We start from the raw sequence: 41,805 nt of genomic DNA, 5'->3' as shown, positions 1-41,805 counted from the left end.
TACCTCCACCACCACCACCACCACTTCCGCCACCGCCACCGCCACTACCCCCATCCTTGGCCTGAGCACTGGATACCCCGGACAGGTTGTCCGGAATCAATACAGTAGACGCCGACAGAACCGCGCCAATAGCTACTGCCAGTAAAAGCTTATTGATGAGCATGTCGTTCTCCGTCTTCTAATTCAGATTGGAACGTGGATGAACATTGCAAGTGCTGCTTTTTTTCCCATGGGAACTTGTTAAACACTTCGACGGACTGGTTTATTCAATGGGAGGTTGAAAAGATGCAACGGGCAGCACGGCCCTGTTCCATCCGGTCAGTGAATACTCGAGGCCAGTTCAAAAATCGGGATGTACATCAGGATCACGATCACCCCGATCAACAGGCCGATGAAGGTCATGAGCAGGGGTTCGAACAGCCGTACGAACCATTCGATCCAGCGGCCGATTTCTTCGTCGTAGAAGTCGGCACTGCGCTCCATCATCTGCCCGAGGTTGCCGGACTGTTCGCCGGCGCGCAGCAGGCGCAGGGATACCGGAGTCACCAGGTGATTGAGTTCCAGCGCGGTAGAAAGCGAGTGCCCCTCGCGCACCCGGTCGCAGGCCTGGTCCAGGCGCGCGCGGGAGGCGACGCTGAGCAAACCACGGACCATGCCCATGGCGGTGACCAGGGGAATGCCGCCTTGCAGCAGTATGCCTAGCGAACGGTAGAAGCGCGCCAGTTCATACATGAAGATGCGCTGGTGCACCGCGGGGAGTTTTTCGATCAGGCGGTCCAGCCCCCGACGAAAGGCCGGTTGGCGCTGGAGCAGGGCGAGGGCGACGATGATGGCCAGCAAGCCACCGAAGAATTCGCCCTGGTGGGTGTGCAGGAACATGCCGCTGCTCATCAGGATCTGCGACATCCACGGCAGGTTCGACCCCAGCCCTTCGAATACCAGGCTGAAGCGCGGTACGACGTAGCCCATCAAAAACAACACCACGCCACCTCCCACCACCAGCAACAGCATGGGGTAGATCGATGCGCTGACGATCTTCTGGCGAACCTCGTCCATGCGCTGGCGATAGCTGACATACCGGCCCAGGGCATCGCCCACGGCGCCGGTCTTCTCACTGGACTGCACCAGCGCCACGTACAAAGGCGGGAAAACCGCCGATAGCTGCCCCAAGGCCTGGGAAAACGATTTGCCCTCGTACAGCAAGCGCACCAGCTCGCTCAGGGTCTTGCGGGCTTGTGGCGCGTTTTCCTTTTCCGCCAGGCTTTCCAGCGCATCGATCAACGGCAGGCCGGCGTTGAGCAACGTGGTCAGTTCCTGGCTGAACAATACCAGGTTGAAGGTCTCGCGCTTGTGCAGGCGCAGGGCCCGCCAATGTCGCTCGGCGTGCAGGCTGACGACTCGCAGGCCCTGGTCTTCGGCGATGCGCCTGGCTTCGCTGTGCCCCGGCGCCTCGATGGTCATTGAGACGACACCGGCCTTGCCAACGGCTTTGAGATGAAAGCGCATGGTCGCCTTTCCCGTCAGTTCCAGTTGGTGACTTCGGCGTTCTCGCCTTCGCCGCCGGGCTGTCCGTCCTTGCCCAGGGACAACAGGTCGTACTCGCTGTTTTCACCGGGATAGCGATAGCTGTAGCTGTGGCCCCAGGGGTCTTGCGGGAGTTTTTTCTGCAGGTACGGGCCGGTCCAGCGCGGTTCATCGGCAGGGGCAGTGACCAGCGCCTGCAAACCCTGTTCGGTCGACGGGTAGTGGCCGACCTCCAGGCGGTAAAGGTCCAGGGCTTTGCTCAAGCCTTCTATTTGCGCCTTGGCCACTTTCACTTCGGAACGGCCCAGTTGGGCGAAGTACTTCGGCGCCACGATGCCGGCCAACAGTCCCAGCACTACCAGTACCACCAACAGTTCGAGCAGGGTGAACCCGCTTTGGGGGCGCCGGGCATAGCCCAGATGCTGATTCATGATGACCTCCCACAGTCGACAGCAGAGTCTCTATACAGGCGCATGCAATTGCCATGCTCATGACTGGACATCCTTCTGCACCCCCTGTGCTACGGGCCTTTCACTTACGGCACGGTGCTTGCGTATAGCTATTTTACTACCGGCCATTGGGGCAATACCCCCATTTTTCGGGGCCAGGCAGGGGAGGCAAAACAATGAAAGCCATCACCGCAGGATTGCTCGGATTACTCGCGCTCGCTGGTGCCGCACAGGCTGATGTGTTCGTTTCCCTGGACGCCAAGGGCAACTATGTCCTGTCCAATGTCCACCGCCCCGGACGCCACTATGAACGGGTGATCCATGAACCCGATGCGGCGCTCGTCAGTCTCGATCAGCAGCCGCAGATGATCGCCGCGCAACCCTACGCCGAGCTGGTGTCGGCGGCGGCAACGGCCAACGAACTACCGGCGGCGCTGCTGCACGCAGTGATCAAGACCGAGTCCGGCTACAACGCTCGCGCTACCTCACCCAAGGGCGCTCGCGGACTGATGCAGTTGATGCCCAGAATCGCCCGCGAAATGGGTGTGACCAACGCCTACGACCCCAAGGCGAACATTCAGGGTGGCGCCCGCTATCTCAAGCGCCTGATGACGATGTTCGACAACGATATCCGCCTCGCCGTGGCCGCCTACAACGCCGGTCCGCAAGCGGTGCTCAGCCGGGGCAACAGGATCCCGCCGTTCGCCGAAACCCTGCGTTATGTGCCCAATGTGCTGAACCACTATCGGCGTTTACAGGGGTTGTCCGCGGATGCGCCGCTGTGATCGAAACCCCGTGGATGGTTTTCCCCAATAGTGGGGAATGGTGGCCCTGGCGAGAAAATGGGGGATTGGGTGGGGAATATCCCCCCCGACTTATCAAATCGTGATCGTAACCAACTGATTAGTAATGTGATTTTTTGTGGCACGCGGATTGCTCCGGACAATTTATCGAGAAGAGTTCCCCGATAACCCGCAGTGAGGCCCGAGTCCAGGATCGGCATATCCCACGCTTCATCCTTGATCAATTTGCTGCGGGCGGCTGCCGGCGATTGCCTGACCATCAATCTGCAGAACCCGCAGACCTCCCACAAGGGTTGGGCAAGGCAGGAACAGATCGATAAAGAGGATTGTTGTTATGGACAGGACCACCACATTCGCTGGCAGCGCGGTGATTCTCGGGATGGCCTTGATCGGGTTCGGGGTATGGCGGACCGCGCCCCCGACTGCGCTCAACGAAATCACCTTGCCCGATACCTGGAGCGACCGGACGCTGGAACGTGACGGGATTTCGGTGGCCCTCGATGTAAAGCCACTGGCCAAGGACGGCGTACTGCGTGAGGGCGGCATTGCCGACGTGCAATTTCGAGTGACGGACAAAGCCTCCGGTCAACCCTTGTCTGGCGTCGCGCCGGGTGTTCGGGGCATTCCCGGCGATACCCACTGAGAGGAAGCTGACATGAACCGATTCGCGCATCGCGGCCTGCTGACGTTCGGCCTGTTGGCCTTCGGTATCGGCCAGGCGCTGGCTCACTCGGCGGACGAGCACACCGGGCAGGACATGGCGGCCAAAAAGGCCAGCCCGGAGACCGCCCGGATCAAGTTTGCCGACGTGACCCTGCTGGACCAGAACGGCAATGTCGTCAGCCTGGAAAAAGACCTGGTGAGCAACAAGATCGTGGTCATGGGCTTCATCTACACCAGCTGCACTACGGTCTGCCCGGTGGTGTCCTCGATCATGGGCAAGGTGCAGAAACAGTTGGGCGCGCGGGTTGGCACCGAGGTGCAACTGGTGTCGATCAGCATCGACCCGCAGCGTGATGATCCCCAACGCCTGAACGACTACGCCCGCACCTTCCAGCAGGGGCCGGGCTGGAGCTGGCTGACCGGTTCGCCGCAGTCGGTCACTGTCACCCTCATGGGCCTGGGCGTTTATAGCGGTGACATCGAGAACCACTCGCCGCTGATTCTGGTAGGGGATGGCAACAACCGTTTCTGGACCCGCTACTACGGTTACACCGACCCGACGGAGCTGGCCCGGGCCGTCGAGAAACTCAGTGGTGAACGCAACGCCCACGCCAAGCACACCGCCATCGCCATGGAGCATCAGCCATGAGAGGCATCACCTTTATTTCCCTTACCAGTGATCCGCTGCGGGACACCCCGGCGGAACTCAAGGCTTACACCTTGAAACAGGGCGTCGATGAGCCCCACTGGTTTTTTCTTACCGGCGACGAGGCGCAAATGGACCTTGTCTTGGGTCGCATCGGCCAGATCGTGCCGACCCCTGAGCAACACTCCACCCAGTCGATCGTCGGTGACGTGGCGAACAAGCGCTGGAGTAAAATCCGTCTCGATGCTCCGGCAGCCGCCATTGCCCAACGCTTGCAGTGGCTGACAATGCCCGTGGCCGGTCGCTGAGCCACGGCCATGAATACTGCCCTCGTCCTTGGCCTGCTGCTTTTGGGCAGCATCGCGCTCGGTGCCCAGGCGCTGCCGCTGAGTCTCAGCGAAAGTGCCGGCAAGCGGTTGTACCGCGAAGGCGTGTCCGCCAGCGGTGAGCCGAACATGGCCCGGGTCGGCGCATCGAACAGGGTGCTGCCGGCCAAGCGCCTGGCCGAAGACCGCGATCCGGGCCTGACCCCCGACAGTCTGTACCTGGGCACGTTGTTGCCGGCCACCGGGCCATTGAGCGAGGAGGGCGCCACGGTGGCGGCGGTGCTTAAGGGCTGCGTCGCGCGTATCAACGAGGCGGGCGGAATTCATGGCCGGCAGTTGCGCCTGACCATCCTCGACCCCGGTACCGACCGCGCCAGTGCTGAAAAGGCGCTGGACCGGCTGATCGACGAAGAACAGGTATTTGCCCTGATCGCACCGCTGGCACCGGCATTGGACGTGGACCTTGCCGTGCGTCTGGAGCGGGCCGGCATCCCCCTGATCGGGCCGCTGTCCTTGCAGGGCACGCCCCACACCAGCCGGCAGATATTCGAACCGCTGCCGGGGCTTCGCGAGCAATTGATCGCCCTGGCCGAGTACGCCGGTGCCAGCCTGCGGGTGCTGCAGGGGCCGACGCTGATCGCCTATCCGGACGACTCCGGCCAACGGCTGGCGGCGCAGGAGCTCAGCCAGTACTTGCAGGGGCACGCCTGGCAACAGGTGCGGCTGCAAGCCTACGACCCGACCAGGGATGATTTGCCCTTGGGCTCGCGCTCGGTATTTTACCTGGGCAGCGGCAGCGACTTCAGTCGTCTGGCCGAGCGCTTGCAAACGGCGGGGCAGGTGCCTTACCTGTTCGCCGCCTCGAACCAGGTGGCGGGCAATCTGATGCAGGTGCCTGAGGGATTTTCCCGGCGGGTGTTCCTGGCCTATCCGTTCGTGCCCAGCGACTGGACCCTGGCCGGGCGCCAGGCCCTGACCCGGTTACGCGAACACCAGGGCCTCGGCGGCCAGCACACAGTGCTGCAAGTGGGCGCGTTCAGCTCGATGATGCTGCTCAGCGAAGGCATGAAGCAGGCCGGGCGGGATGCCAGCCGCGAGAAACTGGTCAGTGCCCTGGAGGGCCTGCATGACTTCGATACCGGGCTGACGCCACTGATCAGCTTTGGTCCTGGCCGACGCCAGGGCTTGAGCGGTGCCCATATCGTCACGGTGGATCTGCCGGGCCAGCGTTTCTATCTGGTCGCCCCCTATAAACCCGTTGCTGCAACGCCCTGACTGGAGGCCGATCATGAAGTACAACAGTTTGCTGGTCCTGCTGCCGCTGTGGCTGCCCGGTGCAGACACTTCCACTGTCGAAGCCGCGCGACTACGCTTAACCGGGACGAATTCATTGGCGCCATTGCGCTCGCGCAATCGAATCGAGCGAATTGACGATGAATAGGGGATTTCCCCAACATTGGGGAAAAAACGACAATGCCAATCCGGTCGCTTTCCCCATTTTTGGGGGATGGAATGGCTGTACAAGAAGGCATTGTCTTTGAATTCAAGGGCATGAAGACCTGAAATAACCGGTGTCCAGCCTGGCGTGAAGTGTGCATAAGCCCTGTCAAGGCGTGCACTCAGCCAGGTTCAAACCCGGACCTGAGGTTTCAAGGAGTCCACCTTGTTAAACAAAGTACTGGTTGTTGATGACGAACAGTTGCTGGCGGAAAACCTCCAGGGTTACCTGCAGGCGCAGGCACTGGAAGTCCGGATTGCCCACGACGGTGCGCAAGGAATCGCTGAAGCCGACGATTTCGCACCCGATGTGATGGTGTTCGATTACCGCTTGCCTGACATGGAAGGTTTTCAGGTGCTCGATTCCGTTCGCCAGAACAGGATATGTCATTTTGTGCTGATCACAGGGCATCCCACCGCAGAAGTCTGCGAGCGGGCCCGGCTAATGGGAGTCAGCCATATCCTGTTCAAACCCTTTCCATTGGTGGAATTGGCCCGTGCAGTGCTTGATCTTCTGGGCAGGCGGCGCGACCCCAAATCGGGTGTGAGCACTTGCAAAGGATTCGTCGAACGACGCCAGAGCAAGACCGAAAGTTTCCCGCTGCAGTTGTACGACGGTAGTTGGGTGCTTGCAGATCGCCGAAAAAGTGCATCGGCCTCCATGGCACCAGACGACGAACAATTGCTCACCGGGGAGTAGTGGCGCGACAGGACGTTCCGGCCCCCGCCGAAATGGCTCGCCGCGCCGACAGGGCTCAAAGCCCCGGGCGTTGGAGAGCAGCCATGGACCGTCTATCCCTTGCAGTAGAACCGGCGCAACCGGGATGCGTACCGACTCGCTTCACCAGTGAACAACTGGCCCAGGCCCGGGCCCTGGCGACCAGTTCCGGCGAGCGCATGCTCGATGCCCTCGCCGCGTTGAGTGAACTGGCTCCCATGCCCTTCATCCAGTGCCTGGGCATCACCTTGCATTATCCGGTGCTCGACACCGACAGCCTGTTCAAATCCACGCCGGTGTTCGACCGGGTGACCCTGGCCCAATGCCTCAAGCGCGAATTCATCCTGCTGCGTCATAACGATGCGGTCATCGGTGTGTTCGCCGACCCCTTCGACAGTGCGCGTCTGGCCTGGATCGATGAATGCCTGCAAGGTGCGCCGCTGTACCTGGTGCATGCCGATGACCTGAAGGCCTACCTGGCGCGTCACGAAGAAAGCTTCCATGCGGTGGAGTCGCTCAACGCCCAGAGCGACGTCGGCGCAGAAATCGATAACCTGCAAAGCCTGTCCCTGACCAGCATCAGCGAAGATTCCAGCGTGGTGGTCAAACTGGTCAACTCGACCCTGTACGACGCGCTGAAAATGCACGCCAGCGACATCCACCTCGGCACCACCGGCAGCGGTCTGGTCATCAAGTACCGGATCGACGGCGTGCTCAACAACATCAGCAAGATCCAGGGCAACGAGTTCGCCGAGCAGGTGATTTCCCGGGTCAAGATCATGGCCGAACTGGACATCGGTGAAAAACGCGTGCCTCAGGATGGCCGCTTCAAGATCGGCATCAGTGGCCGGCAGATCGACTTCCGGGTGTCGATCATGCCGAGCATTTTCGGCGAAGACGCAGTGCTGCGGGTGCTCGACAAACAAGACCTCGCCGACAAGGTCTGTGGCGTGCAATTGCAGGCCCTGGGTTTTGAAGAAGAAACCCTGCGCCAGCTGCGCCGGCTGGCCGCCGAACCCTATGGCATGGTGCTGGTGACCGGGCCTACCGGTAGCGGCAAGACCACCACCCTGTACGCGATGATCACCGAGATCAACCACGGCGTGGACAAGATCATCACCATCGAAGACCCGGTGGAGTATCAACTGCCGGGCGTGCTGCAAATCCCTGTCAACGAGAAGAAAGGCCTGACGTTCGCCCGGGGTCTGCGCTCGATCCTGCGCCATGACCCGGACAAGATCATGGTCGGTGAAATCCGTGACCCGGACACCGCACAGATCGCTGTGCAATCGGCGCTCACCGGTCACCTGGTGTTCACCACCATCCACGCCAACAACGTGTTCGACGTGATCGGTCGTTTCACCCAGATGGAAATCGATCCCTACAGCCTGGTCTCGGCACTCAATGCCGTGCTGGCCCAGCGGTTGATCCGCCTGGTCTGCACCAGTTGCAGCAGCCCTTACAGCCCGACAGAAGAAGAGCTGGAGGTCTCGGGGCTTGATCGACAAAAGGTCGCTCATTACCGGTTCGTCCACGGCAAGGGCTGCGGGCATTGCCGGGGCACCGGTTATCGCGGGCGTAGCGCGATTGCCGAGCTGCTGCACCTGGACGACGAACTGCGGCAAATGATCGTCGAGCGCCAACCCATTTCGAAAATCAAGGCCCATGCCTGTAAACGTGGCTTGCGCCTGTTGCGCGAGTCGGCGCTGGAGATGGTGGAACAAGGCCGGACCACGCTCGAGGAGATCAATCGTGTCACTTTTGTCTCGTGAGCGATTCGTCGCCGTGCTCGGCGCCAGCGGTGTTGGCCTGGGGCAACGGCAAGGCAGTGCAATCCGTTGGCTGGGCAGCGTCGGCTACATCGACGAAGGTTTCCAGGCCTGGACGGTGGCGCTCGACACCCTCGACCATTTGCTGGCCGATCACACCTTTGCCAGGGCGGAACTGACCGTGGTGATCTCCGGGCACTTCAGCCGCTATTGCCTGGTGCCCTGGAGTGAGCAGATCAGCAGCCCGGCCGAATTGCTCGGCTTCGCCCAACTGTGTTTCGAAGACCTCTACGGTGCCCCGACGCAACCCTGGAGCCTGGTGCTCTCGCCTGAGCCCGCCGGTTACGACCGCATCGCCACCGCGCTGCCCCAGGACTTGCTCGAACGCCTGCGCACCCTGGTCAGCGCGCGCGGATTGCGCCTGCGTTCGGTGCAGCCGTACCTGATGGCGGCGTTCAACCATTTCGATAAAAGCTTTGAGGCCGGTGACTTCCTGTTCGTGGTCGCCGAACCGGTACGCAGCGTGTTGCTGCTGGCCCGGGAAGGGCGCTGGACCTCGGTGCGTTCGGTGGGCAGCAGCGACAGCGATGCCGCGCTGACTGCGCTGATCGGCCGTGAAAACCAGTTGCAGGCTTGCTCGAGCGAACGACCGTTGAATGTCTACCTGCATGCACCGGCGCGCATCGAATCTCCTCCCGACGTGCCCGGTGTGCATCTGCGCAACCTCGAAGAAGACCGGACAGCCGTACGCGATTGCCTGTACGTCATGTCTCGGGCGGTGGCCTGACATGCGCCCCCTGATGCTCGACTTCCAGCCGCGGCGTCGTTCAGGTCCCTTGGGCTGGAGCCTGCTGGCCGGTGGCGTGGTGCTGACCCTGACTTGCGCCTTGGTGCAACAGCATCTGAGCAACGAGGCCGAACAACAGCAAGGCCACCTGCAAACCACACAGCGGGTGCTCACCGGCGATACCGGCAGCAAGCTCAGCCTGACTCCGGCGCAAATCCGCGAGCAGGCGCAGAACCTGGCCGAAATGCGCAAGGTCTCCCAGCAGTTGCGCCGTCCCTGGGAACGTTTGTTCGCCACCCTAGAAGCCATGCCGCGGGACAACATTGCCCTGCTGACCCTGACCCCGGACGCCCGCAAAGGCCAGGTACGGATAAGCGCCGAGGCGCTGGACCTGGACGCCATGCTCGATTTCCACCGCCGTCTCGAAGCCAGCGACGAGTTGTCAGACGTGTCGCTGCTGAGCCACGAAATTGTCGCCAACGTGCCGGAACACCCGGTGCAGTTCAACCTGTCGGCTACCTGGGAGATCGGCGATGCAAATCCATAAATTGATCGTCCACGAATACCTGCAAGGCCTGGGCGTTCCGGGGCTGGCAGGGCTGGCCATGCTGGTGTTGGCGCTGAGCTATGGCCTGGTCGGGTTGCTGCCGGACTGGGAGTCGCTGCAAAGCCTCAGCCAGCAGACTCGCGAGGCTACCGAGTATCTGGCCAAGGTCGAAGACGGCACCGTGGCGGCACCGGTGGTGCCGCAGCGTCAGCTCGACGATTTTCGCAGCAAGTTGCCGTCCCAGCCTCAGGCCACCGTGGCCATCGACAAGATCTATGCCCTGGCTGCCCAGGAACGCATCACCTTGTCCCGGGGTGAATATTCCCTGGGCGTGGACCCCAAGACACACCTGGCCCGTTATCAGATTCTGCTGCCGGTACGTGGCAGCTATCCGCAACTGCGGCGTTTCCTGCATGCCTTGCTCGGCCAGCTGCCGGCGGTGGTACTGGAGGATGTGGAGTTTCAGCGCAAGAAAATCGCCGATACCGAACTGACCGGGCGGATCCGCATGACCCTTTACCTGTCGAGGTCATGATGAATACCAAGCGAGTGGTGGGTTGGGTGGCGTTCTTCGCTGTAGCGGCAGCGCTGGCCTGGTTCCCCGAATACTTCAAACAGGCTGACGACAGTGACCCTGTGGTGGCCAGCGTGGCCACGCCAGCCAAGGACAAGGCCCCAGGCGCATCGGCGGCTGCATCGAGCGCCGCGGCACAAGTGCCGATCAAGGACCTGAGTCCGGCAGGCGATTTGTTCGCCGCCCGCAGCTGGAAAGCGGAGCCGGCCCCCGGCACCGTCACTGAACAACCGGCCGTCGTGGCTCCGGTGGTGCAAAGCCCCACTGCACCGCCGTTGCCCTTCCAGTTTGTCGGCAGGCTGGATGACCGTTCCGATCTGCAGGTTTTTTTGCAGAACGGCGAAAAAATCTACGTCGTGCGCAAAGGGGATGTGATCGACAAAACCTGGCGGATCGAGCGGATCTCCGATGTGGAACTGAGCTTGGTTTACCTGCCTCTGCATGTATCGCAGACCTTGCCTGTGGGGAGTACGGAATGAACAAATCCCGTTTGCTGATGAGCCTGTGTCTCTGTGCAGGGCTGGCCGCGTGCAGTTCGGCAGAGATTGCCAAGGACGAAGCTTCCACCCTGATGGAATCCGGCCAATACGAAGCCGGTCTGGCTCGCATCGAACAGGGATTGCGTGAAAACCCTCGCGATACCGATTTGCACATGGCTCTCAACAGCGGACGGGCCCTCGCCGTGAAGGCGTTGCTGGCCCAGGCCGACATGGACCGCGCCCAGCGTAATTTCGCCGGGGCCCGCATGACTTACAGTCGGGTCTTGAACATTGAACCGAACAACCGCCGTGCCCAGGACTCCCTGCGCCAACTCGACTACCTGCGCAGCATGGACGAGAAACTCGAACTGGCCCGTGGAGACCTGCGTCGCGGTGACATCTACGGTGCCGACCGCCAGGTCAAACAGATTCTCGAACTGGACCCGAAGAACGACGGAGCCCTGGAACTGCAAGACAGCATCCGCCTGGTGCAGAGCCGCAACGTGGTGCAGTACCCGCAGCTGCGCACGCGTCTGGACCGGCCGGTGACCCTGGAATTTCGCGACGCCAACCTCAAAACCATTTTCGAAGTGCTGTCCCAGGTCGCCGGCCTGAACTTCATCTTCGACAAGGACCTGCGCCCGGACATGAAAGCCACGATCTTCGTGCGTGAGGTCCGTATCGAAGACGCCGTGGAGCTGTTGCTGCAACAGAACCAGCTGCATCAGAAAGTGGTGAATGAAAACACCTTGCTGATCTACCCGGACTCGCCACAGAAGATCAAGGATTATCAGGAGTTGGTGATGCGCACCTTCTACCTGACCAGCATCGATGCCAACACGGCGTTGAACATGATCAAGACCATGCTCAAGACCCGCGACGTGTTCGTTGACGAGCGCCTCAACACCCTGACCATGCGCGATACCGGTGACGCGGTGCGCATGGCGGAAAAGCTCCTGCAATCCCAGGATCAGTCCAATCCGGAAGTGGTGCTGGAAGTGGAAGTGATGGAAGTCGCCCGCCAACGCATTCTCGACCTTGGCCTGCAATGGCCCAACACCTTCGGTGTGGTCAACACCGACGGCTCGCCAGTGACCATTCTCGATCAACTCAAAGGCATCAACTCCGGCCGGATTACCATCTCGCCGTCGCCGCAGGCCCAGATCAACGCCCAGGACAAAGACGTCAACACCCTCGCCAGCCCGGTGATCCGGGTGAGTAACCGCGAGCAGGCGCGTATCCATATCGGTCAGCGCGTGCCAATCATCAGCGCCACCTCGGTGCCTTCGACCCAGGGTCCGGTGATCACCGAAAGCGTGACTTACCTCGACGTCGGTCTCAAGCTCGAAGTGCAACCCATCGTGCACCTGAACAACGAAGTGGCGATCAAGATCGCGCTGGAAGTCAGTAACGCCACGCCGCTGACGCCGACCGCTCAGGGCACCGTTCCGGTCCAGGTCGATACCCGCAACGCCCAGACCACCTTGCGTCTGCATGACGGCGAAACCCAGATCCTCGCCGGGCTGGTGCGCAACGACCACGGCGCCACCGGCAACAAGATCCCAGGCCTGGGCGACATTCCCGGCCTGGGTCGCCTGTTCGGCAGCAACAAGGACGATGTCAGCAAGTCCGAACTGGTGCTGTCGATCACCCCGCGGATCGTGCGCAACCTGCCGTACCAGAGCCCATCGGACATGGAATTCCCGACCGGTACCGAAACCAGCATGCACATCCAGGCACCGGACCGTTCGATGAGCACGACGGTTCAGACCGGCCCGATGAGCCCACCGATCGCCACCACCGTTACTGTTGGGAAGCCTTGATCATGAACGCCTCACATCGCGGTTTCAGCCTGATCGAAGTCGTGGTGACGCTCGCCCTGGTCAGCCTGCTGGCCGGCATGGCCGCACCGCTGACCGAGACGGTGGTGCGCCGGGGCAAAGAGCAGGAACTGCGGACTGCGCTGTACCAGATCCGCGATGGCATCGATGCCTACAAACGCGCCTTCGACGCCGGCTACATTGAGAAGTCGCTCGACAGCAACGGCTACCCGCCGAACCTGAAAGTGCTGGTCGAGGGTGTGCGTGACGTGCGCAGCGCCAAGGGTGCCAAGTTCTACTTCCTGCGGCGTATCCCCCATGACCCGCTGGCACCCGTCAAGCGTGACGACGAGGGCGGCTGGGGCCTGCGTTCCTATGACAGTTCCGCTGAGAACCCGCGGGAGGGCCAGGACGTCTTTGACGTTTACTCCAAGGTCCGGGGCAAGGGTCTCAACGGTATCGCCTACCGAGAGTGGTGAGCCTATGCGTCGGCCAAAGGGTTTTACCCTCATTGAACTGATGGTGGTCTTGGCAATCATCGCGACCCTGATGACGATCGCCTTGCCACGCTACTTCAACAGCCTGGAGACCTCCAAAGAGACCACCTTGCACCAGAGTCTGTCGACCATGCGCGAGGCGCTGGATCACTACTATGGAGACACCGGGCATTATCCCGATTCCATCGAACAGCTGGTCGAACTGCGCTACCTGCGAAGCCAGCCGCTGGACCCGATTTCCGAGCGCAAGGACACCTGGGTCATCGTCGCGCCACCGGATGGCGTGGCGGGCGGGGTTGCCGATATCAAGAGTGGGGCCAGCGGGAGGGCGCGAGATGGCAGCCTTTATTCCGAGTGGTAGGCCATCGGGTCAGGATGGCTTTACCTACCTGGGTGTGCTGTTTCTGATCGTCGTGATGGGCCTGGGCCTGGCCAGTGCCGGCGAGTTGTGGGCTACCGCTGCGCGCCGCGATCGCGAAAACCAGTTGCTCTGGGTCGGTACGCAATATGCCCAGGCGCTACGCAGCTATTACCGCAGTTCGCCCGGTGTGGCCCAGTACCCGAAAGAACTGGCGGACCTGTTGCAGGACGAGCGTTTTCCGGAGGCCAGGCACCATATCCGGCGGTTGTACCCGGAGCCGATGACAGGTGGCGAATGGGAGCTGATACGCGGTATCGACGGACGGATCAGCGGTGTGTACTGCCCGTCCACAGAGAAGCCGCTCAAGCAGGTGAATTTTCCCAGCGAGTGGTCAGACTTCAACGGCATGGCCAGCTACAAGGACTGGCAGTTCGTGGCCGAGAAAGTCTCCCTCGAAGATACCGCCGGGCCGCCGAAAGACCCGTCCACCTCGCCTCAGGCATTGCAGCCTTGAACCGCCTTCGCGAGCGTGCTCGCGAAGGCGGCCTGACAGCCAACACATTTCCGCCAGATGTACCTGGTCCAATTGTAGGAGCGAGCCTGCTCGCGATGACGGCCTGACAGCCGACGAATAGTCCTCTGGCTCACACCACCAATGTGGCGAGGGAGCTTGCTCCCGCTCGGCTGCGCAGCAGTCGCACATCCATTCAATGAGGTCTGTCTGACAAACCGCATTGTCTGATTTCGGGGCCGCTTCGCAGCCCAGCGGGAGCAAGCTCCCTCGCCACATTGGTGGATGACAGATAGGGCTGTAGGACCAGGAGTGAGGCTACACCGCCTTGCGTCGTTGCCTACAACTACGCCAGAATCCGCCGGCTTGTGGGCCTTGGACCCTGACTCTATCGTTGCCGGGTCGCTGCAAATTCAGCGATCGGGTTTCGCAGCCCAGGTTAATCAAGGCGCTCAGCGCCACCGTTTCCTTGCAGTTGGCGCTTTTTGTTCGCCCACTGCTTTGTGTTATGGCGGCTGTGCGCGGGAGGCTTTCGGGTCTGCCGGGTTCCTTGATTCCCGGTCTGCGAACCTGCGTATGGCTGCCACCTTCTTCGTTTCGCAGCGAATCGTGGCGGCTCCATCAATCAAGGAGTTTCGTCATGGTCAAACCCACACCCAATCCCCCCGAATCAGAAACCGATACCACTCAACGTGCATCCGGTCTGCACCTCAAACCCGCCATCCTCAAAAACAACGCACCGCACAATCCCAGCACGATGTTCACCATCGCACCCGGTATCGATACCGAAAGTTTATTGGCCCACGCCTGCGAATCGCTGGCCTCAGCAAGCGTCATGGCCAGCGATTTCGCAACATTCCTGGACGGCCCGCAGCGCAGCATGTTGTTGGGTATCCAGCAGGTGATCATGCTGGCCGACCTGGCAGTCAACCGCGCACTGGATAATATTGCCCCACTGGATTAACCGCTGAGCTTTTGTGGCGAGGGGGCTTGTCGGACCGCCGCACCGCCACAGGAATTCGTGTTTGTCAGGATGTGGTGATCCATTGTGGTGAGAGGGCAAGCTCCCCTCACCACAGCGTGTGGACCAGATTGGCTACGCCACCACCCGATAACACGGCACATACGCCGCCCCACCCGGCAGTTTCATGCGGTGCTGGGCGACGAAGGCTTTGAGCAGCAGGTCCAGCGGCTGCATGATCGCCGCGTCGCCACGGATCTGGTACGGCCCGTGCTCTTCGATCAGGCGGATGCCCTTGTCCTTGACGTTGCCGGCGACGATGCCGGAGAACGCGCGGCGCAGGTTGGCCGCCAGTTCGTGGGACGGCAGGTCGAGGCTCAGCTTCAGGTTGGCCATGTTTTCGTGGGTCGGGTCGAACGGGCGCTGGAAGCCTTCGTCGATTTTCAACAGCCAGTTGAAGTGAAACGCGTCGTTGCGCTCGCGGCGGAACTGCTTGACCGCCTTGAGGCCCTGGGTCATCTGGCGCGCCACTTCGGCCGGGTCATCGATGATGATCTGGTAGAGCCGCTTGGCGGCGTCGCCCAGGGTCGCACCGACGAACGCGTCCAGTTGTTCCAGGTACGGTGCGGCGTGTTTCGGCCCGGTGAGGATGACCGGGAAAGGCAGGCCTTCATTGCCCGGGTGCATCAGGATACCCAGCAGGTACAGGAACTCTTCGGCCGTACCGGCGCCGCCCGGGAAGATGATGATGCCGTGTCCGACACGGACGAAGGCTTCCAGGCGTTTTTCGATGTCCGGCAGGATCACCAGCTCGTTGACGATCGGGTTCGGCGCTTCGGCGGCGATGATTCCGGGTTCGGTCAGGCCCAGATAGCGGCCGCCGTGGATGCGTTGCTTGGCGTGGGCGATGGTCGCGCCTTTCATCGGGCCTTTCATCACGCCGGGGCCGCAACCGGTGCAGATGTCCAGGCTGCGCAGGCCCAGTTCATGGCCGACTTTCTTGGTGTATTTGTATTCTTCGGTGTTGATCGAGTGCCCGCCCCAGCACACCACGATCTTCGGCTCGACGCCGGGACGCAGGGTGCGGGCGTTGCGCAGCAGGTGGAAGACGTAGTCACTGATGCCCTGGGAGTTGCTCAAGTCGATGCGTTGGCTGTCGAGTTCGTTTTCGGTGTAGACGATGTCACGCAGGGCGCTGAACAGCATTTCCCGGGTGCTGGCGATCATTTCGCCGTCAACGAAGGCGTCGGCCGGAGCGTTCAGCAGTTCCAGGCGTACGCCGCGGTCCTGCTGGTGAATGCGGATCTCAAAATCTTTATAGGCTTCAAGAATGGTCTTGGCGTTGTCGACATGGGCGCCAGTGTTGAGGATGGCCAGGGCGCACTGGCGGAAGAGGGTGTAGGTGCTGCCGGAACCGGCTTCGCTCAATTGCTGGACTTCCCGTTGCGAGAGCGTTTCCAGGCTGCCTTTGGGGCTGACGGAGGCGTCGATAACTTGGCGTTGGGTCATTCAATGATCCTTAAAACGATGTCATTCACACAGCAACCACGAATGGCATCCGAATGATGTGTATTCATGAAAGAAGATGGCACGAACTGCATGGTCTCGCCATGTCCCCCCGCTTGACGATGAAAAGATGAAAAGGAGCCCCAGCATAGCTAAATCCCTCGCAGAGGCGATAATGGCTCGCAGTCTTTTTGCCTCAGCCCCCTTTTTACCATTGAAGTTCAGGAAACCCGACGCAATGTTCGAAATCCAGTCGATGAACGCCGACACCTACCGGCAACAGACGCGGCGCAGCACGGTCATCCTTGCCCTGATCTTCCTGGCGCTGGCGATGGTGCTGTCCACAGCGGCGGTGGCTCTGTTCGGCACACCGGGGGGCGACAATCTGCGCTTCAACGTCGGTGGCCTGTTTGTGGCCGTGCTGGCGATGGCGGTGCTGATACGCAAAGTGTTCTGGCGCCAGGCGTGGATGGCGCCGGCGGTCTACTGTTGGCAGCTCAAGCGCAGCCTGATGAGCATCACCAATGTCATGCATCATGTAACGGCGGCCGTGGAACAGGGTGATCCGGTTGCCATGAAGCTGTTGCGTTTCTACCATCTGGGGTTGAACCAGATGCATCAGCTCGATGGTAATTCAAGCGACCATGACCAGTTGATCCGTGAAATGGACCAACATAAGGCGCGGATGCAAGCGCTGGGCATCGATACCGGGCAGAAGTGGCTTGATCCGGCGTGGCTGGAGGCGGTAAAGCAGGGGACGCGCTAACATCATTGCGAGCCTGTAGCAGGCATAGTGAGCAAAAGCGGCGATCAGGAAGACTCGCCCTGTCACAGACAATCAGGGAGCACCATGCGACATCCGTCGATCAACGATCCTATTGAAATGCTCCGGCCAGCCGTGCCCCGACTCAAACTCCGTTCGGCGGTGATCCTGCTGGCGGCGGTGTGCCTGTCGATGATGGCGATCGTGATCTGGGAGGTCTGGAGTTCGCGCCAGTACCTGCTGCATGACAAGGAAGTGGCGATGTCCAACCTTGCGCAGACCCTGGCCTCGCAAGCGCAGGCAACGATCAAGCAGGCCGACACGCTGCTGTTCACCCTGGTCGATCGGCTGGAGCACGAAGGTGTGGATCAATCCCGGCTGCCACAACTGCTCAACGTCCAGCGCCGTGAGTTGAGCCAGCTCCACGGCCTGTTCGTTTACGATGAAAAAGGGCAGTGGATCGCCAACTCCAATGGCGCCGGCCAGACCGGCGTCAACAATTCCGACCGCGAATACTTCATCTTCCATCGCGATAATCCCAGCCGTGGACCGCACATCGGGCCGTCGATCAAGAGCCGTTCGAGCGGTGAATGGATCATGACGGTTTCGCGCCGGGTCAATCATCCCGATGGCAGCTTTGCCGGGGTGGCGCTGGCGACGATTTACCTCAGCCATTTCCTGCAACTCTACGACAGCATCGACATGGGCAGTAACGGCGTGATCAACCTGATCACCGACAATGCCAGCATTGTCATCCGCAGACCCTTCAAGGAGACGGATATCGGCTCCAGCCTCGCCAAGAGCCCATTGTTCACTCAGTTGTTGCCCAAGGGCGACGCTGGTACGGCCACGATCAGGTCGATTGTCGATGGTGTCGAGCGGGTGATAGGGTACCGCCGGGTCGAGGGTTATCCGCTGATCGTTTTTACCGCGCTGAACAAGGATGAAGTGCTTGCCAGCTGGCGCAAGGAAACGCTGCTCAGCGTCTGCATCGTCACGCTGTTGCTGAGTTTTCTCGGGGTACTGGGGTTGCGGCTTATCAAACTGATGAAGCAACAGAATCTGGTGCAGGTCGAGTTGCTGGACACCCAGGACAAGCTCCTGGAGGTCAATCGCAACCTCGAGGGCCTGGCCCTCAAGGACGCACTGACGGGGCTGGCCAACCGGCGCCAGCTCGACGCTTTCATCGATGCCGAGATGGGGCGCGCCCGACGCAGCCAGGCCGGGTTGGCGCTGCTGATGATCGATGTCGATCATTTCAAACCGTTCAACGACCGCTACGGCCACCTGGCCGGTGATGAGTGTTTGCGCAAGGTCAGCGCGATCATCACGGACAACATCAAGCGCCCCGGTGACCTGGCCGCCCGTTATGGTGGCGAAGAGTTCGCCGTGGTGTTGCCTGGCTCCGACTACGTGGGGGCATTTCTGGTGGCGGAGAAAATCCGCCGCGCGGTGCTACAGGCCGACATTGCCCACAGTGACAGCCCGCAAGGTGCCGTGACCGTCAGCGTCGGCGTGTGTGCCAGCAATGCCGATTCCCAGGTCCGCCCCGAAGACCTGATCGGTGCGGCAGACAAGGCGCTGTACGTGGCCAAGGCCAGTGGGCGGAACATGAGCGTGATTGCCAACTGAGGGTCCGGCGTCAGGCAAACCGGTCCGTTCCCTGAACCAGCCACCCGCCCAGGGCGCGACCGTCTGGCTGTTGAAGATTCAGGCGGCCCATTGCCGGATCACTCGAAGATAAACCAGTACGTTGATCACCAACACCACGGCGCCCAATCCCACCTGAATGCCGGGTGTCAGCCCGGCCGGGTAAATCACGGGCCAAATGTAATGCTCGATGAATCCACCGCCATAGCCGGTTTGCCCGGCCCCATGATGCATGCGGTTTTCCCAGTCGGTCAGCGGGCAGGGCAGGTGGAAGAACTCCACCGCCATACCCCACAACGCGGCTGGCGGATGCCACCAGATCAGGTGGCGCCATTTGAGTACCAGCAACCCGCCGAATAACACAAACACTATGAACAGCAAGTGCAACAGCATCAGCCCGTCGGCGGCGATTCGGTACAGCATGTCGGTGCCTCTGAAGGCTGAACGAATCGCTCCATGGTACTCGGGCCGCAGGCCGGCGCTCTATCGATTGTCGCGGCCCAATGCGCTGAGTACGCCTTTCAAACGCTCGGTCATCGAGTCACTGCTGCGTTGCATCGGTGCGCGCAGCTCGTCGCCGATCAAGCCTTGCAGGGCCAGCGCGGTTTTCACCGGCGCTGGATTGGGCTCCAGGAACAGGCTGTTGATCAGCGGCAGCAACCGGAAAAACGTGGCGCGGCCCTCGGCCAATTGGTTGTCGCGGATCTGCCGGTGCAATTGCACGAACAGTTCGGGATGGACATGCGCCGACGCGGCAATCGCACCTTTGGCGCCCAGGCACAGGGCGTTGAAGATCTGGTTGTCTTCGCCGCACAGCACGTCGACATGGCCGCTGTTGAGCAAGGCGAGGGTGTTCGAAAAATTACCGCCGCAATCCTTGATGGCGACGATGCGTTCGTGGGCGACGATGTTGAGCAGGGTCGCCTGTTCGAAGGCCACGCCGGTCCGGTAAGGGATGTCGTAGAGAATCAGCGGAACGCTGGAGGCATCGGCGACCGTGCGGAAAAACGCTTCGAGGCCGGCCTGGGACGGGCGGATGTAATACGGCGCTGGCACCAGCAGGCCAGCCACCGGGCGCTTGAGGATCTCGCTCTGGAACTGCAACAACTCGGTCAGATTATTCCCGGCCAGGCCCATGACCACCCGTTGCGCCGGCACCAGCTCCAGCACCGTATCGAGCACCGCCAGTTGCTCATGTTTGCCCATCGCCGCCGGTTCGCCGGTGGTGCCGCAAACGATGAGACCGTCGACGCCTTTTTCCAGCAGATGGCTGACCAGCCGGCGCAAGCCGACGAAATCGATGGCGCCGTTGTGGAAGGGTGTGACCAGTGGAACCCAGATACCTTGAAACGCTGACATGCACTTTCTCCTGATGGTTGACCGATTTCGTCACCGTCAGGGGCATGGAAGGAGAGTAAGCAAGGGGAGGGTGGTCCGTCGCGCTCAATGTCCTGTCAGCTCATCTGACGGGACAGCGCGCCCCGGTCACATGAGCGACTGTTTCTTCGATTTGAGGGCGTGCGCAACGCAACCTTGCGCCTTGGCAATCAAGCCAATGACGGAAGTGTTGAGGTTGAAGGTTGCGGACATACTTGTTTACACCCTGAGTGAGGCGCCCAGTTTTAAAAGCTGGAGCGCCGTTTGTCAATCACGAAAATCAGTGAACTCGGCGCGCATCCGGCCATTGTGCTTGGCCTTGTAGAGCAACAGATCGACCTGTTCGACGAACTCCAGTGCCGTCGCATGCACCGAAACGCCGGTGGTGCCAACACCGAGGCTGACGCTCAGCAGGTTCGACACCCCGGAGAACTCATGGGGAATCTGCTGCTGGCGAATCAGGTGCAGGCATTTATGTGCCACCAGCCGGGCGGATTCGGCATCGGTTTCCGGGAGTAGCCAGACGAATTCTTCACCACCGATCCGCGCGATGAAATCCCGTGGCCGATTGGCCGCCAGCGACAGGGTTTGCGCGACGCGGCGCAGGCATTCATCGCCCTTGATGTGGCCGTAATGGTCGTTGTACTGCTTGAAGTAATCGATATCCAGCACGATCACCGACAATGGCAAACCGGTGCGCTGGGCGTGGTTCCACTCGCGCTCCAGCACGGTGTCGAACATGCGCCGGTTGGCGATGCCGGTCAGGCCGTCCTGGAAGGAATATTCTTCGAGCTGCTTTTGCAGGCGGATCAGGTGTTCTTCGGTTTTCTTGCGTTCGCTGATGTCGAACATGAAACCCACCAGCGCCTCGACTTCGCCGTTCGTGCGCACCACGTGCACCACATCGCGGATCCACACGTACCCGCCGCTTTCGGTGAGTGCGCGATAGTCGGCTTCGTGATCGATACCGGCGCGCGATTGCGAGACGCAGAAGTCCATCACGTAGTCGCGATCATCCGGGTGCATGCGCTCGATCCAGTCATTGACCGAAAGCCAGCTGTCCTGTTTCCAGCCGAGCAATTGCTCGATCTGCGGCCCGATGTAGCTGAAGGTCATGGTTTTCCAGTCGATGCGCCAGGGAATCGCCCGGGTCGACTCAAGCAGGGTTTTATAAACATCGCTGTCGGTTTCGACTGAACTCATGAAGGGCCTGCCTCGATGAAAGTGCAGCGCCATCATGTTGTTACCACTTTGGTGAATCAAGCGGGCAGCCGATGAATGGCACGTTGTCTATGAGTGAGCAAGATTGTTCAAGCCTTCGGCCGCGACAGCTGGCACAGTCCGGGGTCTTTCCCTGTCTGTAGAGCGTTATGTCCAACTCAATCATGCCGCGCAGTGCTTTTTTGCGCGGCGCTGCGGCGATCATGCCGTTGTCCCTGGCCACCGCGCCCTGGGGCTTGCTGGCCGGTTCCATGGCCATCGAGGCCAACCTCACGCCCCTGCAAGGTCAGGGCTTGTCGGGCATTGTGTTTGCCGGTGCCGCGCAACTGGTGGCCATCGGCATGCTCAAGGGGGGTGCCGGGATTTTTTCGATCTTGCTCACCACGCTGCTGCTGACCTCCCAGCATCTGCTCTACGGGATGAGCATGCGCTCGGTGATTTCGCCATTGCCGGGGCGCTGGCGTGCAGGGCTGGGGTTCTTGCTCACCGATGAGCTGTTCGCCTTGACCAGCCAGCACGACAAACAGCAGTTCAACCGCTGGTACGCCCTGGGCGTGGGCCTGACGTTCTACATCGCCTGGAACCTGTTCACCCTGGCAGGCATCGTCCTTGGCAGCAGCATTTCGGGCCTGGAACACCTGGGCCTGGACTTCTCCATCGCGGCCACCTTCATTGCCCTGATCACCCCGGTGGTACGCAACGTGCCGACGGTGGTGTGCGTGGCGGTGTCGCTGTTCTGCTCGGTGTTGTTCAGTTACTGGCAATGGGGCTCGGCGCTGGTGCTGTCAGGGCTGGCGGGCATGGCCGCCGGGTTTGTCTGCAATAAATTCTACGGTGGACGCACATGATGGTCTGGGCAGTGATTGTCGGAATGGGCGTGTTGGTGTTCCTCAACCGCTACGTTTTTCTGGAACCGCGACTGCCGGTGCGCTTGAGCAGCAATGCCCGGCAATTCCTCGGGTTTGCCGTGCCGGGCATGTTGACCGCGATCTGTGGGCCGATTGTGTTCATGCCGGAAAAACAGCTGAACCTGCACTGGGACAATCCCTATCTGATCAGCTCACTGGTGGCGGTCGCTCTGGTGCTTTACACGCGCAATACGTTGCTCAGCATGCTGTTGAGCATGGGCTTCTTCTTTTTGTTGCGCTGGTGGTTTTGAGCGGGGCAGGGGAACTGATCTAAACTTGAAATTGATGACCGATCCCTTCAGGAAGCGAGGTGAACATGGCCAATGAACCCAAGCAACCGGACCTGGAAGAAGACGAGGACGAACCCACGGAGGAAGAGATTGAGCAGCAGAAGCGTTCGGTACCGGACTGGAAGCATCCCGACGACGGTAAGGAACTGTCAGAGCCTGACCGCAAGTTCTGACCGGCACGCGAATACGACAAAGCCCCGCTCAATGGCGCAATGCTGATTCTCTGTAGGAGCGAGCTTGCTCGCGATGGTCGTTAACGATAACGCGTATTTACTGGCTATACGCGGCGCTCTTGAGACCATCGCGAGCAAGCTCGCTCCTACAAAAAAGAATCAGCATTGCGCCATTGAGTGGGGCTTTGTCGTCATTGACAGGTTCATGGAATTTCCTTGATCAGCGCGGCGCCCTGGTTCCTGACATTGCCAACGGCCTTGTCGACCTTGTACCACTCAAATACGTTACTGGCCTCGCCCTGGGATAACGCCATTTCCTCGGCTCGTTCCTTGGGCGTGGCCGGGTCCAGCCATTCCCGCGCCAGTTCGGGCGAGAACACCACCGGTCGCCGGTCATGCACATCGAGCATGCCACCGGCGCTGTCGGCCGTCAGGATGACGAAACCGTCGTGCTCCCTGTGGGGGGCTCCGCCGATGGGGTATTGACCGATCGCCGCGCAGAAAACCGGCGCCCGATTGCGTCGCCGGATCAACCACGGTTGTTTGTTGCCGTCACCGGCGTCGACCCATTCGAACCAGTTATCAATCGGGCAGATCGCGCGATGGGGCCAGATCGCCCGAAAGTACGGGCCATGGGCGACTTTCTCGACCCGGGCATTGACCGGTTCCGTGCGATCCGTCGCCCAGTGCGGTCGCCAACCCCAGCGCACCAGGTCGGCGTGCAGCCGCTCGTTCTCCAGATGCAGCAGGGCGAGTGGCGTGGTGGGCGCGGCGTTGTAGTGCGCCAGGGGCTCGTTACCGACGCGGTTGATCAGCGCGTCGGGGATGCTCAGCACCGCCACGAAGTCGTGGATTCCGCGGTATTGCGACAGTCGTCCGCACATGGCCTGACACCCAGGTTGAGCATTTTTTTCAGTTTAGTTGGTGGCGACGAAACGGGCCTGGCAAGCACTGGAACCAAACTCTGTGTACCTTATCCAACCTCGGCCCGCCGTCTCGATGCGGGCCAACGACGGATGAACGGGCGAAGGATTCCTGCCAGTTGAAGTATCGACCGTGATGGTCTGGCCCAAGGCAAAAGATGAAACAATTGTTCAAGTGTTTAACGGTGTGCGCCTTGGCAGTGGGTCTGCTGGGGTGCATCGCAGCACCGATCGAAATGACTGCGCAGACTGAACAGCGTTTGCACGAGCAACCCCCCATCCGCTTTCTGCTGACCTTCGATGACGGTCCCAGTGCATCGAGTTGGTGGAATCCGACCGTGACGGTGCTCGAGAGCCTGGCGCAAAACCCGCTGCAACCGGGCATCAAAGCCGTGTTCTTCGTGCAAACCCGCGCACCGCGGGCTGGCGGCAGCGAGCTGGGCCGGGACATCATGCGCCGCGAACACGCCGAAGGTCATATCCTGGGTTTCCACACCGCCACGCCCTGGCACACCAATCATCGCTCGCTGGAGCCCCAGGAGCTGGAGCAGTCCCTGACCGATGGCAGCGCCGACATCGCGGCGATCACCGGCGCCCCCCCAACCTTGCTGCGCCCGCCATTCTGGAACTACGACAAACGCACCTTCGCCGCTTATCAGCGGCATGGCCTGCATGTGCTGTTGACGGACTTGAGCGCCAATGACGGCAAGATCTGGGGCTTCAACGCCAGCCCCCGACGCCGGTCGCACATGCTGCGTTCGATGTCCGAGGTCCGCGAACGCATTGCCCGCGGCGAACTGCCGGTGGTCGATGGGGTGATTCCGGTGGTGGTGACCTTCCACGACCTCAACCGTTATACCGCCCGGCATACCCGTGAGTACCTGCAGATTCTGCTCGACAGCGCCCGGGAGACCGGAGTGCAAACCGCGGACAAGCCGTTTTACGAGGATCAGGCCGCGTTACTGCGGGCGGCCATGGCGCGAACCGTGCGCGACGATTCGCAGCCGGTCGAGTTGCCGGGGTTCTGGAACTGGATCTGGAACAGCAATTCCCGGTAGGAGCTGCGGCAGCTCCTACAGGTAATCACCGTTTAATCTTGTGGCAATAGCTCATCAATCATCCGCAAACAATGGTTCAACCCCGGCGACACATCGCCCACCCGTCGACTGAGAATGATCGGCGAGGTGGCGTTGTCTTCCAGCAGCGGGGTGAAGCCGATGTCGTCGCGGTGCAGCAACTGCACCGAGGCGGGCACCAGCGTGACCCCGATGCCTGCCCCCACCAGGCCGATCGCCGTTTGCAGCTCGTTGGTCCATTGCGCGACGTGGATGCGCACGCCATAGGACTCGAACAGGGCAATCACATGGTCGGCGTAACTCGGCCGTGGGTTGCCGGGGTACAGCACAAAGGGTTCCTTTGCCAGCTCCCGCAGGCTGATGGGACCGGCGAGCAGCGGGTGCCCGGCGGGCAGGGCGGCAACCAGGCGGTCTTCGGTGAGCACGGTCTGGACGATGGCCGGGTCGTCGATGCGGATCCGGCCGAAACCGATGTCGATGCGTCCGGCCTTGAGCGCCTGCACCTGTTGCAACGTGGTCATTTCCGACAGCCCCAGCTCCAGCTCCAGCGGCTCGCCACTGCGTAACCGCCGGATCAGTTCCGGCAGCACGCCGTACAGTGTCGACGGCGCAAAGCCGATCCCCAGCCAGGTCTTTTCACCCAACCCGATACGCCGCGTGTTGTCGCAGACCTTGTTCAGTTGTTCGAGCAGGGCGGTGGAGTGCTCATGGAAAAACCGCCCGGCGTCGGTCAACTTCAGCGGTCGGCCGCGCTCCAGCAGCATCACCCCCAGTTCGTCCTCCAGTTGCTGGATCTGCCGGCTCAGGGGCGGTTGGGCGATGTGCAACAGCTCTGCGGCGCGGGTGAAGTTGAGGGTTTGAGCCAATACCTGGAAATAACGCAGGTGACGCAGTTCCATGGAGCCTCCAGACGCGGATCGGTTGCATACCTTTAAGGTATCAAGCCAGACCAATTCTATATTGGCTTCAGGAAAAAAGCCGTACGAGAATCGATTCCAGAACTCCAAGAACCTGATGGGTATCGAAATGCTAGCAACCGCCATTGAGTCGATCGAGACGATCATCGTCGATCTGCCGACCATCCGCCCGCACAAGCTGGCGATGCACACCATGCAGAACCAGACCCTGGTGATCATTCGCGTGCGTTGCGCCGACGGCATCGAAGGCATCGGCGAATCCACCACCATCGGTGGCCTGGCCTACGGCAATGAAAGCCCGGACAGCATCAAGACCAACATCGACACGCACTTCGCACCGTTGTTGATCGGCCAGGACAGCGGCAATGTCAATGCCGCCATGTTGCGTCTGGAGCGCAGCATCCGTGGCAACACCTTCGCCAAATCCGGTATCGAAACCGCGCTGCTCGACGCCCAGGGCAAACGTCTCGGCCTGCCAGTGAGCGAATTGCTAGGCGGCCGGGTTCGCGACGCGCTGCCCGTGGCCTGGACCCTGGCCAGCGGCGACACCGCAAAAGACATCGCCGAAGCGGAAAAAATGCTCGACCTGCGCCGCCACCGCATTTTCAAACTGAAGATCGGTGCCGGCGAGGTCAATCGCGATCTGGCCCACGTCATCGCCATCAAAAAAGCCCTGGGCGATCGTGCCAGTGTGCGGGTCGACGTCAACCAGGCGTGGGACGAAGCCGTCGCAATACGTGCCTGCCGAATCCTCGGTACCAACGGTATCGACCTGATCGAGCAACCGATCTCGCGCAACAACCGCGCCGGCATGGCCCGCCTCAACGCCATGAGCCCGGCGCCGATCATGGCCGACGAATCCATCGAATGCGTGGAAGATGCGTTCAACCTGGCCCGCGAAGGTGCGGCCTCGGTGTTCGCCCTGAAAATCGCCAAGAACGGTGGCCCACGCGCTGTATTGCGCACCGCCGCCATCGCCGAAGCAGCCGGCATCGCCCTGTACGGCGGCACCATGCTTGAAGGTGGCTTGGGCACCATGGCCTCGGCCCATGCCTTCGTCACCCTGAACAAACTGGCGTGGGACACCGAGCTGTTCGGCCCGTTGCTGCTGACCGAAGACATTCTCAGCGAACCGCTGGTGTATCGCGATTTTGAACTGCACGTACCGAAAACACCGGGTCTGGGCCTGAGCCTGGATGAAGAACGCCTGGCGTTCTTCCGCCGCGACAAGACATCGACTGCCATTCATCAAGCCTGAGGAGAGCATTATGCTGTTCCACGTAAAAATGACCGTGAACCTGCCGGTCGACATGAACCCGCAGGCAGCCGCCAAACTCAAGGCTGACGAAAAAGCCCTGGCCCAGCGCCTGCAGGAGCTGGGCAAGTGGCGCCACCTGTGGCGCATCGCCGGTCACTACGCCAACTACAGCGTGTTCGATGTCGACAGCGTTCAGGAACTGCATGACCTGCTGATGCAATTGCCACTGTTTCCGTACATGGCCATCGAGATCGACGCGATGTGCCGTCATCCTTCTTCCATCCGTGACGATGACCGCTGAGCCCAGCCTGTTCAGCGCGCTACGCTAATAATTACAAGATGAGGAACCCTTCAAAATGAACGTCAAGATTTCCCACACTGCCGAAGTCCAGAAATTTCTCGAAGAAGCCAGCGGCCTGCTCAACGACGCCGGCAACCCACGAACCAAGGCGCTGGTGTACCGCATCCTGCGTGATTCGGTGAACATCATCGAAGACCTGGCCGTGACCCCGGAAGAATTCTGGAAAGCCGTCAACTACCTCAACGTGCTGGGCGCGCGCCAGGAAGCCGGGCTGCTGGTGGCCGGTGTCGGGCTGGAGCATTACCTCGACCTGTTGATGGACGCCGAAGACGAACAGGCCGGTAAGTCCGGCGGCACGCCCCGCACCATCGAAGGCCCGCTGTACGTGGCCGGTGCGCCGCTGTCGCAAGGCGAAGCGCGACTCGACGATGGCGTCGATCCGGGCGTGACCCTGTTCATGCAAGGCCGCGTGTTCAACACAGCTGGCGAACCTTTGGCTGGCGCCGTGGTCGACGTCTGGCACGCCAATACCGGTGGCACCTACTCGTACTTCGATACCACGCAATCGGAGTTCAACCTGCGCCGCCGCATCGTGACCGACGCCGAAGGCCGCTATCGTTTGCGTAGCATCGTGCCGTCGGGCTACGGCTGCCCACCGGACGGTCCGACCCAGCAACTGCTCGATCAACTGGGCCGTCATGGCCAGCGCCCGGCGCACATTCACTTCTTCATTTCCGCGCCGGATCATCGCCACCTGACCACCCAGATCAACCTCGACGTCGATCAGTACCTGCACGACGATTTCGCCTACGCCACCCGTGACGAGCTGATCGCCAAGATCACCTTCAGCGATGATGAGCAGCGCGCGGCGGCCCATGGTGTGAGCGGTCGCTTTGCCGAAATCGAGTTCGACTTCACCCTGCAGTCGACCGCCCAGCCTGAAGAGCAACAGCGCCACGAGCGGGTTCGCGCACTCGCGGACTGATAGCACAATCCTTTGTAGGAGCGAGCTTGCTCGCGATGGTCGTTAACGATAACGCGTGTTTGCTGGCTAAACGCGGCGTTCTTAAGTCCATCGCGAGCAGGCTCGCTCCTACAAGTGTTTCGGTTCTAGAATGGCCCGACGCAACCTATAACAACAATGAGAGTGACCCGATGATGCAAGCGCAACTGTTGAGTCAGCGCAGCAGAGTATTCGACCATGCCGACCCTTATGCGGTGTCGGGCTACGTCAATCAGCATGTCGGCAACCACTGCATTCTCATGCCCCGCGCCGGCAGTCCACTGGCCAGTCTCGACCATCGCAAGTTCGCCAGCCTCGACCTGTGCCGCATCAGCTACGGCGCCAGTGTGCGGGTGACGTCGGGCGCACTGGAGAACATCTATCACCTGCAGGTGCTGCTGCGCGGCAATTGCCTGTGGCGTGGCCACGGCCAGGAACATTACTTCGCCCCTGGCGAATTGCTGCTGATCAATCCTGACGATCCGGTGGACCTGACGTATTCCGCCGATTGCGAAAAATTCATCCTCAAAGTCCCGACCCGCTTGTTTGAATCGGTCTGCGATGAGCAGCGCTGGCGCTATCCGGGGCAGGGCGTGCGGTTTCTGGAAAACCGTTATCAGCTCAATGAACTGGAAGGTTTCGTCAACCTGTTGGCGATGATCTGCCAAGAGGCCGAATCCACCGAGCAGATCCCCAGAGTGCAGGAGCATTACACGCAGATCATCGTCAACAAGATGCTCAGCCTGATGAAAACCAACGTCTGTCGCCTCGACTTGGGCTCGCAGACGGCCACGTTCGAGGCGATTGCCGACTATATCGCGAGCAATCTCAAGCGGGACATCGACAGCGAGGAACTGGCGCGCCAGGCGCACATGAGCTTGCGTTCGTTGTATGGCCTGTTCGAACGCAATGCCGGCCTTACGCCGAAAAACTACCTGCGCCAGAAACGCCTGGAACGCATCAACGCCTGCCTGAACGACCCGACCTGCAACGTGCGCAACATCACAGAAGTGGCGATGGACTACGGCTTCCTGCACCTGGGCCGGTTTTCCGACAGCTACCGCAAGCAGTTCGGCGAGTTGCCGTCCGATACCCTCAAGCGCCGGCATTGAGGCCGGCAGATTCATGTCGCCTGATCCGACGCCATCGCGAGCAGGCTCGCTCCCACATTGGATTTCTGTCGTTCACAAATCCGTGATTGCCGGTGATCCCCTGTGGGAGCGAGCCTGCTCGCGAAGAGGTCGGTACATTCAGCATTGATGTCGCCTGACACAACGCTGACTCCCTGCACAAAACGGATAAAGGTCTGCACCCCGCGGATACTCCAGCCTGCCCCCCCGTCCTAGCATGGCCCTGCCTGAACAATAACAATGGAGGCGGCGGCCATGTCCCTGCGACCCGAATATTTGCTTTCCCTGCTTGAAGACGATCCCGAGCAGGGCCTCTATCGCTGCAAGCGCGAAATGTTCACCGACCCCCGGTTGTTCGACCTGGAGATGCAGCACATCTTCGAGGGCAACTGGCTCTACCTGGCACATGAAAGCCAGATCCCCAACATCAACGATTTCTACACCACCACCATGGGGCGCCAGTCGATCTTCATTGCGCGCAACAAGGACGGTGTACTCAACGCCTTCATCAATGCCTGCAGCCACCGCGGCGCGACCCTGTGCCGACACAAGTCCGGCAACAAGAGCTCCTACACCTGCCCGTTCCACGGCTGGACTTTCAACAACTCCGGCAAGCTGCTCAAGGTCAAGGATCCGGCCAACGCCGGCTACCCGGCGAGCTTCAACTGCGAAGGCTCCCACGACCTGACCCGCGTCGCGCGTTTCGAGTCCTATCGTGGCTTCCTGTTCGGCAGCCTGAAAGCCGACGTTTTGCCACTGGTTGAACACCTGGGCGAGTCGGCGAAGATTATCGACATGATCGTCGACCAGTCGCCTGATGGCCTGGAAGTGCTGCGGGGTTCTTCGAGCTACATCTACGAAGGCAACTGGAAACTCACCGCCGAAAACGGCGCCGACGGCTACCACGTCAGCTCCGTGCACTGGAACTACGCGGCCACCCAGAACCAGCGCAAGCAGCGCGAGGCCGGCGACAGCAATCCGACCATGAGCGCCGGCAGCTGGGCCAAGCAGGGTGGTGGTTTCTATTCCTTCGACAAGGGCCACATGCTGCTCTGGACCCGTTGGGCCAACCCCGAGGACCGTCCGCTGTACGAGCGCCGCGATGAGCTGGCGCAAGACTTCGGCAAGGCCCGCGCCGACTGGATGATCGAGAATTCGCGCAATCTGTGCCTGTACCCCAACGTGTACCTGATGGACCAGTTCAGCTCGCAGATCCGCATCGCCCGGCCGATCTCGGTCAACCGCACGGAAATCACCATCTACTGCATCGCCCCCAAGGGCGAGAGCGACCACGCCCGTTCGAGTCGCATTCGCCAGTACGAAGATTTTTTCAACGTCAGCGGCATGGCCACGCCGGACGACCTGGAGGAATTCCGTTCCTGCCAGACCAGCTATCAGGGCAGCGTCACCACCTGGAACGACATGTCCCGTGGCGCCGAGCACTGGATCGAAGGTGCAGACGAAGCCGCCAAAGAGATCGATCTGCACCCGCTGCTCAGCGGCGTACGCACCGAAGACGAAGGCCTGTTCGTGCTGCAACACAAGTATTGGCAGCAGACCATGCTCAAGGCCCTGGCTGATGAGCAGTCGAAACTGATCGCCGTGGAGGACGTGCAATGACCATCACCTACGACAGCGTGCGCGATTTCCTCTACCGCGAAGCACGCTACCTCGACGACCGGCAGTGGGACGAATGGCTGGAGCTGTACGCCCCGGACGCGACGTACTGGATGCCGTCCTGGGACGACAACGATGAATTGACCGAGGACCCGCAGCGGGAAATCTCGCTGATCTGGTACGGCAATCGCACCGGCCTTGAAGACCGCATCTTTCGCATCAAGACCGAGCGCTCCAGCGCCAGCGTGCCGGACACCCGCACCTCCCACAACATCAGCAACATCGAGCTGCTCGAACAGGCCGACGGACTGTGCAAGGTGCGCTTCAACTGGCACACCCTGAGTTTTCGCTACAAGACCGTCGACAGCTATTTCGGCAGCAGTTTCTACACCCTCGACGTGCGCGGTGAAAACCCGTTGATCAAGGCCAAGAAAGTGATCCTGAAGAACGACTACGTTCGTCAGGTCATCGATGTTTACCACCTGTGAGGCGGCCGTCATGACTCATTCGATTGCATTCAACTTTGAAGACGGCGTCACCCGATTCATCGACGCTAATGTCGGCGAAACCGTGGCCGATGCCGCGTACCGCCAGGGCATCAACATTCCGCTGGACTGCCGCGACGGTGCCTGTGGCACCTGCAAGTGTTTTGCCGAAGCCGGCACCTACGATCTGGGTGAGGAATACATCGAAGACGCCCTCAGCCCTGCAGAGGCCGAGCAGGGTTTTGTCCTGACCTGCCAGATGCGCGCCCAAAGCGATTGCGTGGTACGGGTGCCGACATCCTCCGAAGTCTGCCGCACCCGTCAGGCCAGCTTTGAGGCCACCATCAGCGCCGTGCGCCAGTTGTCCGACAGCACCATCGCGCTGTCGATCAAGGGCGATTCCTTGAGCAAGCTGGCGTTCCTGCCGGGGCAGTACGTGAACCTGGGGATTCCCGGCAGCGAACAGACCCGCGCCTATTCGTTCAGCTCGTTGCAGCGCGACGGTGAGGTCAGTTTCCTGATCCGCAACGTGCCCGGCGGCTTGATGAGCAGCTTCCTGACCGGCATGGCCAAGGCCGGTGACAGCATGAGCCTGGCCGGTCCCTTGGGCAGCTTTTACCTGCGGGACATCCGTCGGCCGCTGTTGCTGCTGGCCGGTGGCACCGGGCTGGCGCCGTTCACCGCGATGCTGGAGAAGATCGCCGAGCAGGGCAGCGATCATCCGCTGCATCTGATCTACGGCGTGACCCACGATTTCGACCTGGTGGAAATCGACCGCCTCGAAGCCTTCGCCGCGCGCATTCCCAACTTCACCTTCAGCGCCTGCGTCGCCAGCCCCGAGAGCCAGCACCCGCTCAAGGGCTACGTGACCCAGCACATCGAGCCGAAGCATTTGAACGATGGCGACGTCGACGTCTACCTGTGCGGCCCGCCGCCGATGGTCGAGGCCGTCAGCCGGTTCATCCGCGAGCAAGGCATCGCGCCTGCCAACTTTTACTACGAAAAATTTGCTGCCAGCGCGGCATAAATCGCGAAGTGATAGCGAGGGTGTACTCGAATACCGCCCTCGGCAAAAAATTCCCTGTAGGAGCGAGCTTGCTCGCGAAGTTCTTCTGAGCGCCGCGTCTATTCAGAAAACACGCGTTATCGTTAACGACCATCGCGAGCAAGCTCGCTCCTACAGGTTTATGGGCATCCGTCGTCATGAGGTACACATGAACAGATTTCACGAAAAAGTCGCACTGATCACCGGCGCTGCCCAAGGCATCGGGCGGCGGGTGGCTGAGCGCATGGCCGCGGAAGGGGCGAAGCTGATCCTGGTGGACCGCTCCGACCTGGTGTTCGAAGTCCAGCAACAACTGGCCGCGACCACCCAGGTGCTGGCCCTGACCGCTGATCTTGAACAATACGAGGAATGCTGTCGGGTGATGCATACCGCCGTCGAGCGCTTCGATCGCCTCGACGTGCTGGTCAATAACGTCGGCGGGACGATCTGGGCCAAGCCGTTCGAGCACTATGAAGCGTCGCAGATCGAGGCCGAGGTTCGCCGTTCGCTGTTCCCGACCTTGTGGTGCTGCCATGCGGCGCTGCCGTTCATGCTGGAGCAGGGCAGCGGGGCGATCGTCAACGTATCCTCCATCGCCACCCGCAGCCTCAATCGCGTGCCCTACGGTGCGGCAAAGGGTGGGGTCAATGCATTGACCGCTTGTCTGGCATTCGAAACCGCCGGTCGTGGCGTGCGGGTCAACGCCACTGCACCTGGCGGCACCGAAGCACCGCCGCGACGTATACCCCGCAACGGTGCCGAGCAGAGTGAGCAGGAAAAGCTCTGGTACCAGCAGATCGTCGACCAGACCCTCGACAGCAGTTTGATGAAACGCTACGGCACCCTGGATGAGCAGGCGGGGGCTATTCTGTTTCTGGCCAGCGACGAAGCGTCCTATATCACCGGCATGGTCATGCCCGTGGGCGGCGGCGATCAGGGCTGAGGCGAACGACAGACAACCCCATCGGCAAACAACGGAGTCTTGGTGATGAGTGACAAACCCACGATCGTGCTGGTCCATGGTTTTTGGGGCGGCGCTGCCCACTGGAACAAGGTCATCGTCAAATTGCTCAGCCGGGGTGACACGCACATTCGTGCCGTCGAGTTACCGCTGACTTCGCTGGCCGAGGATGCCGAGCGTACGCGCAAGATGGTCGCCCAGGTGCCGGGGCCGGTGTTGCTGGTGGGGCATTCCTATGGCGGTGCGGTAATCACTGAAGCGGGTGATTTGCCGAATGTGGTTGGCCTGGTGTATATCGCCGCGTTCGCGCCGGATGCCGGTGAAAGCCCCGGTGGCATCACGCAACGGCATCTGCCAGCGGCGGCGGCCAACCTGGCGCCCGATAGCGACGGTTACCTGTGGGTCAAGCCAGAGCTCTATCACGAAAGCTTCTGTCAGGACCTGCCGGCGACCGAAGGGTTGGTCATGGGCCTCACCCAGAAAGCACCGCTGGCGAGTACCTTCGGTGACACTGTTGGCACGGTGGCCTGGAAGAAAAAACCATCGTGGTATCAGATTTCGACCGGGGACCGGATGATCGCTCCACAAAACCAGCAATGGATGGCCGAGCGGCTGAACGCCCGGGAGATTCTGACCTTGACTGCCAGCCATGCGTCCCTGGCGTCGATGCCCGCCGAAGTGGCGGCATTGATCGACAGGGCGGCGACGGCGTTGGCCAAGGGTTAGGATCCAGGTTCAACCGGATTCGGGAATCTTCATGGCGATATCTGGTCGGTATTTTGGAGAAGGGCGGGTGTAAGGTAAGCAAGCCAACCTGATATCACTGCCCAGGAGGAGGTGACTATGAGCGTTCCGATTCTGAACAAAATGCACATGAACGGCTATGACGTACTCAGAGTGAGCAATGGGCCTTGGCGGGTATGTACCCAGGGTGACCGACTGGGTTCATTTGACAGTCGGGAAGAAGCACTGGCGTTTGCCGCGTCACTGCCCGGCTACAGGGCTCGTGCCGGCAGGCCTGCGAAAAGCCATCAAGCAAAGTGAAGTCAAGCCCGAAGCCCCGGTGCTCCGGTAATCTCCTGTAGGAGCGAGCTTGCTCGCGATGGTCGTTAACGATAACGCGTATTTACTGGCTAAACGCGGCGCGCTGGAGTCCATCGCGAGCAAGCTCGCTCCTACAAAAAAGCCCTTAAGGGCGCTAGTAGCCACCGCCTCCGCTGGGGCGGGAGGGTTCCCGGGCCTTTTGCTGCATGTGGCTCCATTCCGCGCACGTCATAAAGCTTTTGTGGTCGACGATGCCCCGGCCGTCAAAGCTGACATTGTAAGCTTGTTGATGGCCGGACTGAGTCAGTTTGTAGTCAAAGCACGTACCGGGTTCGACGGTACGATCAGTGACCGACAAGGGCTGGCCGCCGATTTGCCGGACTTGCTCCTGGCTCATGCCGGTGTTGACTTTCGCGACCAGCGGCTGGTCCTGGTAGATCGAGTTGGTGCTGCAGCCTGCCAACGCGGTCAGTGCGACAACCAGCGTGAATAGAGGCCTGTTCATGGCAGCGCTCCCGCTATTGAGCCTTGTTGCGGCTAATGACCTTGGCTTTCACTTCCTCGGCATAGCCGGACAGTTTTTCTTCATCACCCTGAAATAAAGAACACAGTCTTTGCACGGCTTGCGCGTCGGCTTCGCTCCCGAGCAGGCGCAATTGCTCCTCGATGCGCAATAGTTCCACTGCCGACCAGCGCAAATCTGACGCAAGCCCTTGCAGATCACGCCGAAGTTCCTGTTCCGATTCGTTAAGCCACATGATGACCTCCTGAACTCTGCACACCGAAATTTTAGACCTGTTTACCGCGACGGATGTTGTATTCGTCTGAATCCGCGGGGTTTCCTTTGGTCGGGAATTAAAAGTGAACGAGAAAGTACGCTGTCCTGCCCAAGAAAGATGGATGGTTTATCCGAACCCAAGGAACTAAACGAGGGAAGCGATATCAATGACTGTCGCTGAATCGTTGGGGTGGATGTAAGGACGACGGCAAGCTACATTTTCTTATTTGGAATTAAAGGAAGCAGCATGCGGATGTTGATGGGGGGAGTCGCGCTGGCATTGCTGGCCGGGTGTTCATTGCCAGCATCGCTGGTACCGGGCGAGCCGAATGTCAGCAAGCACAGCACGAAGGCGCCAAAAGAGTATGCGGCGTGCGTGTTGCCGGCCTGGCAAAAGGAAGTCTCCAATACCACCCAGGTTTCGATATCCAACGGATACCGCATCACCGCGCCCAGCGTGATCACGGCCGACGAAGTGCTGGATATCGTGAAGTACAAGGACGGCAGCCGGATATCGCTGTATCAGGGGCCACCTTGGGCCAAATCCGGCGACCTGCGCAAAATCGTGCATGATTGCTTGTAAGCGCGAGAGAGTGAAGGAAGAAAAAGACCGGATGCCTGACGTGCATCCGGTTTTTTTTTGTGAATCAGTCTGAAAGGTTGGTGGTCGGGATGATGTGCTCGTCCGCCTGGGCGGCACTTTTGCGTTCCCGACGCTCGTTCATCCAGCTTTCCACTTTTACGCCGAATTCCGGCGGGGCTTTGCGCCCGAATTTCCTGGCGATGTCGAGGATGGTCTGTTGGGCCAAGGCCTCTTCCATACGTTTTTGCGCAACCATCATCGCGCCATGGATCGCGCACAGTCCTTCCAATGCCCATTCAGGCGGGGTGCCGTCAAACACGGCGCAACGGCCACGGATCTCCCGACAATCGAAAATCGATTTGCGGCCGTCGATGGCGTTGACGATATCCAGCAAGGTGATTTCGTCAGCGGGCCGGGCCAGCTTGAAGCCGCCGCGCATGCCTTCGGTGGCGGCCACCAGTCTGGCCTTGGCCAGCTTGGTGAAGATTTTCGCCAGATAGTCCTGGGGGACACCCTGCAGATCGGCAAGGTCGCGCACGCTCGCTTCGCGCGAGTCGCCGCCATTACCCACCAGAAAAAGCAGGCAGTGGATGCCGTATTCGACACCCGCGCTGTAAAGAGACATGCAAATCTCCGACTGAATTAGTCGCAAATTCTAGCAGCCGACAGCAAGTCAGGCAACGAATCCCTCCTCGATCAATCTTTTTTCATGACTGCTAACGCTGTTCTGATGCGCTGAATACAGGGTGTTCAGCTCAGGGGTCGGGTTTTTCGATGGTGACCCTCGGTAAAAACCTGTTGCAGGTTTTAACTAGGATCAATACAGTCGTAGTTGTTCGGTCGCAGTGGCAGGCGTTCATCCGGGTACAACCCGACGGCGATCCTTGAACCCCTCAACGATTTTCAACGTTTGGTCATTCCCCCCAGGAGTCAAAAATGAAGCAGCACATTCTGGTAATCGGCGCAGGTTTCGGTGGCATGTGGACCGCTTTGAGTGCCACCCGCCTGTTCGACATTCACGGCCACAACGACGTTGCAGTGACCGTGCTGGCTCCCCAGGCCGAGCTGCGTGTGCGTCCGCGCTTCTACGAGCCGAACGCCCACCAACTGGCCGCGCCGATCGGCGACCTGTTCGATGCCGTAGGGGTCAAGTTCATCAAGGGCGCGGCGCAGACTATCGACGTCGGGCAAAAACAGGTCGGCTATGTCGATGCCACAGGTGCCCGACAAGTCTGCAGCTACGACAAACTCGTTCTGGCCACCGGCAGTCGCCTGGCTTCGCCGAACACCCCGGGCGTGGCCGAACACGCGTTCGATGTCGATCAGATCGAACAGGCCGTGCGTCTGGAAAACCACCTCAAGGCGCTGGCCAATCAGCCCGAAAGCACGGCACGCAACACCGTGGTGGTGGCCGGTGGCGGTTTCACCGGGATCGAAACGGCGACTGAAATGCCGACCCGCCTGCGGGCCATCTTCGGCGACCGTGCCGACATCAATGTGATCATCGTTGACCGTGGCGATAAAATTGGCGGCTCGATGGGTGAGGAAATCGCCGAATCGATCGTCGAGGCCAGCGTGGCGACCGGCGTGAAATGGCACTTGAAGGCCTCGGTGGTGTCGGTCGATGCCAATGGCGTGACCCTGTCCGACGGTGCTCGCATCGACGCAAACACCGTGGTCTGGACCACCGGCGTTCGAGCCAGCTCCCTGACCGAGCAGATTCCGGCCGAGCGCGATCACCTGGGCCGTCTGCATGTCGACGCACACCTGAAAGTCATCGGCCAGGACGACATCTTCGCCACCGGCGACGTTGCCTATGCGGCCAGTGACGAGATCGGCAACTACGCCTTGATGACCTGTCAGCACGCTATTTCGCTGGGTCGTCACGCCGGCAACAACGTCGCCGCGCAGATCCTCGGTGTCGACCCGACGCCGTACAGCCAGCCGAAATACGTGACCTGCCTCGATCTGGGCGCCTGGGGCGCGGTGTACACCGAGGGTTGGGATCGTCAGGTCAAGTTGGTCAAGCATGAAGCCAAGGCGCTGAAGACTCAGATCAATACCCAGTGGATCTACCCGCCAGCGGCTGATCGTGTCGCTGCATTGGCTTCGGCGGATCCGATGATTCCTGTGGCCTGATTGATTCGAACATCGCGTCTGAATAAAAAAATCCCGCTCGGGTTGGCCTGAGCGGGATTTTTTACGCGTTGATTGCCTGTATGAAATTTACCGTGTATTTTTTCATGAAATTAAAAATACAAAATTTCACGAGGCCGTATGTTTCAGCAATCCACCCGGCATGTCGCCAGCTACTACGCCCACACCTGCGCCGATCGTCTGGTCGATCGAGCTGCACTGGAAGGTGAGCACGACACCGAAGTGCTGATCATCGGGGCCGGTTTCAGTGGATTGCACACGGCTTTGCGCCTGGCGCTGGCCGGCAAGCGCGTGACCTTGCTGGAAGCCAGCCGGGTGGCCTGGGCCGCGTCCGGGCGTAATGGCGGGCAGGCGATTCTCGGCTGGTCGTGCGACATGCCACCGCTGGAAGCGGCGCTGGGTTACGAACGGGCACGGCGACTGTGGGACGGCATGCGCTGGGCTGCGCGCGAACTGCGTGATTTGCCCGGCCGCCATGGGTTCGATTGCGACTACCGCGCCGGCCATCTCTGGACCTCGGTGATGCCGCGTCGGGTCGGCTTGCTGACGGAGTGGCAACACGAGGCCAGCCACAAATGGGGGCACGACAAACTGCAATTCATTCCACGGCAACAGTTGCCGGAGTGGGTGGCCAGCAAGCGTTATCAGGCCGGCCTGTTCGACCCCGAGGGCGGGCATTTGAATCCGTTGAAACTGGCCCTGGGCCTTGCCGATGCGATCGAGCGGGCCGGTGGCCGCATCCACGAGCAAAGCAAGGCGCTGAGCTATGGCGAGGAGGGCGACGGGTTTGTGGTGACGACCGAACGCGGTCGTATTCGCGCCGATGTGCTGGTGCTGGCGTGCAACGCCTACCTAGACCGGCTCGACCCGCAACTGGCGAGTTGCGTGTTGCCGGTCGGGACCTATCAGGTCGCGACTGCGCCGCTCACCAAGGACCAGGCCACGGCGCTGCTGCCGAGCAACGTGTGCGTGACCGACAACCAGTTCGTGCTCGATTATTTCCGGCGCACCCCGGATAACCGCCTGTTGTTCGGCGGCGGTTGCACTTACCTGGGCGGGATGCCCAAGGACATCGCCGCGGCGACCCGGCCGTTCCTGGAGCGCGTGTTCCCGCAACTCACCGGCGTCGATCTGGAGTTTGCCTGGGGCGGACACATCGACCTGACCCTCAAGCGCACGCCGGATATCGGCCGCCGGGGCGATCTGTACTGGATGCAGGGGTATTCCGGGCATGGCGTGCTGCCGACACTGGCCGCGGCACGGGCGGTGTCCGACGCGATACTCGGTCAGCCCGACGAGCTGTCCCTGTATCAGGGCCTGAACAACGGCAGTTTTCCCGGCGGAAAATACCTGGCCGCGCCGCTGGAAGCCATCGGCAAGGCCTGGTATCGACTGCGCGACAGCATTTGAAGCGACACTTTCTGGAAGCCTTTAGATGGACATGCAAGAAGAAATCTCGGCGCTGGCGATCCTGATCCAGGACCTGCGCAAACACAAAAAGTACACCCTCAAGGAGCTGGCGGACAAAATCGGCCGCTCCGTCGGTTTTCTGTCCCAGGTCGAGCGCGGCCTGTCGCGCCCGACGGTGGCAGACCTGACCGCCATCAGCGAAACCCTGGGGGTGCCGACCACCTATTTCTACAGCCTGCCCAAACCCATGGCCTTGTCCTGGGTCACCCGCCCGGACGAGCGCCGCACGCTGTACTACGCCGACGGCATCACCGACATCCTCGTTTCGCCAAAAATGCGTGCGTCCTTTTCGATGCTCGAAAGCCAGCTCGAACCCGGCGCCAGCAGCGGCGACCGGCACATGAAGGACAGCTCGGAGCAGGGCGGTTACGTCCTCGAAGGGGAGCTGACCCTGTGGCTCGACGACAACGAACCGGTGACCTTGCGCCAAGGCGACAGCTTTCAACTGGCCAGCCATGCGCACTGCCGCTACGGCAACCTGTCCGATCAACTGACCCGTGTGCTTTGGGTTTACACCTGAGAACAACAAGGAATAAATCGATGGATGCTGTGTGCTCTGAACTGCTGGCCGAGGTTCGCAACTTCCGCCACTGCAACCCCGAAGTGCGTTATGTCGACCTGATCTCCCTGGACATTCCGGGGCATTTCTACGGCAAGCGCTACCCGATCGAGATGCTGGAAAAAGTCGCTGCCGGCAGTGCACTGAAGCTGCCGCAGAACTGCGTGCTGCTCGGCACCCAGGGCGGGTTGTTCAAGATCGGTGATTACTGCTTCAACGATGGTGACCCGGATGCGCTGCGCCGTTTGGTGCCCGGCACCTTGAAGCGGGTGACCTGGGAAAAGCAGCCTCTGGGCCAGATGCTGATCACCTCCGACGGCACCGAAAAACCCATCGAATTCGAACCCCGTGAAGTGCTGGCGCGGGTGCTGGAGCGACTCAAGCGCAAGGGCATTTTCCCGGTGGTGGCCTTCGAGCTGGAGTTCTACCTGTTCGACAGTCACCTGAAGAACGGCTTGCCGCAGTTCCCCCGTGATGAGTTGACCGGCGATGCCGACGATCAGCCGAACATGCACATCGAACGCTTGTCGCGCTTCGCCCCGGTGCTCGATGAAATGGTCGAGACCGCGCGAGCCCAGGGCGTCGATGCCACGGTGATCACCGCCGAACTCGGCCCAGGCCAGTTCGAAATCAACTTCGGCCATTGCGATGACGGCCTGCGCGCCGCCGACTGGGCCGCCCTGTTCTGTCGCAGCACCCGGGGCGTGGCGCTCAAGCACAACTACCGCGCCAGCTTCATGGCCAAACCCTACTTGCAGCACCCCGGCAGCGGCATGCACGTGCATGTCAGCCTGTATGACCAGGCCGGCAACAACCTGCTGGCGGCGAACGGCCAGCGGGCGCTGCGCCATGCGGTGGCCGGTTGCCTGGACGTGTTGCCGCACTGCATGCCGATCTTTGCCCCGAACCACAACGCCATGCGCCGCTTGAGCGCCACGGTGAACGTCGCGTCCCGCGCCAGTTGGGGTTTCGAGGATCGCGATGCCTGCTTGCGCATTCCGGAGTCGGACATCAAGAACCTGCGCATCGAACATCGCCTGGCGGGCGCCGATGCCAATCCGTATCTGGCGTTGGCGGCGATTCTGGTGGGACTGGAGCAAGGCCTGGAAGGGGAGCGCGAGCCGATTGCACCACTCAACGAAGACCGCAGCAGTGGCATCGATTTTCCGTTGGAAATGCTCGAAGCGGTGCAATCCATGCAAAGTCATTCACCGCTGCGCGAAGGCTTGGGGGCGGAGTTTGTGGACGTCTATTGCGAAAACAAACGTCAGGATCATCTGGCATTTCTGCATGACATCAGCGCGCGGGAGTATCGCTGGTTCCTGTAGTCGCCCTTAGAAAACATGTGGATATTGAAGGGGTTAGAAGGATTAGTAACTGGATAGTGAATAAAAATATCTTGTTACAGGCCGAAATATTCCGTAATATCCGCGCCGCGTTCACCACCACGGTTTATGCATTTTTAGATCCCAGGCGTCCATCAGCTGCCTGGGATTTTTTTTGCCTGAAATTTGGGGTGGATGGCGAAGATCAAAAGATCGCAGGCTGCGCCAGCTCTTATCAAACAAAAAATAACCCATTGTTTTTGCTCTAAAAATTATCCAGCCATCACCAACTGCATGCCCAGCTTGCGCGCCTTGTGTTCCAAGGCGCGTAACTGTCGGCTGCGGCTTTTCGC

General features: G+C 60.7%; 48 protein-coding genes and 2 pseudogenes. 38 read left to right on the top strand and 12 right to left on the bottom strand.

Annotated elements, in window-relative coordinates; all coding sequences use genetic code 11:
- Positions 1 to 318: 318 nt before the first annotated feature.
- Positions 319 to 1,506 carry a type II secretion system F family protein gene (locus tag KGA83_RS20505; RefSeq protein WP_108217995.1) on the bottom strand — a complete coding sequence of 396 codons (1,188 nt, stop codon included), beginning with the start codon at positions 1,504 to 1,506 and terminating at the stop codon, positions 319 to 321.
- A gap of 14 nt (positions 1,507 to 1,520) precedes the next feature.
- Positions 1,521 to 1,955: a type II secretion system major pseudopilin GspG gene (gspG, locus tag KGA83_RS20500; RefSeq protein ID WP_223530694.1), complete on the bottom strand. Its 435-nt coding sequence runs from the start codon at positions 1,953 to 1,955 to the stop codon at positions 1,521 to 1,523.
- Positions 1,956 to 2,149: 194 nt separating this feature from the next.
- Between gspG and KGA83_RS20495 the strand changes: the two genes are divergently transcribed.
- From KGA83_RS20495 to KGA83_RS20415, 17 genes and pseudogenes are all read left to right on the top strand, one after another.
- On the top strand, positions 2,150 to 2,758 hold the full coding sequence (locus tag KGA83_RS20495) for a lytic transglycosylase domain-containing protein (protein ID WP_108217997.1): 609 nt from the start codon (positions 2,150 to 2,152) through the stop codon (positions 2,756 to 2,758).
- A gap of 352 nt (positions 2,759 to 3,110) precedes the next feature.
- A pseudogene (locus KGA83_RS20490) lies at positions 3,111 to 3,389 on the top strand (hypothetical protein); the annotation flags it as partial.
- Between the two features lie 42 nt (positions 3,390 to 3,431).
- Entirely contained in the window at positions 3,432 to 4,088 is a 657-nt protein-coding gene (locus tag KGA83_RS20485) for an SCO family protein (RefSeq protein ID WP_223530693.1), read from the top strand.
- A 2-nt stretch (positions 4,089 to 4,090) separates the two neighbouring features.
- Positions 4,091 to 4,393, top strand: a pseudogene (locus KGA83_RS20480) (SCO family protein); the annotation flags it as partial.
- 9 nt (positions 4,394 to 4,402) lie between these two features.
- Positions 4,403 to 5,686 (top strand): ABC transporter substrate-binding protein, encoded by a 1,284-nt coding sequence (locus tag KGA83_RS20475; protein WP_108218000.1) that lies wholly within the window; start codon positions 4,403 to 4,405, stop codon positions 5,684 to 5,686.
- Between the two features lie 13 nt (positions 5,687 to 5,699).
- Positions 5,700 to 5,852 carry a hypothetical protein gene (locus KGA83_RS20470; protein WP_158273956.1) on the top strand — a complete coding sequence of 51 codons (153 nt, stop codon included), beginning with the start codon at positions 5,700 to 5,702 and terminating at the stop codon, positions 5,850 to 5,852.
- A 222-nt stretch (positions 5,853 to 6,074) separates the two neighbouring features.
- On the top strand, positions 6,075 to 6,608 hold the full coding sequence (locus tag KGA83_RS20465) for a response regulator (RefSeq protein ID WP_108218001.1): 534 nt from the start codon (positions 6,075 to 6,077) through the stop codon (positions 6,606 to 6,608).
- A gap of 83 nt (positions 6,609 to 6,691) precedes the next feature.
- Complete coding sequence (locus KGA83_RS20460) at positions 6,692 to 8,398, top strand: GspE/PulE family protein (RefSeq protein ID WP_223530691.1); 1,707 nt, start codon at positions 6,692 to 6,694, stop codon at positions 8,396 to 8,398.
- A complete protein-coding gene (locus tag KGA83_RS20455; RefSeq protein ID WP_223530689.1) occupies positions 8,379 to 9,182 on the top strand; it encodes a hypothetical protein in 804 nt (267 codons plus the stop codon). Before KGA83_RS20460 ends, KGA83_RS20455 begins: the two co-directional genes overlap by 20 nt.
- A 1-nt stretch (position 9,183) precedes the next feature.
- Positions 9,184 to 9,729, top strand: a complete 546-nt coding sequence (locus KGA83_RS20450) for a PilN domain-containing protein (protein WP_108218004.1) — start codon at positions 9,184 to 9,186, stop codon at positions 9,727 to 9,729.
- Positions 9,716 to 10,264 (top strand): pilus assembly protein PilO, encoded by a 549-nt coding sequence (locus tag KGA83_RS20445; protein ID WP_108218005.1) that lies wholly within the window; start codon positions 9,716 to 9,718, stop codon positions 10,262 to 10,264. The genes KGA83_RS20450 and KGA83_RS20445 overlap by 14 nt, the downstream gene beginning before the upstream one ends.
- Entirely contained in the window at positions 10,264 to 10,782 is a 519-nt protein-coding gene (locus KGA83_RS20440; protein ID WP_223530687.1) for a hypothetical protein, read from the top strand. Before KGA83_RS20445 ends, KGA83_RS20440 begins: the two co-directional genes overlap by 1 nt.
- Positions 10,779 to 12,605 (top strand): secretin N-terminal domain-containing protein, encoded by a 1,827-nt coding sequence (locus KGA83_RS20435; RefSeq protein ID WP_108218007.1) that lies wholly within the window; start codon positions 10,779 to 10,781, stop codon positions 12,603 to 12,605. Before KGA83_RS20440 ends, KGA83_RS20435 begins: the two co-directional genes overlap by 4 nt.
- Positions 12,606 to 12,607: 2 nt before the next feature.
- Positions 12,608 to 13,081: a type II secretion system protein gene (locus KGA83_RS20430; protein WP_108218008.1), complete on the top strand. Its 474-nt coding sequence runs from the start codon at positions 12,608 to 12,610 to the stop codon at positions 13,079 to 13,081.
- A gap of 4 nt (positions 13,082 to 13,085) precedes the next feature.
- Positions 13,086 to 13,460: a type II secretion system protein gene (locus tag KGA83_RS20425; protein ID WP_108218009.1), complete on the top strand. Its 375-nt coding sequence runs from the start codon at positions 13,086 to 13,088 to the stop codon at positions 13,458 to 13,460.
- Positions 13,435 to 13,974 (top strand): type II secretion system protein, encoded by a 540-nt coding sequence (locus KGA83_RS20420; protein ID WP_108218010.1) that lies wholly within the window; start codon positions 13,435 to 13,437, stop codon positions 13,972 to 13,974. Before KGA83_RS20425 ends, KGA83_RS20420 begins: the two co-directional genes overlap by 26 nt.
- Before the next feature lie 637 nt (positions 13,975 to 14,611).
- Positions 14,612 to 14,935: a DUF6124 family protein gene (locus tag KGA83_RS20415; protein WP_223530686.1), complete on the top strand. Its 324-nt coding sequence runs from the start codon at positions 14,612 to 14,614 to the stop codon at positions 14,933 to 14,935.
- Positions 14,936 to 15,067: 132 nt separating this feature from the next.
- Here the strand turns inward: KGA83_RS20415 and ppnN are convergent, their stop codons facing one another.
- The gene (gene ppnN / locus KGA83_RS20410) at positions 15,068 to 16,441 is read right to left on the bottom strand and encodes a nucleotide 5'-monophosphate nucleosidase PpnN (RefSeq protein WP_108218012.1); all 1,374 of its coding nucleotides are present in this window, start codon (positions 16,439 to 16,441) and stop codon (positions 15,068 to 15,070) included.
- A 235-nt stretch (positions 16,442 to 16,676) separates the two neighbouring features.
- On the opposite strand from ppnN, the gene KGA83_RS20405 reads away from it, so the two are divergent.
- Positions 16,677 to 17,204 (top strand): DUF3087 family protein, encoded by a 528-nt coding sequence (locus tag KGA83_RS20405; protein ID WP_223530684.1) that lies wholly within the window; start codon positions 16,677 to 16,679, stop codon positions 17,202 to 17,204.
- Positions 17,205 to 17,288: 84 nt separating this feature from the next.
- On the top strand, positions 17,289 to 18,833 hold the full coding sequence (locus KGA83_RS20400; RefSeq protein ID WP_223530683.1) for a sensor domain-containing diguanylate cyclase: 1,545 nt from the start codon (positions 17,289 to 17,291) through the stop codon (positions 18,831 to 18,833).
- Between the two features lie 78 nt (positions 18,834 to 18,911).
- Here KGA83_RS20400 and KGA83_RS20395 read toward each other — a convergent pair whose 3' ends face one another.
- The 3 genes from KGA83_RS20395 to KGA83_RS20385 form a co-directional block, all read right to left on the bottom strand.
- Positions 18,912 to 19,274 (bottom strand): DUF2784 domain-containing protein, encoded by a 363-nt coding sequence (locus KGA83_RS20395; protein WP_223530681.1) that lies wholly within the window; start codon positions 19,272 to 19,274, stop codon positions 18,912 to 18,914.
- Between the two features lie 60 nt (positions 19,275 to 19,334).
- Positions 19,335 to 20,210, bottom strand: coding sequence for a 4-hydroxy-tetrahydrodipicolinate synthase (gene dapA / locus KGA83_RS20390; RefSeq protein WP_223530679.1), 876 nt, complete (start codon positions 20,208 to 20,210; stop codon positions 19,335 to 19,337).
- 285 nt (positions 20,211 to 20,495) lie between these two features.
- Entirely contained in the window at positions 20,496 to 21,431 is a 936-nt protein-coding gene (locus KGA83_RS20385; protein WP_223530677.1) for a sensor domain-containing diguanylate cyclase, read from the bottom strand.
- A 167-nt stretch (positions 21,432 to 21,598) separates the two neighbouring features.
- On the opposite strand from KGA83_RS20385, the gene KGA83_RS20380 reads away from it, so the two are divergent.
- From KGA83_RS20380 to KGA83_RS20370, 3 genes are all read left to right on the top strand, one after another.
- Positions 21,599 to 22,297 carry an AzlC family ABC transporter permease gene (locus KGA83_RS20380; RefSeq protein ID WP_223530675.1) on the top strand — a complete coding sequence of 233 codons (699 nt, stop codon included), beginning with the start codon at positions 21,599 to 21,601 and terminating at the stop codon, positions 22,295 to 22,297.
- Complete coding sequence (locus KGA83_RS20375; protein ID WP_177413237.1) at positions 22,297 to 22,608, top strand: AzlD domain-containing protein; 312 nt, start codon at positions 22,297 to 22,299, stop codon at positions 22,606 to 22,608. Before KGA83_RS20380 ends, KGA83_RS20375 begins: the two co-directional genes overlap by 1 nt.
- A gap of 65 nt (positions 22,609 to 22,673) precedes the next feature.
- Positions 22,674 to 22,820, top strand: coding sequence for a hypothetical protein (locus KGA83_RS20370; protein ID WP_008051909.1), 147 nt, complete (start codon positions 22,674 to 22,676; stop codon positions 22,818 to 22,820).
- 203 nt (positions 22,821 to 23,023) lie between these two features.
- On the opposite strand, the gene KGA83_RS20365 is transcribed toward KGA83_RS20370, so the two are convergent.
- The gene (locus KGA83_RS20365; protein WP_108218021.1) at positions 23,024 to 23,704 is read right to left on the bottom strand and encodes an SOS response-associated peptidase family protein; all 681 of its coding nucleotides are present in this window, start codon (positions 23,702 to 23,704) and stop codon (positions 23,024 to 23,026) included.
- 197 nt (positions 23,705 to 23,901) lie between these two features.
- On the opposite strand from KGA83_RS20365, the gene KGA83_RS20360 reads away from it, so the two are divergent.
- Positions 23,902 to 24,801: a polysaccharide deacetylase family protein gene (locus KGA83_RS20360; protein WP_223530673.1), complete on the top strand. Its 900-nt coding sequence runs from the start codon at positions 23,902 to 23,904 to the stop codon at positions 24,799 to 24,801.
- 32 nt (positions 24,802 to 24,833) lie between these two features.
- Here KGA83_RS20360 and KGA83_RS20355 read toward each other — a convergent pair whose 3' ends face one another.
- On the bottom strand, positions 24,834 to 25,718 hold the full coding sequence (locus KGA83_RS20355) for a LysR family transcriptional regulator (RefSeq protein WP_223530672.1): 885 nt from the start codon (positions 25,716 to 25,718) through the stop codon (positions 24,834 to 24,836).
- Between the two features lie 127 nt (positions 25,719 to 25,845).
- Between KGA83_RS20355 and KGA83_RS20350 the strand changes: the two genes are divergently transcribed.
- From KGA83_RS20350 to KGA83_RS20305, 10 genes are all read left to right on the top strand, one after another.
- Positions 25,846 to 26,994 carry a muconate cycloisomerase family protein gene (locus KGA83_RS20350; protein ID WP_177413234.1) on the top strand — a complete coding sequence of 383 codons (1,149 nt, stop codon included), beginning with the start codon at positions 25,846 to 25,848 and terminating at the stop codon, positions 26,992 to 26,994.
- Between the two features lie 10 nt (positions 26,995 to 27,004).
- Positions 27,005 to 27,295 (top strand): muconolactone Delta-isomerase, encoded by a 291-nt coding sequence (catC, locus tag KGA83_RS20345; protein ID WP_108218024.1) that lies wholly within the window; start codon positions 27,005 to 27,007, stop codon positions 27,293 to 27,295.
- A 55-nt stretch (positions 27,296 to 27,350) separates the two neighbouring features.
- Positions 27,351 to 28,280 carry a catechol 1,2-dioxygenase gene (gene catA, locus KGA83_RS20340; protein WP_223530670.1) on the top strand — a complete coding sequence of 310 codons (930 nt, stop codon included), beginning with the start codon at positions 27,351 to 27,353 and terminating at the stop codon, positions 28,278 to 28,280.
- 170 nt (positions 28,281 to 28,450) lie between these two features.
- Positions 28,451 to 29,410, top strand: coding sequence for an AraC family transcriptional regulator (locus tag KGA83_RS20335; protein ID WP_108218026.1), 960 nt, complete (start codon positions 28,451 to 28,453; stop codon positions 29,408 to 29,410).
- A gap of 273 nt (positions 29,411 to 29,683) precedes the next feature.
- On the top strand, positions 29,684 to 31,048 hold the full coding sequence (gene benA, locus KGA83_RS20330) for a benzoate 1,2-dioxygenase large subunit (protein ID WP_108218027.1): 1,365 nt from the start codon (positions 29,684 to 29,686) through the stop codon (positions 31,046 to 31,048).
- Positions 31,045 to 31,533 carry a benzoate 1,2-dioxygenase small subunit gene (benB, locus tag KGA83_RS20325; RefSeq protein WP_108218028.1) on the top strand — a complete coding sequence of 163 codons (489 nt, stop codon included), beginning with the start codon at positions 31,045 to 31,047 and terminating at the stop codon, positions 31,531 to 31,533. Before benA ends, benB begins: the two co-directional genes overlap by 4 nt.
- A 10-nt stretch (positions 31,534 to 31,543) precedes the next feature.
- Positions 31,544 to 32,557 carry a benzoate 1,2-dioxygenase electron transfer component BenC gene (gene benC, locus KGA83_RS20320; protein ID WP_223530668.1) on the top strand — a complete coding sequence of 338 codons (1,014 nt, stop codon included), beginning with the start codon at positions 31,544 to 31,546 and terminating at the stop codon, positions 32,555 to 32,557.
- A 187-nt stretch (positions 32,558 to 32,744) separates the two neighbouring features.
- Positions 32,745 to 33,518 (top strand): 1,6-dihydroxycyclohexa-2,4-diene-1-carboxylate dehydrogenase, encoded by a 774-nt coding sequence (locus KGA83_RS20315; RefSeq protein ID WP_223530666.1) that lies wholly within the window; start codon positions 32,745 to 32,747, stop codon positions 33,516 to 33,518.
- Positions 33,519 to 33,563: 45 nt separating this feature from the next.
- The gene (locus KGA83_RS20310) at positions 33,564 to 34,262 is read left to right on the top strand and encodes an alpha/beta hydrolase (RefSeq protein WP_108218031.1); all 699 of its coding nucleotides are present in this window, start codon (positions 33,564 to 33,566) and stop codon (positions 34,260 to 34,262) included.
- Between the two features lie 117 nt (positions 34,263 to 34,379).
- Complete coding sequence (locus tag KGA83_RS20305; protein WP_108218032.1) at positions 34,380 to 34,580, top strand: DUF2188 domain-containing protein; 201 nt, start codon at positions 34,380 to 34,382, stop codon at positions 34,578 to 34,580.
- 154 nt (positions 34,581 to 34,734) lie between these two features.
- On the opposite strand, the gene osmE is transcribed toward KGA83_RS20305, so the two are convergent.
- Both osmE and KGA83_RS20295 read right to left on the bottom strand, forming a co-directional pair.
- Positions 34,735 to 35,085 carry an osmotically-inducible lipoprotein OsmE gene (osmE, locus tag KGA83_RS20300; RefSeq protein WP_108218033.1) on the bottom strand — a complete coding sequence of 117 codons (351 nt, stop codon included), beginning with the start codon at positions 35,083 to 35,085 and terminating at the stop codon, positions 34,735 to 34,737.
- Between the two features lie 13 nt (positions 35,086 to 35,098).
- A complete protein-coding gene (locus KGA83_RS20295; protein ID WP_108218034.1) occupies positions 35,099 to 35,338 on the bottom strand; it encodes a hypothetical protein in 240 nt (79 codons plus the stop codon).
- Between the two features lie 267 nt (positions 35,339 to 35,605).
- Between KGA83_RS20295 and KGA83_RS20290 the strand changes: the two genes are divergently transcribed.
- The gene (locus KGA83_RS20290; RefSeq protein WP_108218035.1) at positions 35,606 to 35,941 is read left to right on the top strand and encodes a hypothetical protein; all 336 of its coding nucleotides are present in this window, start codon (positions 35,606 to 35,608) and stop codon (positions 35,939 to 35,941) included.
- A gap of 64 nt (positions 35,942 to 36,005) precedes the next feature.
- Here KGA83_RS20290 and KGA83_RS20285 read toward each other — a convergent pair whose 3' ends face one another.
- Positions 36,006 to 36,566 (bottom strand): RrF2 family transcriptional regulator, encoded by a 561-nt coding sequence (locus KGA83_RS20285; protein ID WP_223530664.1) that lies wholly within the window; start codon positions 36,564 to 36,566, stop codon positions 36,006 to 36,008.
- A gap of 311 nt (positions 36,567 to 36,877) precedes the next feature.
- Between KGA83_RS20285 and KGA83_RS20280 the strand changes: the two genes are divergently transcribed.
- From KGA83_RS20280 to KGA83_RS20265, 4 genes are all read left to right on the top strand, one after another.
- Positions 36,878 to 38,080: an NAD(P)/FAD-dependent oxidoreductase gene (locus tag KGA83_RS20280; protein ID WP_223530662.1), complete on the top strand. Its 1,203-nt coding sequence runs from the start codon at positions 36,878 to 36,880 to the stop codon at positions 38,078 to 38,080.
- A 138-nt stretch (positions 38,081 to 38,218) separates the two neighbouring features.
- On the top strand, positions 38,219 to 39,508 hold the full coding sequence (locus tag KGA83_RS20275) for an NAD(P)/FAD-dependent oxidoreductase (protein WP_108218038.1): 1,290 nt from the start codon (positions 38,219 to 38,221) through the stop codon (positions 39,506 to 39,508).
- Positions 39,509 to 39,533: 25 nt separating this feature from the next.
- On the top strand, positions 39,534 to 40,088 hold the full coding sequence (locus KGA83_RS20270; RefSeq protein ID WP_223530660.1) for a helix-turn-helix domain-containing protein: 555 nt from the start codon (positions 39,534 to 39,536) through the stop codon (positions 40,086 to 40,088).
- Positions 40,089 to 40,108: 20 nt separating this feature from the next.
- Positions 40,109 to 41,455: a glutamine synthetase family protein gene (locus KGA83_RS20265; protein WP_108218039.1), complete on the top strand. Its 1,347-nt coding sequence runs from the start codon at positions 40,109 to 40,111 to the stop codon at positions 41,453 to 41,455.
- Between the two features lie 111 nt (positions 41,456 to 41,566).
- Here the strand turns inward: KGA83_RS20265 and KGA83_RS20260 are convergent.
- Positions 41,567 to 41,805: hypothetical protein (locus KGA83_RS20260; protein WP_223530658.1), on the bottom strand; the 239-nt coding region annotated here is incomplete at its 5' end.

The sequence above is a fragment of the Pseudomonas sp. GL-R-19 genome, from assembly GCF_019956375.1.
Classification (GTDB): Bacteria; Pseudomonadota; Gammaproteobacteria; order Pseudomonadales; family Pseudomonadaceae; genus Aquipseudomonas.
Note: the sequence above shows the minus strand (reverse complement) of the source record. Positions and strands in the feature narration are given on the sequence as shown.

Coding starts and splice junctions, on each gene's coding strand:
- KGA83_RS20505 (WP_108217995.1), bottom strand. CDS start 1,506: ATGCGCTTTCATCTCAAAGCCGTTGGCAAGGCCGGTGTCGTCTCAATG.
- gspG (WP_223530694.1), bottom strand. CDS start 1,955: ATGAATCAGCATCTGGGCTATGCCCGGCGCCCCCAAAGCGGGTTCACC.
- KGA83_RS20495 (WP_108217997.1), top strand. CDS start 2,150: ATGAAAGCCATCACCGCAGGATTGCTCGGATTACTCGCGCTCGCTGGT.
- KGA83_RS20485 (WP_223530693.1), top strand. CDS start 3,432: ATGAACCGATTCGCGCATCGCGGCCTGCTGACGTTCGGCCTGTTGGCC.
- KGA83_RS20475 (WP_108218000.1), top strand. CDS start 4,403: ATGAATACTGCCCTCGTCCTTGGCCTGCTGCTTTTGGGCAGCATCGCG.
- KGA83_RS20470 (WP_158273956.1), top strand. CDS start 5,700: ATGAAGTACAACAGTTTGCTGGTCCTGCTGCCGCTGTGGCTGCCCGGT.
- KGA83_RS20460 (WP_223530691.1), top strand. CDS start 6,692: ATGGACCGTCTATCCCTTGCAGTAGAACCGGCGCAACCGGGATGCGTA.
- KGA83_RS20450 (WP_108218004.1), top strand. CDS start 9,184: ATGCGCCCCCTGATGCTCGACTTCCAGCCGCGGCGTCGTTCAGGTCCC.
- KGA83_RS20445 (WP_108218005.1), top strand. CDS start 9,716: ATGCAAATCCATAAATTGATCGTCCACGAATACCTGCAAGGCCTGGGC.
- KGA83_RS20440 (WP_223530687.1), top strand. CDS start 10,264: ATGAATACCAAGCGAGTGGTGGGTTGGGTGGCGTTCTTCGCTGTAGCG.
- KGA83_RS20435 (WP_108218007.1), top strand. CDS start 10,779: ATGAACAAATCCCGTTTGCTGATGAGCCTGTGTCTCTGTGCAGGGCTG.
- KGA83_RS20430 (WP_108218008.1), top strand. CDS start 12,608: ATGAACGCCTCACATCGCGGTTTCAGCCTGATCGAAGTCGTGGTGACG.
- KGA83_RS20425 (WP_108218009.1), top strand. CDS start 13,086: ATGCGTCGGCCAAAGGGTTTTACCCTCATTGAACTGATGGTGGTCTTG.
- KGA83_RS20420 (WP_108218010.1), top strand. CDS start 13,435: ATGGCAGCCTTTATTCCGAGTGGTAGGCCATCGGGTCAGGATGGCTTT.
- KGA83_RS20415 (WP_223530686.1), top strand. CDS start 14,612: ATGGTCAAACCCACACCCAATCCCCCCGAATCAGAAACCGATACCACT.
- ppnN (WP_108218012.1), bottom strand. CDS start 16,441: ATGACCCAACGCCAAGTTATCGACGCCTCCGTCAGCCCCAAAGGCAGC.
- KGA83_RS20405 (WP_223530684.1), top strand. CDS start 16,677: ATGTTCGAAATCCAGTCGATGAACGCCGACACCTACCGGCAACAGACG.
- KGA83_RS20400 (WP_223530683.1), top strand. CDS start 17,289: ATGCGACATCCGTCGATCAACGATCCTATTGAAATGCTCCGGCCAGCC.
- KGA83_RS20395 (WP_223530681.1), bottom strand. CDS start 19,274: ATGCTGTACCGAATCGCCGCCGACGGGCTGATGCTGTTGCACTTGCTG.
- dapA (WP_223530679.1), bottom strand. CDS start 20,210: ATGTCAGCGTTTCAAGGTATCTGGGTTCCACTGGTCACACCCTTCCAC.
- KGA83_RS20385 (WP_223530677.1), bottom strand. CDS start 21,431: ATGAGTTCAGTCGAAACCGACAGCGATGTTTATAAAACCCTGCTTGAG.
- KGA83_RS20380 (WP_223530675.1), top strand. CDS start 21,599: ATGTCCAACTCAATCATGCCGCGCAGTGCTTTTTTGCGCGGCGCTGCG.
- KGA83_RS20375 (WP_177413237.1), top strand. CDS start 22,297: ATGGTCTGGGCAGTGATTGTCGGAATGGGCGTGTTGGTGTTCCTCAAC.
- KGA83_RS20370 (WP_008051909.1), top strand. CDS start 22,674: ATGGCCAATGAACCCAAGCAACCGGACCTGGAAGAAGACGAGGACGAA.
- KGA83_RS20365 (WP_108218021.1), bottom strand. CDS start 23,704: ATGTGCGGACGACTGTCGCAATACCGCGGAATCCACGACTTCGTGGCG.
- KGA83_RS20360 (WP_223530673.1), top strand. CDS start 23,902: ATGAAACAATTGTTCAAGTGTTTAACGGTGTGCGCCTTGGCAGTGGGT.
- KGA83_RS20355 (WP_223530672.1), bottom strand. CDS start 25,718: ATGGAACTGCGTCACCTGCGTTATTTCCAGGTATTGGCTCAAACCCTC.
- KGA83_RS20350 (WP_177413234.1), top strand. CDS start 25,846: ATGCTAGCAACCGCCATTGAGTCGATCGAGACGATCATCGTCGATCTG.
- catC (WP_108218024.1), top strand. CDS start 27,005: ATGCTGTTCCACGTAAAAATGACCGTGAACCTGCCGGTCGACATGAAC.
- catA (WP_223530670.1), top strand. CDS start 27,351: ATGAACGTCAAGATTTCCCACACTGCCGAAGTCCAGAAATTTCTCGAA.
- KGA83_RS20335 (WP_108218026.1), top strand. CDS start 28,451: ATGATGCAAGCGCAACTGTTGAGTCAGCGCAGCAGAGTATTCGACCAT.
- benA (WP_108218027.1), top strand. CDS start 29,684: ATGTCCCTGCGACCCGAATATTTGCTTTCCCTGCTTGAAGACGATCCC.
- benB (WP_108218028.1), top strand. CDS start 31,045: ATGACCATCACCTACGACAGCGTGCGCGATTTCCTCTACCGCGAAGCA.
- benC (WP_223530668.1), top strand. CDS start 31,544: ATGACTCATTCGATTGCATTCAACTTTGAAGACGGCGTCACCCGATTC.
- KGA83_RS20315 (WP_223530666.1), top strand. CDS start 32,745: ATGAACAGATTTCACGAAAAAGTCGCACTGATCACCGGCGCTGCCCAA.
- KGA83_RS20310 (WP_108218031.1), top strand. CDS start 33,564: ATGAGTGACAAACCCACGATCGTGCTGGTCCATGGTTTTTGGGGCGGC.
- KGA83_RS20305 (WP_108218032.1), top strand. CDS start 34,380: ATGAGCGTTCCGATTCTGAACAAAATGCACATGAACGGCTATGACGTA.
- osmE (WP_108218033.1), bottom strand. CDS start 35,085: ATGAACAGGCCTCTATTCACGCTGGTTGTCGCACTGACCGCGTTGGCA.
- KGA83_RS20295 (WP_108218034.1), bottom strand. CDS start 35,338: ATGTGGCTTAACGAATCGGAACAGGAACTTCGGCGTGATCTGCAAGGG.
- KGA83_RS20290 (WP_108218035.1), top strand. CDS start 35,606: ATGCGGATGTTGATGGGGGGAGTCGCGCTGGCATTGCTGGCCGGGTGT.
- KGA83_RS20285 (WP_223530664.1), bottom strand. CDS start 36,566: ATGTCTCTTTACAGCGCGGGTGTCGAATACGGCATCCACTGCCTGCTT.
- KGA83_RS20280 (WP_223530662.1), top strand. CDS start 36,878: ATGAAGCAGCACATTCTGGTAATCGGCGCAGGTTTCGGTGGCATGTGG.
- KGA83_RS20275 (WP_108218038.1), top strand. CDS start 38,219: ATGTTTCAGCAATCCACCCGGCATGTCGCCAGCTACTACGCCCACACC.
- KGA83_RS20270 (WP_223530660.1), top strand. CDS start 39,534: ATGGACATGCAAGAAGAAATCTCGGCGCTGGCGATCCTGATCCAGGAC.
- KGA83_RS20265 (WP_108218039.1), top strand. CDS start 40,109: ATGGATGCTGTGTGCTCTGAACTGCTGGCCGAGGTTCGCAACTTCCGC.